This window comes from Paraeggerthella hominis (assembly GCF_021044775.1).
Taxonomy (GTDB): domain Bacteria; phylum Actinomycetota; class Coriobacteriia; order Coriobacteriales; family Eggerthellaceae; genus Paraeggerthella; species Paraeggerthella hominis.
The window spans coordinates 1-57,671 of record NZ_JAJNOQ010000008.1 but is presented as its reverse complement, the minus strand read 5'-3'; the positions used below and the strand labels follow the sequence as shown (position 1 = coordinate 57,671).

Sequence of the window (57,671 nt, the reverse complement as noted above, 5' to 3'; positions counted from 1 at the left end):
CAGCTGGAACAGCACCACAGCACCGTACATGACGATGGCGAGCGTCTGCATGCCCATGCTCTGCATGAAAATGCCCAGCATCAGCAAGAAGATCCACGCGTTCGAAGCCAAGTTCACCACGGGCACCAGAGCGCCGCGGATCTTCATGGGCGCGTAGCCCTGCGCGAACTGGTACGCATGGCCCACCTCGTGGCAAGCGGTAGCCGTGGCGGTGATGGAACGTCCGTCGTACGAATCGGGGCCCAGCGTCACCGAGTTCGTGCGCGGGTCGAAGAAGTCCTGGCCGGGACCGCCCCGATGCACCTCGACGCCCGTGATGCCGTAGTACTGCAGCATGCGGCGCGCGGTTTCAGCGCCGGTCAGGCCCGTGGAAATGGGCACATGCGTGTACTTCTTCAGCTGAGAATTGACGTACCACGTGGCGAAGCCGCCGATGGCAAGCGTAACGACGATCAAGAGGATATACGATGTGCTCAACTCGAAACACTCCTTCGAAGGGGTAGCTTCCGCGGCCGCTCCGGCCGCTGCATCTCTTACCCTTTCAGTATACAAGACCCAGAAATCACGCTGAAAACAAGCCGAAAAGCTATGTGAAATCACCAAACGTCCGTCACCGTTTCGTGAACTGCAAGATGCGGGGCCGAGCCCCGCAAAGCAGGCGCTTACGCGATGCGGTCCACCTTGAGATCGCCCCCGTCGAGCCTGAGCGACAGCTTGCCCTCCAAAAGCTCCAAAAGCTCCTCGCCCACGAGCGAGCGACGCCATCCGCGCAAAAGGTCGATGTTGTCGCGATAGCCGCGCGCGACCCGCGCAAGGTCGTCGTGGCTCGCCAAGGTGGGAAACGCCACGCCGCTCTCCTTCGCACGCAAGCGCACGACAGCCGTCATCATATCAACCTGCGCGTCGACGTTCGGCTCGTTCTTGCTGCACCGATCGACGTCAGGCCAGGAATCAGGCGGTGCGTCCAGCGCGGATCCCATGAGCGAAACCACCGCGCGCGCCTCGCGCGTCGACAGCTTGTCGGACATGCCGCGCACCATGAACAATTCGTCGATGGAACGCGCCTCGCGCTTGCACGCTTCGACGATCTGCTCGTCGGTGATCACCCATTTGCGCGGCACGTCGCGGCGCTGGGCCTCCAGCTCGCGCCAGGCTGCCACCTCGCGCGCCGCCGAAAGCTGGCGCCGCGACAGCTGCGAGACCCGCTTGAGGCGGCGATAGCGGCTGCGCTCGTCAGTCGCGTACTTGGCCGGGTCGCTCATCTCCTTGAAGTCGCGATCGAGCCACGAAAGCCTGCCCTTTCGGTCGAGCTGCGCGCGCATGCGCGCGTACATGCGCGGCAAGTACAGCACGTCGTCGGCCGCGTATTCCAACTGGGATTCGGACAAGGGCCGACGCGACCAATCGGTGAACGAGTCGATCTTCTTGAGCGTGACGCCGCATTCCGTCCCCACCAGCGCGGCGTAGCCGATCTGCTGCGTGTGGCCCAGAAGGGCTGCCGCCACCTGCGTGTCGAAAATCGGCCGCGGCAGCACGCCCACTTCGCGCAAAAGAATCTCCAGATCCTGAGAACCCGCATGGAACAGCTTTACGACACTTTCATTTTCCAGCACCGGCTTCAGTGCGCCCAGATCGCCGACGGAGAACGGATCCACGATAACGGCTTCGTCGTCGGTGGCCAGCTGAATAAGGCACAGCTTGGCGTAGTAGGTTTTCTCACGAAGAAACTCCGTATCGATCGCCAGGACGCTCGAACGCATGGCGCGCTCGACGAACGCCACGAGGTTTTCTTGGTTTGCTATGTACACCGGGGGTTCCTTACCTTGTGTTTCACGCTCTATGTTGTACCATGCCATCATAGCAACTGAAAGGGAATCTGTGAAACTGCTCGTCATCAACAATCTCTCGTCCGGGTTCGGAGACGGCTCCGTATACGACTTCATCCGCTCCGCCGTCCAAGACGGAGACGAGGTATGCGTCCGCTCAACCGACGGAACGACCCCCGTGAGCGCGCTGCTCGACGACGCCGCATCCTACGACGCCGTGGTTGCAAGCGGCGGCGACGGCACGGTGGCGACGGTCAACTATCTGCTGGCGAACACGGGCGTGCCCGTTTTGCCGTTTCCCGCGGGAACCGCGAACCTGCTTGCGCTGAACCTCTCCTCGCCTCTTGAGCCGCACGCCTTGGCGAAGATGGTCCGGGAAATGCGCACCCTCGACTTCGACATGGGCGAAATCGAGGTGGCCGACAAGCGGTTCGGCTTCGGCATCATGGCCGGAGCAGGCTACGACGCCGCCATCATGCACGGCGCCGAACCTGCAAAGCGCCTGTTCGGACCTATGGCTTATCTTTCGGCGGCCATCGCGAACCCGCTGCCGCAAACGTCGCGCTTCACCATCGAGCTGGATGGGGAAACCGTGCAAAGCGAGGGCGTGGGCATCCTTTTGGTAAACTTCTCCCGCATCCAATTCGACATCGCCGTCACGCACGAGAACAAGCCGCGCGACGGCGTGTTCGACGTAGTGGTGCTCAAAGCGCAGAACGCCTTCGAGCTGATTCCGGCGCTGTTGGCGGGAATCCTGGATCGAGGGGGCGATTTTCCCGATCGAACGGGCGCCCTGGAAATCCACCGCGCGCGCACGGTGCGCGTAGAGGCCGATCCGCCCATGGAAGTGCAGTACGACGGCGAAGCCACCCGCCTCACGACCCCCTTCAGCGCGCGCATGATGCCGCATGCGGCACGCCTCATCGTGTCGGAAGAAGGCTACAACCAGTTCGCGGAATAGCTGCTTCGCGCCTTGCGCTTATCGGCTTCGACGCGCTTCCGCGCCAGCATCGGGGACGTTTTCCCCGCAACCTCACGAACCTTGCACCCCGTTGCGAACCCCGCAACCCCCGTGAACCTCACGAACCCTGCACCCCCGCAAACCTCGGCCGCGTGTCAAAACGGACGAGTTTTGCGGGGGTTTTTGCGCTTTCGCCCGAAGGTTGTGCGCCGAGGTTTTTTATCGTCCCAGGTCACAGAGTCGACGATTGCTTTTATTCTCGTTTGAGGACCAGCAAAACTCGTCCGTTTTGACACGCACGGCAACGTGCACCCGGCATCGCATCCGCCAGCGCAGCAACATCCACCCGGCGGCACACCCGCCAGCACAGCAACATCCACCCGGCATCGCTCGCGCCAGCGCGACGGCGCGCGCAAAACGGCCGTGCAGCTTGCTGCAGCTGCACGGCCGTTCGTCAGCGAACCATCGGGAAGGGGCAGCCCTACTTGTCCTTCGGCACCTCGTAGGTGGGATCGTCGCCGGAAACGTCCTCCACCTTCGCGCCTATCTCCAAAGGCTGGCTGAACGATTCCCCGGCCGCGGCAGAACCGGCCATCAGCTCTTTGAACGATGCGGCGTCCTCGCCCACCATCGGCATCATCACGTACACGTTGTTGCCGATGATCACCGGACGGACGCGATCGGCAACGGCGTCGCGCGCCGCGTCGGCCGGCTTGCCGGAGGCCACGTCGGCAGCCGCCTCGCGCTTGAGCTCTTCAAGCATCTCGGTGCGCACGTTTTCGATCTGAGCTGCCGTCTCGTTCTTCCAGCGCTCCTTGCGCCACGCAAGGAAGTTCGCGTTGTAGCGCATCTGGATAAGCTCGAGCACGATGCAGAACACCATGGCGAAGTACACGATCAGCTTCTCAAGCGGCATGTGCAGAAGCTCGATGCCCGTATGGAAGCCGGCGCTGTCGATGACGAGCAACCCGCCGATAGCCACGATGAACGTGAGCGCGAGCATCTTCATCTCGGGATGACCGTTGATGAAGTTGGAGATGGGGTCGATAAAGATCATCATCAAGAACACGGCCGACATGACTGCGATGATCATGATGATAAGGTGGTCGGCCATGCCCACCGCCGTGATGACCGAGTCGATGGAGAACACCAAGTCCATGACCATGATGGTGCCCACGGCCTGCGGCAGCGCGATGCGGTGCAGCGCCTTGTGCTCTTCGCAATGCTCGGCCTTGACCTCGGTGAGCTTGAGCGTATCGCGCAGCTCGGCGATGCCCTTGTAGATCAAGTACCCGCCGCCGATCAGCAGAACCAGGTCGCGCACGGAGAATCCGTGGGTGTAGGGGCCCAGGTCGACCGTGAACAAAGGCTCGGTCATGTGCACGAGGAACGAGGCGAAGCACAGAAACACGATGCGCATGACGAGCGCGCCGGCAAGGCCGAGCTTGCGACCGATGTGCTGCTTGTCCTCGGGCAGGCGGTTCGTCGTAATGGAGATGAACACCAGGTTGTCCACGCCCAGCACGATCTCCAGGAAAATGAGGCTGACCAAGCTGATCCAAGCCTCGGGTGATGCGAAGATTGAAAGATCCACGGGTTGATTGCTCCTTCTGCTGCTTCTTCGGTTGCTCGTCTTTTCCCGGGGAAGGCGCAGCTCACAAAAAAAGACTCATGGCGCGGCTGCAGATGCATGCGAACCGCGCCATGAGTCTCGTTAATTAAGACACGCCAGACCTTTCGGCCATGATGTTGAACGTGTCGCATGCGCGCTAAAGCCGCATGCCAACTACTCCCCCACGGGCGGATCGTATCCTAACACGAGGTTCCCACGTCGGCAATGCTATACTACGCAATGCACAAAATCATCCCGGACGAACCCGAGACCTCCTGCAGGAGATGCCATGCAGTTCAATTTCTTCAACAAGCGCAACGACTACGTCGAAAGCGACGGCCCCGTCCGCTACCTGGACGCCAGCGGCCTTCAACGCCCGCTCGACATGCCGCGCTCCCAACTGGCCATCATGGGCCTGTTCGTGGCGGCAGCTGCCGTCATCGGCGGATTCATGCTGTTCAACGTGCTTGACGAGGTGCAGGGCAAAGCGGCCCGCGCCCAGGCGAGCGTCGAACAGAACCTGGCTCGCGAAGTTACGTACGACCTGCCGGTTTTGCCCTCCGTCATCCAAAACGGCGACAACGCCAGCATCAAGCAGGGATTCGTGGACGCCGGCGCAACCATCTACGACACCACGAGCGAAGAGGAAGCCGCCGCCGGCAACATGGACATCATCAAGCTGCCCTCCAACGTGAGCGAGCTTGACGCGGGTGTCCTGTACAGCAAGGGCGTAGCGAACCTGAGCGCCGCCGAAGCCGCGCTGCTGCTGAACGGGTCGTGGACCCTCGAGGTCGACCGCAGCGAAGGCGTTTCCATGCGCGTCACGTACGCGGACTTCACGTCGGGAACCGTGGAAGCGGCCGTGCAGGCGGCCATCGCCTCCGAAGGATTCGACCCGGCCACCACCCCCGAGGGCGGCGCGGGCGTCGACGAGGTGGGCAACACCTTCCAAACCGGCACCGTCGACGTAGGGGGCACCGTCTACACCTGGAAGGTGTCCGCCATCGCGCTTTCCAGCGTCTACGACATCTCCGGCCTGCCCGACACCGCCGTGTACGTCGGCGTACGACTCACGCTGTAGCAGACAAACCGCAGGAAGACGGGGTCATCGACCCCGTCTTTTTCGATGCCGGGCTTCGTTTTCCCGTTTCGCCCTTCCCTAATATCCTCGCAAAAGAATAGAAGAAAACCCTCGCAACAAGGCGGGTTTATCCCCTCCTTGCACTCGGACATACCCCGATAGGCACCGCGCCCGTTCAAGCGCATGATACAGGGTACGAGGAGGGGATTTCATGAAACTATCGAGCGTCATAGCGGGCGCATCGGCCGCCATCGTGGCCTTCCAGGCAGTTGCCTACGCCTCTCGCGGCGAGTCCAGCTTGCTGCGCCCTCCGGGAGCGCAGGGCGAATCCGATTTCATGGCGCGCTGCATCAAATGCGGCAAGTGCATCGAAGCGTGCCCGTACCAAGCGCTCAAGCCCGCAGGCAACGAAGCCGGCATGGCCGTCGGCACGCCGCGCATCGACGCACGCGACCAGGCATGCCGCCTTTGCGAAGACTTCCCCTGCGTCGACGCCTGCCCCACCGGCGCGCTGCGCGACGTATCCGCGCGCTCCGACGTGCGCATGGGCGTAGCCGTCGTCGACGAGGAAGGCTGCATCGCGTTTCAAGGCATGCGCTGCGAGGTGTGCTACCGCGCCTGCCCCCTTATCGACCAGGCTATCGTCATCGACTACCGCATGCGCGAAGGCGACGCCATCCACACGCTGTTCGCCCCCGTCATCGACGAGGACGCGTGCGTCGGCTGCGGGCTGTGCGTCGAGCGCTGCGTGGTCAGCGAGCCGACCGTGCCCATCCGCATCGCGACCGATGCGGAACGCGCGCGAGGCAATCCGCAGTAACGAAGCTGCGAACGAGGTTTCACACCGTCCGGACGGCGGTTGAGGACACGAATGCAACGGGAGAGAAACGGGAGAAGGAGGGATGTCATGGACATCTCAAGACGAGGGTTCGTCAAAGCCACGGCCGTAGCGCTGGCAAGCGCCGCGGCGGCGGGCACCATGTCGTCGCTCGTTGGATGCGGCAGCAACCAGCAGGGAGCGTCTTCGGGCGAGGGGCAGAAATTCACGTCGGTGTGCCGTTTCTGCGGCTGCGGCTGCGGGGTCATCTGCGAAGTGAAGGACAACAAGCTGGTGTCGGTGACGGGAGACCCGGACAACCAGTCCAACAAGGGCCTCAACTGCGTCAAGGGCTACTATCTGGCAAAGATCCTGTACGGGGACGACCGTCTGACCGTGCCGCTTATCCGCGACGACAAGTCCACGAAGGGCACCGACGACGGCCTGCGCGAAGCCACCTGGGACGAGGCGCTCGAACTGGTGGCGGGCAAGCTCAAGGACACCTGGAAGAAGGACAAGAGCCGCCTGGCGTTCTGGGGATCGGGCCAGCAGCCCATCACGGAAGGCTACGCCACCGCCAAGTTCTGGAAGGCCGGCCTGCTGTCCAACAACATCGACCCGAACGCGCGCCTGTGCATGGCCAGCGCCGTGGTCGGCTTCATGAACGTGTTCCAGACCGACGAGCCGGCCGGCAGCTACAGCGACCTGGACGAAGCCGACGTGTTCGTCACCTGGGGCGCCAACATGGCCGAGGCCCATCCCATGCTGTACTCGCGCCTGACCGCGCGCAAGCTCTCGGGTACCAACGTGAAGCACTACGACCTGACCACGCTCAAGACGCGCACGAGCGCAAGCGCCGACAAGGTCATGGTCTTCAAGCCCAACACCGACCTGGCCATTGCCAACTGCATCGCCAACTACCTGGTGCAGAACAAGAAGTACGACGAAGCCTTCGTCAACGACCACTTGCAGTTCAAACAGGGAACCGAGAACATCGGCAACGCCATCGACGACGGATACGATGCCAGCGACGTCGGCAAATCGGTAGACAAGGTGGAGCCCATCACATTCGAGGAGTACGCCGCGCGTCTGGAGCCCTATACCCTCGAGTACACCGCGCAGCTGTCCGGCGTAGCCGCCGAGGACCTCAAAGAGCTGGCCGAGGTGTTCGCCGACCCGAACAAGAAGGTCATGTCGCTGTGGACCATGGGCGTGAACCAGCACAACCGCGGCACGTGGATGAACCACAACATCTACAACGTCCACCTGCTGTCGGGCAAGATCGCGCAGCCCGGCAACGGCCCCTTCTCGCTGACCGGTCAGCCCACCGCCTGCGGCACCGCGCGCGAAGTGGGCACCTTCAGCCACCGCCTGCCCGCCGACCTGCTGGTGGCCAACGCGCAGCATCGTCGTTACACCGAAGTCATCTGGAACCTGCCTGAGGGCTATCTGGACGAAATCCAGAAGCCGGGCTTCCACACGGTCAAGATCTTCCGTGAAATGTCCAAGGGCAACATAGACTTCCTGTGGTCCGCGCACAACAACTGGGCCGTTTCCATGCCGAACCTCACCCGCTTCTTGGGCAAGAGCGACAAGACGGGCGTCATGGACACGTTCGTCGTGGTGAACGAGGTCTACCCCACCCTGTCCACGAAATACGCCGACGTGGTGCTCCCCGTGGCCATGTGGGTGGAGCGCGAAGGCCAGTTCGGCAACGCCGAGCGCCGCACCGCCGTGTTCGAGAAGGCCGTCGACCCGCCGGGCGAGGCGAAGTGGGACCTGTGGGTCATCATGGAGGTGGCGCGCCGCGTGCTCGACGGCGAGAAGATCGACGGGCAGGATGCGTTCGACCGCCTGTTCGGCGATATCTACGACAAGAGCGCCGCTGATTTCAAGGGCGATTCGCGCGAAACGAACCGCGCCATCTGGGAAGAGTACCGCACGTTCTCGAACCCCGATCTGAACGAGAAGGCCCAGGCCATCAACAACGACGTCGACGGGAAGTTCGAAGCCAAGCTGAAGATGGAGAACAAGCAGCTTGCACCCTACGACGAATACCTGACGCATCACGGCCTGACCTGGCCCGTGCGCGAGGTGAACGGCACGTGGCTGCCCACGAAGTGGCGCTTCTCCACCGGCAAGCAGGAGGACGGCTTCGACGAGGTGGGCGTGGCCCAGTACGGCAAGGAAGGCCTGGCCGGCGGCGTGAGCTTCTACAAGTCCGCCAAGATGAAGCCCTCCGTGGTGTTTCGCCCCTACGAACCGCCCGCGGAAGAGCCGGACAAGGAGTACCCGTTCGTGTTCTGCACGGGCCGCCTGCTGGAGCATTGGCACACCGGATCGATGACGCGGCGCGTGCCCGAGCTGGATCGCGCGCTTCCCGAGGCGCTGCTCAACATGAGCCCGGAGGACTGCGCGAAGATGGACATCAAGGACGGCGATATGGTCAAGGTGAAGTCGCGCTTCGGAGAGTTCGAGATCAAGGTGTCGACGGCTGGACGCACCGAGCCTCCCGCCGGTACGGTGTTCGCGCCCTTCTTCGCGGAGGAAACGCTGATCAACCTGGCCGTGCAGGATACGTACTGCCCGCTGTCCAAAGAGCCCGACTACAAGAAGACCTGCGTGTCCATCACGAAGGTAGAGAGGTGAAACCGATGAAGAAGAAAGCTATCGCCACCGCCCTCGTGCTGACCATGGCCCTTGGCGCAGGCGCGCTTGCCGGGTGCGCGACCGAGCGCGCAGGCTACACCGGAAACGACGACATCCCGCCGGGAGCGGCGCCGCTTATGCCGCCCACGCACGTCGGACGCGCGGACAACCTGGGAGCAGCCGGCTGTTACGGCTGCCACGGCGCGAACGATCTGGCGAACCCCATGCTGAACGGGGCAACCGCTCTGCCCGACGACCACTACAAAGACGGCAACGTGGAAACGAAGCAGATCGAACCCACGCGCGAGCAGTGCATCACCTGCCATCCGCAGGGGTAGCGCGCGCGTCGAAACGGCTTGCCCATCCCCGCGTCTGCACATTGCCATGAGCAGACGCATTCCCTCCCCGCCCGCCTCCCCTGTTGAGGGGAGGCGGGCACCGGAAGGACAAAACGAGTAAGGAGAGCACCATGGTCATCTCGAGCCTGGTCATCGAAACGGCGCCCGCGCGGACCGAAGACGTCGCGCGCGAGCTTGACCTGCGCGAAGGCGTGGAGGTTCACGAAGTGAACGGGTACAAGATCGTCGTCACCATCGAGGCCGAAACGGTCGACGCGTCGCATGCCGTCGCAAGCGGGTTCATCGGCATCGAAGGCGTCACCGGCATCAACCTGGTGTACGCGAACTTCGAGGACGACCCCACGCTTGCCAAGGTCGGATCGCGATGAGCGACGCACGGACCGCATCGCGCGGGTTTCGCTGGACGTGGCTGCGCCGCAGCGCGCAGGTGGGCGCCCTCGTGCTGTTCGCGTTGCCGCTGATCGCAGCCGGATGGGGTCTTTTCGGCCTGTTCGCCGGAGGCGAGGAAGCGGTCCCCGCGCCCGCGCAGCTGCCGTTCTTCGGGAGCCTGTCGTCGTCCTCGATCTTCGGCATCGAAGTGCTCGACCCGTTCGCCATGCTCCAAACCATAGCGGCGTCGAAGACCTTCGCGCTTGACTGGCTGTTGGCCGCCTTGCCCGTTCTTGTATTGTACGGCCTGATCAGAGGCAGGGCATTCTGCGGATGGATATGTCCCGTGAACCTGGTGCTCGAGCTGGTCGACGCCCTGCGCCGCAAGCTCGGCATCGAAGTGCGCGAGGCGCCCGTGCCCCGGCGCGCGAAGCTGTGGATAGCCCTGGCCGTGCTTGCGCTGTCCGCCGTCACGAGCATTCCGGTGTTCGAAGCGTTCTCGCCCATCAGCGCGATCAACAAGGGCATCCTGTTCGGTGCCGTTACGGGCCTATGGGTGCTGGGCGCCATCGTGTTGGCGGAGCTGTTCTGGGGGCATCGCGTATGGTGTCGCTCGCTCTGTCCGCTTGGCGGCTTTTACCAAGCCGTCGGGCGCGCAGGCCAGGTGAACGTACGCCTCGACCACGCAGCCTGCATCCACTGCGACGCCTGCAAGAACGCCTGCCTGTGCGACCCCGCCATATTGGAGCCCGTCTTGGCCGAGCGCGACGTCATCGTGCGCGCGGGCGACTGCATGGCCTGCGGATCGTGCATCGACGCCTGCCCGACGCGCGCGCTCTCGTTTTGCGTGGGCCGCAGCGCAAAGCCCGCGCGCCCGAACGCCGAAGCATAGGGCGCGCACCGCATGCGGGACCGCCCAGACGGCCCCGCCGCGCTTTCGCGCTACACGTTGAGCAGCTTGTGCCTGAGCGCGTAATCCACCAGGTCGGCACGGGTCTTCAAACCCAGCTTCTGGTAAATCTTCGAACGGTGCGCCTCGATGGTCTTCACGGAAAGGTATATCTGCTCCGAGATTTCCTTGTTCGTGAAGCCCTTGGCCAAAAGCTGAAGCACCTCCAGCTCCCGATTCGAGAGCTGCTGATAGGATCGGTCTTCTTCCTCTCCACCTTTGACCAGCTGTTTCGTAAGAAGCGCCGTCATCTTCGGATGAATGTAGCTGCCCCCTTCAGCCACGGCATGCACCGCCGCAAGCAGTTCTTCGGAGCTTGAGTTCTTCAGCACGTAGCCTGCCGCGCCGCCGCGCAAGGTGTAGAACAGGTACTCCGGCTCGGCGAACATCGTCAAGATGATCACCTTGGTGCACGGAAAATCCTTCGTGATCTTCTCGCACGCAACCAGCCCGCTTTGCCCCGGAGGCATCGAGATGTCCATGAGCAGGATGTCGGGCTTTTCGCGCGCGACGATGGCGTACGCCTGCGCGCCGTCCGCCGCTTCCGCCACTACCTTGAGGTCGGGGTCTTGCTCCAGGATCATCTTGAACCCGGCGCGCACCACCTCGTGATCGTCCGCAAGCATGACACGTATCATGCGTCCACCTCCTTGCCCTCGACAATGTTCATCGGCGAAACGAGCGTGACCTTCGTGCCGTTCGGACCCGACTCCATGGTCAGCATCGCGCCGATGATGCTCGCACGCTCCCGCATACCGGAAAGTCCGCAGCCGCTCCCCTTGATCACGGGCCGTTCGGTATCGAAACCGCAGCCGTGGTCGATGACGGACACATGCAGCCATCCGTCGGAATCTTCCAACGTCACGTATATCTTATCGGCCTCGGAATACTTGCAGGCGTTGAGTATGGCCTCTTGGCAGATACGGTACGCCTGCGTCTCGAGCGCTTGATCGAACCGGCTGCGCGACAACGACCCCTCGAACACGATCTCGGTGCCGTACGTTTTCTCGTACACCGACGCTTGGGAGTGCAGCGCCGCCATGAACCCCAAATGATCAAGGGTTGAAGGGCGCAGCTCGACCGATATGTTGTGCAGCTCGTCCAAAATGCGCCCGATGTTGTTGTTGGCCGACGCCAGCACTTCCGCGCCCGCCTGGTCGACGTGCCCTTCCAGCAGCTTGAGCGAGAACGAGACGGTCAGCAGCTCCTGGGCGATGCCGTCGTGCAGCTCGCGCGATATGCGCTTTCGCTCGTCCTCCTGCGCCGCGATCACGCGCGACAGGTCCGAGCGCACGAAAATAGGGTTGTGCTGCGTATCGACGCGCTTCTCCGCCGCAATGCTCTCGAAGTCCATGAAGTCGGTCGAGACCACGTCCATCCCAAGAAGGGAGCCGTCCAGATTCAGGATCAAGTCTCGGTACACCTCTTGATGATGGTCGCTCACCGAGCGAAACGCCGTCAGCAGCACGGCGACCACGCGCCCCTTTCTGGTCAGGGGAAGCGCGCAGAAGCTGCGCAGGTCCTCGGCGAACACGATCGGGTACGACGAGTACTCGCGCGGATCGATCTCCTCGTCGATGTCCGTGAACATCATGGGCTTGCCCGCTTTGATGGTGATGCCGCCTATGCCGTGGCCGGGCGCCAGCACGATGCGCCGATGGCGCTCGCCTGTCGCACCGGCGCTGTACACCCATTTCAGGGGCGCGCCGATGAACGCCGTCAAGCCCAGCGAAACGAAATCGAAGCCGTACGAACGCTTGATGTCCTCGACCAGGCGCGCGTACTCCGCGCACGTGCCCGCCAGTTCGCATTCGCTGAAATTCGATGCCCCCACGCGCATCCCCCGTCCACCCTGCACGCAAACGTTACATTCAGCGTTTCATTATCCCCTACTTTGCCGGGAATTGCACGGACGCTCCCGTCGGATGCGCCCGACTCGTCAGCGACGAGCGTAGTCGGCCATACGACATGCGCCCGCCGCCCCGCAGGCGCGTACGACCTGCTCGTTTTCATCCGTTATGCCCCCGAGCGCCAGCACCGGGATCCGGGCCCGCTCGACCACGTCCCGCAGAAACGAAGCGCCGCCGAACGGCGCGCCCGGCTTGCACGAAGGAGCGAACACGGGACTTGCTATCAGCAGGTCGGCGCCGAGCGCTTCGGCTTCGCTCACTTCCGCCGCCGCATGCACGTTGGTCCCCACGCACGAAAAGCCTGCGGGGCGGCCTTGCTTGCGCAGAAGCGGCAGCGGCAGATGGACGGCCGAACAGCCCATGCGACGCGCGACGTCGATCTGCGTATGGGCCGCAAACGCCATTCCGGCGCGGGCGCACGCCGCGGACACGTCTTGCGCGAGCGCTTCGTACTCTTTCGCGCCCAGGTCTTTCTCGCGCAGGATGACCAGATCGACGCAGCCCTTCAGCAACGCCACGTGATCTGCGAGAGGCCGGGCGCACGAGCGCCTGTCCGTGACGAATGCCCGCACGAAAGCCCCGCTGGCAAGAACGTCCGCAAGCTCGATGGAAGGCCGCATCTCACACCCGCACGTAATCGTTCGCAACCGGCTCCAAGCCGTGCGCGCGCAGAGCCGCCGAAACGGTCTTCACGTCGCGGTCGTCCGCTATCTCGAACTGATCGTCGCCCGCCGACGCAGCATGCTCGTCTTCGGCAGCGGCGTGCTCGCCGACGCCCGTCGACACGCCGGCGGATATCTTCGTTGCCGCAATGCCCATGACCCGATCGCGGAACCCCTGCCGCTCGCGCGACGATATGGTTATGCCCGCCTGGGGCAGGAACAGGCGGTACGCGCACATGACCTGCAAAAGCCTGCGCTCGCCCACGCCGCGCGAGCCCAAGTTCTCGTTGCCCGCGATAGGCCGCAGGCGCGGACAGGAAAGCGAGAGCTCCGCCGCCGGGTACGCGCGTTGCAGAAGCCATGCGTGCATCCCGCACGCGAACGCGTCGCGCCGCGCATCGCCCAATCCCAGAAGCGCGCCGAAGGCCACGCCTCGCATACCCGCGCGCAGCGCGCGCTCCTGGGCGTTCGCGCGATACGGGAACACGCGCTTGCGTCCGGCTCGGTGCAGCTTGCCGTACAGAGCGGGATCGTAGGTTTCCTGGAACACGGTCACGTAGTCCGCGCCGCTTCGATGCAGCAGCGCGTACTCGTCCTCGTTCAGCGGGTACACCTCCACGCCTACCGTGCGGAAGCGCTCCGACGCAAGCCGGCACGCTTCGGCGATGTAGGCGGGGTCGGTGCGTTCGCGATCCTCCCCCGTGAGCAGCAGGACGTCCTCCAAGCCGGTTTCGGCGATAGCGTCAAGCTCGCGCACGATGCCGCGCTGGTCGAGCTGGGCGCGGCAGATGTCGTTTTTGCGATTGAACCCGCAGTACACGCAGTGGTTGTCGCAATAGTTCGCCAGATACAGCGGGGTGAACAGGTACGCCGTGCTGCCGAACCAGCGACGGCGGACGCGTTGGGCGGCGGCGGCCATCTCCTCCAAAAACGGCTCGGCTGCCGGAGAAAGCAGCGCCCCGAAGTCTTCAGGGGAAAGCCGCTCGGTCGCCAAGGCGCGGCGGACGTCGGCGGCGGTCACGGATGCGAAATCGAAGGCGGACGCCCGCTCGAGCACTTCTGAGATGACCGGGGAGTCAAGCACATCCATGTCGGGAAGGTACGAAAGCGGGTCGATGCCGCAATCGCGCGCAACGTCCGACGGATCGGCCGCCTGCGCGCGCGAAAAGCCAGGGGCCTTCCAGCCAGGTTCGCCCCATGCGGGCGCGTTCAAGCGTTGTTCGTCTTGCACGGCGCCCCCTAATCCGCCAGGAACCCGGTCAAAGGCGACGAGGCCTCGGCACGCTCGAGCACGCGCCCGAATCCCGCGCGGTACGCCGCGCGCCCCGCTTCGACCGCATGCTTGAACGCAGCGGCCATGAGCGCGACGTCGCCGGCGGTTGCCACAGCCGTGTTCGCCATGACGGCGGCGGCCCCCAGCTCCATGGCTTCGCACGCCTGTGAAGGGCGCCCGATGCCGGCGTCCACGATAACGGGCACGTCCACTTCGTCGATGATGATCTTGATGAAATCGCGCGCGGCAAGCCCCTTGTTCGAGCCGATGGGAGCGCCCAGCGGCATCACCGCGGCCGCGCCGGCGCTCACCAGGTCGCGCGCCGTGGTAAGGTCGGGAAACATGTAGGGAAGCACGACGAAGCCCTCGTTCGCCAAAAGCTCCGTAGCGCGCACCGTTTCGGCATTGTCGGGCATGAGGTACGCCGCATCGCGGATGACCTCGACCTTGACGAAATCCCCGCAGCCCATGGCGCGCGCCAGGCGAGCGATGCGCACGGCTTCCTCGGCCGTGCGCGCGCCCGACGTGTTCGGCAGCAGCGTCACCCCTTCCGGAATGGCGTCCAGGATGTTGTCTTCCTGTCCCGTGTTGGCGCGACGGACCGCCAGCGTCACCATCTGGGCGCCGGCGTCGCGCACCGCAGCCTCCACCAGATCGAGGTTGAACTTCCCCGATCCCAAAATGAAGCGAGACGTGAACGTGCGCCCTCCAAGCGACCATGCATCAGGTTCGTACCCCATAGACGTTTCCTTCCCAATCGCGTCGAAGCGCGCAGCTTGACGCAGTGCACGTTTCTTGTTTCTCTATCTCTTCGACTATTCCTCAAACCCCAACGCCAAGCGTACGACCACCAAAGCCTGCTGTGCGGCGCACAAGGCCACGCGCGGCGCGTACAGCGCCGCATCGGCGACGTCGGACGAGCCGTCCCCGCAGACGTACAGCCTTCTGCCCGCCCGCCGCGTGACCATCCGATCAGCCGGACCTGCGCCCGCCATGCCGCTTCCCGCCACCACGATCGTGTCCGGAGTTTCGCCGAGCAGGGCGTTCACCAGGGCCGCCTTGCACTCCGCAACGTCGAACGCTTCGCACACGATGCGTTCGCGCTCGAATATCCGCGCAGCGTTCGTCGCGTCGACCCGCACGCAATCGATATCGACCTCGATGCGCGGATCGATGCGCGCAAGCTGCTCGGCAAGCGCTTCGGTCTTCGGACGGCCCAGGTGCTCGCGAAAGTAATGCTGCCTGTTCAGGTTGCTTTCGTCCACCACGTCGAAATCGACCAGATGAAGCGCGCCGACGCCCGATCGCGCCAGCATGACCGCGATGTTCGATCCCAGGCCGCCAAGGCCCGCAACGCCCACGCGCGCCTGCCGAAGCCGCTCGCGCGCATCCGAGCCGATGCGCGCCGCCAGCGCGTCCTCTCCCGTTTGCCGCGCGTCCATCAGCCGCCCCCGACGAACCGCACCACTTCGAGCGCGTCATCGGGCCCGAGGATAGCCGTCGCGTACGCATCGGGCGACACGATGGCCTCGTTCAGCTCGCAGGCAACCCGCCGTGCGTCGAACCCGTCGAGCAACAAGACGTCGGCAAGCGACATGCCGTCGACGTCTTGTCGCTGCGTACCGTTCACTTGCGCCATTCGCTCCCCTTTCTTTTCCCGGTCGTCATCAGTCCAAGACGCAAAAAAGCGCGTACGAAGAGAACCGCACCCGAGGTGGTGCGCCCCTTCGTACGCGCTTGCGTAGTCTGAGAACGTAGGATAGCGAAAGAACGACGCTCGCGCAATGCCAAGCCGGCAAACGGCGGCGGAGCGTAGATCGAGATAGGGCGAAATGGCAGCGTGCGGGCTGCATGAAAAAAGCCCGGCGAATCACTTCACCGGGCTTTGCATGTAATGGAGCGGACGACGGGGTTCGAACCCGCGACCCCGACCTTGGCAAGGTCGTGCTCTACCAGCTGAGCCACGTCCGCATGTTAGCGTATTGCTTTTTCAACTCCACCGCTCTTTCAAACGATGGAGGCGACGCCCGGATTCGAACCGGGGGTGAAGGCTTTGCAGGCCTCTGCCTTACCACTTGGCCACGTCGCCATCTTAGCCTTCCGTCATTAAAAGGCCGGCCAAAACTTTTCGGCCTGGCCGGCCTTGCACTGACGATGGAGCGGACGACGGGGTTCGAACCCGCGACCCCGACCTTGGCAAGGTCGTGCTCTACCAGCTGAGCCACGTCCGCATCGGCGAGGAAATATATTACGTGAACTCCCCTAGTCGCGCAAGCCCCAATTTCAACTTTTTTGAAAATTCTTAGAAAACGGCTGGTACATAAGGCGATCGCATAAAAGGCTTGCACGACGCGAGAAAGGCTAGCTGCAGCACTCTTGCTCATGTTGCCCCGTCATTTAACCAAACTAAATTTGCCTCAATTTTCAACTGTCCCCACCAGGCAAAACGCCGCATATGCTGTTTTTTGGGGGATGCGATAGACGATGCAGCTGAAACGCATTAGCGCAAATCCCGTTTTATGGACGATGCTTCCCTGCGAAGAAGTTCATAAGATGCCGAAAGACCCGCTAGGGAGAGCCGATCCTGAAGGGTCGGGCGAAGCGAGTGAAGACGAGCGAATTGAGGAGGAGTCAAATGTCTAGCGATGAACTGAAGCAAGTTCGGGGGAGCCTGACACGTCGCCGCTTTCTACAGGGATTGGCAGTAAGCACGGTCGCTGCTTCTGGACTGGTTAGCTGCACTCCAAAAGAGGACGGTTCAGGGGGTTCCAGCGCAAAGGAAGGCGAGGCTTCCGCGCTTGGCTACCAATACGATTGGGAAACCGCCGAAGGAGAAATCATCCATGGCGTTTGTCCCAAGAACTGCTACGATACTTGCCGCATTTGCACAAAGGTTGTCGATGGAACCGCTGTTCAGATTCGCGGCGACAAAGACAACCCCTTTACGGCGGGTAGCCCATGCGTAAAAGGCCAGACGTATCTCGACTATCATTATTCCGAGGATCGCATTCTGTACCCGATGAAGCGGGTCGGGCCGAAGGGCCCTGGTTCGCAATTCGAGCGCATCTCGTGGGATGAGGCCGTTGAAGCCATCGCCACCCGATTCAAGGAAATCATAGACAACGAGGGTTCGGAAGCGATTGTACCCTACACGTTCTCCGGAACGTTCGGCCTTATCAACGGTTGTTTCTTTAGCGGCGTGCTGCGCTTCCTCTATCGCATGGGCGCTTCTGCCCTCATGCCCAACATGTGCGAATCTGCGGGCGTAGCGGCACTTCCGTACACTTTTGGCGCCCAGAAGGACGTAGATCCTGAGCAATACGCCAATACAAAGCTGTACGTTTCGTGGGGCAGCAACATCTCGGCTACCTCGGTGCATGCGGTCAAGTTCGTGAAACAGTGCGTGGAAAACGGCGGGAAGATCGCCGTCATCAACCCGTTCCGAATCCCATTATGCGAATGGGCTGAACTGTGGATCAAAATCCGCCCCGGTACCGACACCCCGTTTGCACTGGGCGTCGTCAAGATCCTGCTAGACGAAGAGATCTACGACAAGGAATTCGTCGAGAAACACTGCATGGGTCTCGACGAATTGAAGAGAGTCGCCAGCGAGTGGCCAGCCGACCGCGTCGCTGCGACCTGTTCTTGCACGGTCGAGGAACTCCAGACCTTTGCTCGCATGTATGCCAAAGCCGAGACATCCATCATTCAAATGGGCATGCAGATCAACCGCGACTCCAACGGCGGGTCCAAGGTGCGCGCCATCAGTTTCCTGCCAGCGCTGACCGGGCAGATCGGCACGAATGCCGCAGCCGGATTCCAATGGCTCACTTGTGGGTATTGGGCGCTTAACTTCGACAACGTATGCATGTCCACCGAACTCTTAGGCGCGTTTACGCCCGGCGGCGGCTATGTAACTACGTGGGATCAGATTGAAGCAGGCGACTACAAGTATCGAGTCATCAACATCCCCGACTACGCCGATGTCCTGAACGAAACGGGACGCTACGAAGGCGAACCCTGTCGCGCCGTCTTCGTTTACAACGGCAACCCGCTAGTCAGCGTGCCCGACAACAAGCGCATTCGCGAGGGACTCGCGCGAGACGAGGTATTCGTGGTCGTATCCGACAAGTGGCACACCGACACGGTTGATTACGCCGACATCATCCTGCCCTGCACTGACATCCTTGAAACCGAGGACATTCACCAGGACTATCATGGCTGGTACCTCAACCACAACACGCCGGCCGTCAAGCCGCTCGGTGAGGCCAAGACCAATATCGACATGGCCAACATGCTCGCAAAGGCAATGGGCTACACCGATGCCTGCTTCGATGACGGCATCCCCGAAATGGCTAAAGCGCTCATAGAGGGCAAAGATGGGGCGAACGCGATCTACGGCGCGGACATGACTTACGAGAACCTTAAGAAGGAGCATTGGCGCAAGCTGCCCGACTTCGTCCCCTATGCCGACGACCTGAAGAAGGGCTTCGGCACCCCTTCGGGCAAGATAGAATTCTACTCCTCGCGCCTGAAAGACCTTGGCTTGCATCCCGTCGTCGAGTACATTCCCTCAGCAGAAAGCAAGGACGGCACGCCCGACTTGGCAACACGGTATCCGCTGAACTTCCTTACAGTGACCTCGAAAGATCTATGCGGATCCAACTGGCACAACATCGGCAAGATGAACCTGCTGCACGGAGACGTTTTCCTGTATGTCAACAAAGCGGATGCGGACGCGCGCGGAATCTCGGATGGGGACCCGGTCGAGGTATTCAACGACCGCGGTGTTTGCGATTCGCTGAAAGCGATGGTCGTGGATGACGACGTCATAGATCCGGGCAATGTCGCTGGACTAAAGAGCGCATGGCCAAAGATGATGAGCGGCAAGAACAACGTGAACGTGACAACCCCCGGATACACGGCCGATTACGGCATGGGCACCTCGTTCCAATCCAACTTGGTAGAGGTGCGCAAGGCTTAGCGGCAATCAGATTAGAAGGAGTCGTCTCATGGCAAGTCAAATGGGTTTTCTGTTGGACCAGAAATGGTGCATTGGGTGTCAGGCTTGCGTAACCGCATGTCAGATGCGACACCGCTGCCCCGATGATATTCAGATTCGATTGGCGACGAGTTTCGAGCACCAGCCGAAAGGCCCTTGGATCAGCGTCTCATGCAACCACTGCGAAAATCCCGCCTGCGTGCCCGTGTGCCCGGTCGGCGCCCTTACGAAGCGCGAGGACGGCATCGTCGTTCAAGACCATGATCTGTGCATCGGCTGCCAGTCATGCGTAAAGGCCTGTCCCTACAACCACCCTAAGTATGTGGTGGAAGAGAACAAGACACTGCGATGCGACATGTGCGCGGCACGCCTGGACGCAAAGGATGTCCCGGCATGCGTAGAGGCATGCCCGGTGAAGATACTCACGGTCGATACGCTGGAGAAGAATGAGGCTGCCGGCGGCGTCGAGGAAGGCGTCGGCTTCACCGTCGAGGCCACCAAGCCAACCACCAGGTTCATCCCGATTTCATAGCGCGCCATAGCGGCGGAAAGCATGACGACCGTCGCTGCGATCCGTCGCGGCGGTTGAAGAGCAGAGGCGTGCATGGCGTACCCCCCCCCTTCCCTCCCCCTACGCCATGCACCCTCGGACAGGAGGCATCATGAACAAAGAGGCAGCTTTGAAGTCCATTGAAGAACTTTTAGGAGCCAGGGCAAGCACGGCCGATGTTCGCCGCGTCGCGTACAGCCACGATATGGGCACTTTGCCCGACATGGTCAAGAAGTTCATCAAGACCACGCCCGATTTGGTGGTCCAACCCGAATCCGAGGAAGAGATCGAACAGATCGCCACCATAGCAGCAAAGGCGCAGCTGCCCTTGGTTCCACGCGGATCGGCATCCTCCGGTTACGGTGGCGCCATGCCCGCCTCCGGAGGAGTGGTCGTTGACATGTACCGCATGAGGGGGCCCGTCTCCGTAGACGCGAACGCCATGACGGCAACTGCCGATGCCGCATCCGTCATGGAGGATCTGGACCTCGAGCTTCGCGAGCAAGGCTTCATGATGCCCATAATGCCCACCAGCTCGCCCTCGGCAACAATCGGCGGATTCGTGTGCCAAGGCGGATGCGGCATCGGCAGCTGCAGACAGAAAACAATGCGCGACAGCCTGGTCGCCGTGAGGATCGTCCTCGGCGACGGTACCGCCCGAACTCTCGCAGGCGAAGATCTCGATCTCGTGTACGGCATGGAGGGAATCACCGGTATCGTCACGTCCGTGACCTGGCGCATCCTTCCAGCAGCGAACATGGAGTACGCTGCTTTCGGTTTCGAGAACGCAGCAGCTGCACAAGCCTTCGCTCACGAGGCCGCTTCGGCCGGCGTGTGGCACGAAAGCATCCAACCGCCGAACTACGTTGCACTGAAGAATCGCGCTATAGGATCGTCCGTCCCCGAGAAGTGGATGGTGTTTGTCGCATCGGAGAAGATCGAACTTGACGATGCTGTCGTGCGATTCGGGGCGGAGCGGTATTCCTTCGATCTGAGCAAGGCCGAATGGGACGAACGGTACTACCCATTGCGAGGAAAGAAATTCGGGCCGTCCATCATTCCCGTTGACGTACTGGTTCCGCAGGACATGATCGCTCGGTTCGACTCCGTCATGGTTGACAAGTTCGAAGGTTCGTTCGTTTACGAGGCCACCGCCGTCGGTCAGGAGGCCTTTGCGCTGATCGGTTTCATCTTGGCCGACGAGCGCAAGGATGACTTCGCGATGTCCTTCGCCAACTCGCTGGTCATCTCCGAGGCTGCAAAGAAGCTGGGCGGTCGTGCATACGCTTCCGGGATGTACTTGACCACAGAGTCCGAGAGCATCTTTGGAAAGGATCGGCTCAATGCCGTTGCCGCCTTCAAGGCTGCAACCGATCCTTCGTCAATCATGAACCCCGGCAAAGTGCTGCCTGTCTCCATGGACGCCAAATCACCTGCAAAGTTCATCGCGCGCGCCATAGGATCCGCGCGCAGTGTTGCAGGCATAGGCGCAGCGCTGGGGCGCGTTCTCGGCGGCAAGAAAAACGAAGCCAAGAAGCTTACCGATCTCCCGAACAACATGGAGGACAGCGCGTTCTCTTGTGCAGCATGCGGATTCTGCCGAGGCAAGTGCACCGTATTCCTGCCTGATCCGTGGGAGGATAACTCGCCTCGAGGCAAGTGGTACCTGATCAAGGAGTACGCCAAAGGGAACATCCCCTTCGATCTCCCTATGGTCCATAAGTTGAATATCTGCACGACATGCAAGCGCTGCGAGCAGACCTGCGAGGTATCCCTGAAGATGGCAGACGAGTTTCTGGGCGCCAAGCCGTACTTCAAAGAGCATGGATTCTCAAACGCCGGATTGTCCGCTTTGCGCGAGAACGTGCTGAATACCGGAAACTTCTGGGGCGTCGAGGAAGAAGGCGTCGGATGGCACACCGACGACATGCGCTTTAAGAACGCGGGAGAAATAGGACTCTGGCCGGGCTGCTGGACCCAAACAATTTCGAAGAACGCAGCGCAAAACGTCGCGCACTTGCTGAACGCCGCCGGCATCGAACCGGTCGATCTCGGCGACAACGGTTCGGATATCTGCTGCGGCTTCTACCTGTTCTTGGGTGGCTACGCGGATGATTTCGAGGTCCGAGCCATCGAAAACATCAAGCGCATGAACGAGGCGGGCGTGAAAAAGGTCCTCGCTCCATGTCCGGCCTGCCTCGCTACGTTCGCGGAGCTGTATGGCGGCATCGCTGAAAAACACGGGTTGCCTTTCGATATCGAGTTCGTCCACTCGATCGTCATGCTGAACCAATTAGTGGAAAACGGCGCGCTCAGGCTCTCCGACGGCGAGCCGATCGAAGCGAAGGTGACGTATCACGATCCGTGCCATCTGGGACGATGGTTCAACGTATACGAGGAACCGCGTAGCTTCATCCAGGCCGTGCCAGGAGTTGATTACGAGGACATGCGGCACAATCGTCAGGACTCGCTGTGCTGCGGTTTGGTGAACGCCTTTTACGAGATCGGCAGCGTGCCCATCTCCGGAACGAGCCGCGTTGCTGAAGCAGACGAGGTTCAGGCGGACTACATCCTCACGGCCTGCGCAGGCTGCGGGGTTCAAGTGAACAACATGTGCGTAGCAGCCAACGTGCATGCTCGGCAGATGGATATCACCGACCTTGCGGCAAAGTCGTTGGGCTACGAGGTGCACGACTCCAACGAGGCCGCCCATGCCTACTTTGCAGCAGCGGTCGACCTTCTGAGCACTTCAACGACCGTGCAGGATTAACAGCTTCGTGGCGGCCGGTCGGCATCATCTCGACCGGTCGCCACCGACACAAGGAGCATAGTGCCATGGATGCAATGAACGCGAAGGTCAACGAACTCCTCGATCTGACTGCATGCCGTCGCGACAGGTTCGCCCTGCTCGCGAGCGTTTTTGCACGCGAATCTTCGGAAAATGCGGTGTTTCGGATGATGGATCAGGCGCCAGACTTCACCCAGGAGCTGGACGAATCACTAGAACTTGCCTTGAGTCGCGACCTCGTGTCGTTGGCATGCGACGACCTTGCCGCTTTCGCAACAAAGACGAGAACGGAGTACGCGCGTCTCTTCCTAGGGCCTCGCAAAGTGGTAGTGCCTATGCACGAATCTGCGCATCTCTCGGGCACTTCGCGCATGTTCACGTCGGAGACGCTGGCAGTTCGCGAGTTCTATGAAAACCATGGATACGTGATGAAAGAAAAGAATCGAGAGCCCGAAGACAGTATCGATATGGAACTCGAATTCCTTCGCAACATCTGCGATCGCTGCCTGTCGGAGCTCGAAGAGGCGATAAACGTCGATTCGATCGAGCGCTTGAGGCGTTTGATCGAATCGCAAAGAGCATTCAAGAAGCAACACCTGTCGCTATGGGCGCAAGACTTCTCCCGGAGCGTCATCGAAAACGATCGAAGCGGGTACTATGCGGCATGGGCCTCTTTCCTATCAGGCGTGCTCACCGAAGATGAAATGCTCTTAAACGAATGCGAGGACCTGCTCGATGACATCGCGCGCTCCTTGCGAGTGCCGGCTTGATCGTCGCACGCCAGCCATCGGAACCCTAAGGACAAGAAATGAGCTTTCTCATCGTCTTGGTCGCGACCTGCCTTTTCGTAGCGGCTGCGGCAAAATCCATCAAGACCATGCCATGGCTATGGTACGCCATCGCATTGGCGTTGGACATTGCGTATGCCTACGGAATCGTCTACAGCCTCCCACCGACGATGCTGCAGGTTCTCTCGCCGGTTGTCCAGCGCTGCACGCTCGCCACGGCGCTGTTCGTCATCGTCATGTATTGCGGCGTGTTTTCCGAGCATTCCACAGTGCGCAGAACGGTCGGCCCCATCCGTGCGGAACTGTCGATCATCGCCTGTATTCTGGCATTCGCACACTGCCTGAACTACCTCAGCTCCTATCTCGACGTGCTCAGCAGCAATGTGGAGGCAATCGACGGAAGCCAGCTCGCCTCTCTCGTCATCGCCATCGTGCTCTTTGCCTTGCTGTTGCTGCTCGGAGCCACGTCGCTCAAGGTGCTGAAGCGTCGCATGAGCGCCTCTGCTTGGAAAAACGTGCAGAGAAGCTCGTACGTCTTCTTTGCTCTCATTTTCGTGCATGAGCTGCTGATCCTGTATCCCGCCGCCGTCAAGGGCTCTGAAGACTCCTTGATCACATGTGTTGCTAGCGGCGTAATCTTCGTCGCCTATTTCGCACTGCGATTCGCCAGATTTCGTTCAGATCGAAAAAATCATGGCGCACAGACGGACTCCAAACACATCGGAGAGGAGAAATCTGGTGTTTAAGACGATATCGCGCAATGCCGCCGTGCAGCCTGAGCAGCTGATAGGCTCCGCCGAACGCACGAGCGACTGCTCGGATGCGATCTTCGGATACTGCAGCGTGAACTGCGAAGGGCGCTGCATTCTCAACTTCCACATGGAAAACGGAGAGCTCTCTTGGGTCGAGTCCGACCGATCGACAGACGACGTCGAAGGTGATCGCCAACTCCGCGCGTGCCTACGCGGTCGATCGATCAGGGAGTGGATAAACCATCGAGACCGGCTCTCGTACCCCTTGCGCCGAGCAGGATCGCGCGGCGAGGGCAGGTTCGAGCGCATAACCTGGGATGAAGCGCTCGACGAGATCGCGGATAACCTGTCCCGCATCGTCAAGCAATACGGCAACGAAGCGGTGTATATCAATTTCGCAAGCGGGGTGATGAACGCGAACATAGCCGGATTCCTGCCTCGCTTGATGAGCTTGTACGGGGGCTACCTGGATTCCTACGGAGATTACAGCCACTCCCAGATAGATGCGGCTATCCCGTACTTGTACGGGACGCGCGACGCCAACACCCCAGACGATGTGAAGAACTCAAAGCTTCTGGTTTTGTTCGGGGACAACTCCCTTGAGACGAAGATGTGCGGAGGCGGAGCATCCGTATACCTGAAAGACGCCATTCTCGATTCCGGAGTCCGCACCATAGTCATCGATCCTCGATACTCGGAGACCGCGGCGAATTGCGCCGACGAGTGGATCGCCATCCGACCCGGAACGGACGGTGCGCTGGCTGCCGCCCTCGCCTACGTGATGATCACCGAAGACGCCGTCGACCTTGATTTTTTGGGTACCTACTGCATCGGTTACGACGAAGGATCCCTCCCCCCATCAGCACCTGCGAACGCCAGCTATAAGTCTTACATCCTAGGAAAAGGAGCGGACGGAACGGCGAAAACGCCGCAGTGGGCTAGCTCGATTACCGGCATCCCGTCTTCAGAGATCGTCAAGCTCGCTCGAGAGATTGCGGCTGCGAAACCGTGCGCCATCTATCAGGGGAAAGGACCCCAACGCCAAGCGAACGGAGAACAGACCTCCCGGGCAATCGCCATGCTAGCCATCATCACCGGCAACGTAGGCATCGCCGGTGGTGGAACTGGCTCCGATTTCGAAACGTATCGATTCTTCGAAGGGGACGTTCCGTCGCCGGACAACCCTGTCGAGGTCGCCATACCCGTCTTTCTTTGGACCGATGCCGTGATGCGCGGCCACGAGATGAACGCCACCAGCGACGGCATTGTCGGCCGCGATCGTCTTGCTACAGGAATAAAGTTCTTATGGAACTACGCCGGCAACACCATCGCGAACCAGCACTCGAACATCAACCGAACCCACGATATTCTACAGGATGAGACGAAATGCGAATTCATTGTAGTGATCGATACGTTCATGACAGCTTCGGCCCGGTATGCCGACATCCTATTGCCGGATCTCATGCCCATCGAGCAGCCGAGCATCGTCGCCAACGATTGGGCTGGCGATGCCGGGTACGTGCTGATGAATTCCCAGTACCTGCCCGCTAAAGGCGAGCGCAAGACTTTGTACTGGATGCTATCGAGACTCGCCGAACGCCTAGGGATAGCGGATGAGTTTACCGAAGGAAAAAACGAGGAGGAATGGCGCCAAACCATATACGAGCATGCCAGGCGGGACGACCCCGACCTGCCGCCATACGGCGAGATGCTTGAGACGAACGTGTATCGCCGCAGCAACCCGAAAGGGTGCCATATCGCGCTCGAGGATTTCCGCCAAGACCCACATCGCCATCCGCTGGGAACGCCTTCAGGTAAGATAGAGATCTATTCGGAGAAGATCCTCCGGGATACCGCGGACTTCACCTTAGAGGAAGGCGAAGTGATCAGTGCCATACCCGAATACGCACCGCCTTGTTTCGAGCCGGCGGCGGCAGATACGGGAAGGTTCCCGTTGCAGTTGGTCGGCTTTCATCACCGAAGCCGCGCCCATTCGTCTTACGGGGCCCTCGAATCGATAAGAAAGCGCGCGCGGCATCAACTCTGGATCAACCCTGTCGACGCAATAGCCCGAGGCATCGCAGATGGAGAGCGCGTCGAGGTATCGACCCTTTACGGAAGGGTTCGCATAGAGGCTAAGATTACCGAGCGCATAATGCCAGGAGTTATCGCGATGGGCGAAGGGGCGTGGCACGATGCGAACATGGAGGGCGACCGCGTGGACGAAGGCGGATGCATCAACACGCTCACGTCCAGCCGTGCAACTCCACTGGCAAAAGGCAATCCCCAGCACAGCAATTACGCTCAAGTTACGAGAACGAGGTGATGGAAATGCCTAGTCAATACGGATTCCATATCGATGTTTCTCGCTGCACGGGCTGCAAAACCTGCGAGATGGCGTGCCGTGATGCCTACTATCTTGGCGAATCCGCATCCTTGCGAAGAGTATGCGAGTCGTCGGGAGGATCTTGGTTCGCCGACGGCGATGCTTGGTGGCATGACGTGTACGCCTACTATGTATCGATCGCCTGCAATCACTGCGACGACCCGATATGTCAGCAAGTATGTCCCTCCGGAGCCATGAGGAAAGGCCCCGACGGCTTGGTCGTGCTGGATAGCGAACGATGCATCGGCTGCGGCAGCTGCGCCTTCGCATGCCCCTATAAAGCACCAAGCTTTAGCCGCAAGCTGCACTCAATGCGCAAGTGCGATGGATGCCGCGCGCGCGTCGCTAAAGGGCTTGCTCCCATCTGCGTAGAGGCATGCCCCATGCGCGCGCTAGGCTTCGGCAATATAGACGATCTCCGCGCCGAATTCGGTTTGGAAAAGGACATCGCTCCGTTACCGAGCAGCAACTTCACCAAACCCAATATAGTCATCACGCCGCATAGGCACGCTCGTCCCTCCGGCCTCGTTTCCTTAGGCCTATCCAACGCGAAGGAGATATGATATGAACAGCATCAGGTCGGAGTGGCCGCTGCTGGTATTCACCACCTGCGCCCCCCTATGCGTCGGGGCTTGGATCGTGGCAGCCTCGCTCGTCTTATCTGGCATGGCCCCCGGATCTGCCGTCTTGACAACGGGAGCGTATGGAGGCTTCCTCGGTGCACTGCTCCTCGCTTCGCTAGTTTGCTCAACCTTGCACCTGGGCAAACCGACGAAAGCCCTACGCGCATTCATGAGGCTCGGGAATTCAACCGTCTCAAACGAGGTGTTCGTAGGTGCCCTGTTCACAACCGCCCTGATGTTCTACGTTGCGGTATCGCACAGCTTAGCCAACGCTGTCGAGATTCTAGGGACGCTTCTCGTACTTGTCACCGCATTTGCAATCCTGTTCGTGGTATTCCAATGCTTGGCCTATCGCATGCGCACGGTCCCGACATGGAACAGTTTCGCGTTTTCCGTCGATTTCGCGGTCATCGCTCTCCTGGGCGGCGTCTGTCTAGAGGGCGTTCTAGCTTGCCTCGCATTTCCCGTTTCACTTCACGTGCGCACCGCTTTGGTCGTTATTGAAGCAGCTTGCTGCATGGCTGTGGTCTTCGTAGTCTACGCCCAAGGAACCACCGTGACGAGAAGCACCTGGGCAGGTGGAGGCACAAGCAGCTGGGCAAAGCAATGGAGCACGCTTGGAACGGCACGCATTCTAACGACATTGGCGGGCTCTATCCTGTGGGGTTTCGGAATGCTCGCATCTCAACCATCCATGCCAGCAATTATCGTTGGCGCTACGATAGTCGTTGCGGGCATTGTCGTTGGAAGGTATGCTTTCTATCGCTTCTACGTCAATGTAGGATTGCCGCGGTCCTAACGGTTTCAATTGCTCACGGGGATTCTTGCCAAGCGAGCATCGCTCGCATGGCATAATGATAGCTAATGCTGCAACCGCAACGCTAACATATTTTCCAAGCGTTGTATCAAGGGGGAGCCATATTGGCATTGGTGCTGCGTGATTGACAAATCGAACAGACATACACCTCGAAAAGCAGAAACCGCTCAAGCAAAGAGGGGGCATGGACACTTGAGCGATTTGGGCCTCGCCTCTCTCATTGCTTATTTTTTCTGCGTATTGACGTCCGCCTCCATCCGCTCGAATGGACTGGGCACGGCCGTACCCGACGAAGGTATCCTGATCGCGCTTCTGGCCTTTCTCGGCGCAACTTGCTTTACGCTCTTAGCCTTGGCAATGGCCGAACCCTACATGCTTCGCCACGACAACCATAGGCGACTCGCTATTGTGTCGAGCATCTTACTGGCACTCGGGCCTGCTTCCTGCGTCGTTGAAAGCGTTGCCGGCATATCGAATCCCCCTCTGATGTTCTTCTTGTTCTCCCTATCCGGCTGCGGTTACGCCATGAGCATTCTGATATGGGGCAGAATCATTGCCGCCAAAGATGCAGGATCATCGTTTCGCCAAGTGCTGGCCGACACGTGCGCAGCCAGCATTATCATGGTGCTTGTTTCGGTGATGCCCCAGATCGTGAGCTTATCGGTTATCGCCCTCGTCGGGCTTATGTCCGGCTTGATCGGATCTCGCATGGCCGTCGCCGCGAGCACAATTGGTGACGACGGAAGGCAGATCATCGTCAGCGACACCCGAGACGCCATCCCCCATACGTGTTATTTCGTCGGAGGTGCGCTTTGGATGGCATACGGGGTCTCCTGGGCCTTGTTGAGCGGCGCGCACGTGTTCGACGGCTACCTGAGCGTGGCAACGATCGCGACAGCCGTCATGGTTGCCATCGCGGGGATATCGATTGCGAGGATGCATGACGGTTTCAAGATGGACTTAACCGTGATTTCATGGACTCCCGTTCCTATGCTCGTCACAGGCTTAGTCATTTTCGCGACAGGAGAGCAGCAGCTGCTGAACGTAGCTATCGTTTTGTTCGTACTGTCGATGATCGTCTCGTACCTACACCTAACAGCCCACTTCGCAGCCCTGGCAACTCGACCCAACATGCTCTCCGACCAGATGTTCGCATGGGGCTGGCTAGCCCCATGCGCCGGGATGTTCATAGGGATCTTCATAGGAGTTGCCTGCCAGCATATAGGAGGTTCTGCCACCAACTTCTTTCTACCTATCGTGGCCGGCATTATCGCTATCTCACTAATTGTATCCATGCGAAGCGTTGAAAAGATCGCAACGCGCCGACGCAAAGCAGAAGCTGATCAACGAATGGAAGCGGGCAGCCTGATCGACAAAGAAGCCCATATGAACGAAGTCCTTGCGGACATCGGACTCTCGCTTCGCGAGAGAGAGGTCGCCGCCCTTCTCCTTCAGGGCCGTAGCCAAGGCGTCATCGCCGAACAACTTTTTGTGGCGGCATCTACCGTCAATACGCATGTGAAGCACATATACCAGAAAGCTGGAACTCGCTCAAAACAGGAGTTCATCAATCTTTGCCAAGTTAAATTACAAGCTCGTTTGAATGATTCGAAAAAAGAAGACTAGCGGAACACATTTTTCGAAAGGCATGGATTCCAGGATTGAAGGTGCCCTGCATTGCAGGCACAACCGTGTTTGAACCTCATAACAGTTACCGACGTGTTTTCGGGAGTCAGCTATGAAGAATAAATCCATATTAGATAATCCAATCGTGCAGGCACTCTCGCTTTTCTTCCTCTTGATGGCCATAGGCTTAGTCACGAGATTCCCCGCGCACCAGTTTCCTCAAATTTATGCACTTCACGGGGTGCTGACAGCCCCTTTCTTCTCCATCATTGCCCTTTGGCACCTCAACAGGCAAGGAAGCATCCTGACGCTCCTCGTAGCGACCCTTGCCTTGGCGGCAGTGCTCGGATCCATGAGCATCACCATGGGTTTGAGTTTTGCGTTGCTTGCCATATGCCTTCTTGCAACATACGGCTTTCTCTGGAAACTCGATTTTAAGAAAAGAAGGTTTTGGTGCGCCGTTGCATTTGGCGGCCTTGACTATCCATGCACGCTTTTTACGGGAGTAGCACTTGGCTCTTACGCTATTTCTGGCGATTCGATCGTTATCGTTCTTCTTCTATCGGCACTATCGATCGCCCTCGCGTCCTTCGCGTCGCTTCTACTGGCAGATAAACGATAGCAAGGAAGTTCGAGGGCAGGTTCACTCCACTATCCCGCTATCCTAAGGCTCTGACGAGATGGCGGGGTACCGCTGTCGTCCCATCAGAGCTGCCGCCGCCACGCAAGCCACCGAGGACGCTCGCGGATAGCCGCGAGCCCGTCCGGACCCTCTGCCAGAAAAGACGAGTTTTGCTGGTCCTCAAGCAAGGATAATGACAAGCAGCAAGTCTCTGACCAGGCATGATGAAAAACGCCCCTCGTCGCATCACTTCGACAAGGCGGAAAAATCGCCGCAAAACTCGTCTTTTCTGGCACAAGGCCGGCGCTGGTCTGTTCGCACCGGATGAGCAAGCTCGCGGCTGACACCCGTCCAGCAGATGCGCCTTGCACGGCAGGGCTTCCCCTGCCCGCATGCAGATCGTGCGAATCGTCCGCGTCCGGGAGGCGAAGGGGGTTCACCTCCCGGCGCGCCGCCAAAGGGGCAGGGCAAATAAAAAAGCACCTGCGACCTGCGCAAGTGCTTTCTGCATTTCATGGTGGGCGATACAAGATTTGAACTTGTGACCCCTACCGTGTCAAGGTAGTGCTCTCCCCCTGAGCTAATCGCCCATGAAAACTCGGCGTTGGAATCTCTTCCATGCCAGCGAGCAAATAGTCTACCAGAACTCGCCGACATGTCAAAGAACTTTTTCAAAAAAGTTTCGAACTTTTTTCGCACCTGGCTTCGCACTCGATCGAACATTCGAATTGGGCCGCACGTTCAGCCTGTTCAGTCTAGTAATTTGTCAATGTCGGTCAGCATTCTGACACGTTCGTAACCGCTTTCGCTCTCGGTATCGTGCCGGTCGATGATGATCGGGCGAATACCGGCCGCGCACGCACCGTCGCCGTCCGCATCGGGACGATCGCCCACGTGCACCACCGCGTCCGCGCACACGCCCAGCTGCTCGCACGCAAGATCGAATATGACCGGATCGGGCTTGCGATACCCCACCACCGCCGAAGACACCACGGCATCGAAGTACGGAAGCAGCCTCAGATCCCGCAGAAGCCCCTCCAAGCCCGCATCCCAGTTCGATACCACCGCCAGCGCCAGCCCCCGCTTCTTGAGCGCCCTCAAGCAGTCCATGACGTCGGGATACAGCGCCCAATGATCCCCCTTGCGATACGCTTCGTGCACCGACTGCGCCATGCCCTCGGAATCATGGGAAATGCCCGTCAAGTGGCACACGTAACGATACTGGTCCATCCAGATGGCAACCGAGCCCTCATGGGAGCACCAGAAATCGCCGTCGCGCAGGTATTCGGCCTCGTAGTAGGCATCCATTGCCGGCATGTGAGGCTCTACGTCCCGCACGGTCAAAGCGTGGCCGCGCTCCTGAGCCACCCGCGCAAACGCCTCCGCAACCGAAGGGCTCGGGTACAAAAGCGTGCTTCCCACGTCGAAGAACACGGCCCTCACGGCCGAGAATCCCCCGCTCATTCGCTATGCCCGTCGTCGGGCTCCACATGCACGAGCACGTCCACCACGTTATCGAACCGTCGGCGCACAGCCCGCTCCACCTCGTCGGCTAGGTCGTGCGCGGCCGCAACGGTCATCTCGGGCGCAACAAGCACGTGCAGGTCCACGTAGATCTCTCCCTCCGTGCCGCGCGTGCGCACGCGGTGGGCGTCCTGCACCCCGGAAACCGCCAAAGCGGCCTTGCGCACGTCCTCTTCCGGGATGCGCGCATGGTCCGACAAGGTTGCCAGCGCATGCTTGAACACGTCGTAGGCGGTTGCCAGGATGGCCACGGTCACGATGAGCGCCATGATGGGATCGGCCATGGGAAAGCCCAAGGAAACCAGGGCCAACCCGATGATGACCCCGATGGAAACCATCGCGTCGGACAAGGTATGGCTCGCGTCGGCGGCCAGGATCTCGCTTTTCAGCAGCTTTCCCTGCTTGCGCTCGTACACGGTCACGCCCAGGTTCACGGCCAGCGTGCCGATCATGACCGCGAAGGACAGCGGACCCACCTCGGCGGTGTACGTTTGCGTAGCCAGCTTCCCCACCGCAGAGCTTCCCACCTCGAACGCCGCGAGCAAGAGCAGAACGCCGATCACCAGGCTGGCGTACGTTTCGAACTTGGCATGACCGTAGGGATGCCCCTCGTCGGCCGGGCGCGCGGCAAGGGCGATGCCCACCAGGCCCACCACGTTGCCCGCCGAGTCGAATACCGAATGAATGCCGTCAGCCTGCATGGAGGCCGACCCGCTGTACGTTCCGTACAGGTACTTCGCCGCGGCCACGGCAAGGTTCAAGAACAGGATGCCCCACAGAACGCGCCTGATGGAGCGCATGCGATCGGACACGGGGCTTTTCGTCGTCAATGATCGGGCCATGGTTCGTCCCCTTTCAAAGGATGCGCGCAAATGCAAAAAAGGAGAGCCACTCGGACTCTCCTTCTAGCTTTACTGGTGTCGGAGGCGGGATTTGAACCCGCACACCCTATACGGGCACTAGCACCTCAAGCTAGCGTGTCTGCCGTTCCACCACTCCGACTTGTTGCGAAAAGCAACGGTGGTTATTCTACCCGAACCTCTTCGCGTTGTGAAGGGGAAATTTTGACGAATTTTCACCCCTTGCCGCAACGGCCGAAAAAGAAGGCGGATCCCCCTCCCCGACGCGCAGGCGCCGGGGACGTCCGACTCGCGCGGCGCGAAGACCCGCATTGCGCAATCGATCCCCGAAGAGCGCCTGCAACGCGAAAAGGCGCCTGTTACGGCGCCCGTTCATACTGCTTCGTTCCCGCTGAAACCACGCACGCCGACCACGGCCGGCGCAGCGTGCTACCTCCCCGCGATCGTGCCGTGCGGGTAGATGATCATGAGCACGATAAGCGACAGCAGGAACACCGCCGCCAAGACGATGGTAATGCGGTCGAGGTTCTTCTCGACGATGCTCGTGCCGGTCTGCGTGGAGTACACGGAGCTGGCGATCATGTCGGAGATGCCCGTGCCCTTGCCGGAATGCAGCAAGATGAAAATGATGAGGCCGATGCCCGACAGAACGAGCAGGGCGATCACGATGATGAGAAGCGGGTTCAAGGTTCGTCTCTTCTTTCGTTCGGAATCAAACGGTATGCAAGTTGCCTAGTATAGCGAAACGCGCCGCCAAGGGCAAGCAGCAGCGCGTTTCGCCACCGATGCGGGAGCCGACCCGGCCGACCTGCGCCCGTCCACGTCGGCTCCCGCTATCGCGAAGCTACGCCAGCAGGCTTCTTCCCGTCATGGCTTCAGGGGCTGGCAGCCCGATCAGCTCCAGCAGCGTGGGCGCGATGTCGCAGAGCGCGCCCGGGGAACCGTCGAGCGTGCGCCCGGTTCCCGCGAAGTCCACGAACGCCAGCGGCACGAGCGCCGTGGTATGGGCCGTGAACGGGCTTCCGTCTTCAGCGAGCATCTTGTCGGCGTTTCCATGATCGGCCGTGATCAGGGCGATGCCGCCCGCCCGCTCGACGGCGGCGAGCACCTGTCCCACGCCCGCGTCCACCGCTTCCACGGCGGCTACGGCGGCGGGGATGACGCCCGTATGCCCCACCATGTCCGGGTTGGCGAAGTTCACGATGTACACGTCGGCCTCGCCGGCATCGATGGCGGCAGCCAGCGTGGACGCCACGCCGGGCTCGCTCATTTCGGGCTTCAGGTCGTACGTGGCCACCTTGGGGCTGGGAATGAGCGCGCGCTCCTCCCCCGCCTTCGGCTCTTCGCGGCCGCCGTTGAGGAAGAACGTCACGTGCGCGTACTTCTCGGTTTCGGCGATATGGTACTGACGAAGGTCGGCGGCTGCCAGCACGTCCGCCAGCACGTCTTCGGGAAACTCCTTCGCGTACGCCACGGGAGCGGCGATCTCGGGGTCGTACTCGGTCAGGCAGACGAACGAAACCTGCGGAACCCGGCTGCGCTCGAAGCCGTCGAACGAAGCATCCACCAGGGACCGAGTCAGCTCGCGCGCGCGGTCGGGACGGAAGTTGAAGAACACCACCGCATCGCCGTCGCACACGCCGCGATCCGAAAGCGCCACGGGCTCCACGAACTCATCGGTGACGTCGGCGGCGTAAGAGTCGGCCATGACCTGGGCCGGCGTGCGATCGACGCAAGGTTCGGCCTCCACGATGGCGCGCCACGCACGCTCGACGCGCTCCCATCGGTTGTCGCGGTCCATCGCGAAATAGCGCCCGGAAATGCTGCCGATCCGCACATCGCACGCATCGTCGGAAAGCTCCGCCGCCACTGCTTCCAGCTGCTCCACGAAGCCCGAACCGCTCTTGGGCGGCACGTCGCGCCCGTCCATGAAGCAATGCACGACAACGTTTCCAACGCCCGCCGTCTTGGCCGCGCGCATAAGGGCGTACAGGTGCTCGTTGGAGGAATGGACGCCGCCGTCGGACAGCAGGCCCATGAGGTGCAGGGCCGCGCCCGGCGCCGACGCCGCAGCGAACGCGTCGTTGAGCACCGGATTGGCCGCCAGCGACCCGTCCGCGCACGCGCGGTTGATGCGCGTAAGCTCCTGGAACACCACGCGGCCGGCGCCTATGTTGAGGTGCCCCACTTCGGAGTTGCCCATCTGGCCGTCGGGCAAGCCCACGGCCTCGCCCGACGCTTCGAGCTTCGTCCAAGGACGATGCGCGAACACGTCGTCCAAACACGGCGTGCTCGCCAGCGAAATGGCGTTGCCGGGACCGGGCTCGGCCAAGCCGAACCCGTCCATGATGATAAGGCAAGCCGGCAAGGTCGTGTTGGCGGGCCTCATCGCAGGCACGCCTTGATCAGCTGGACGAACGACGACGCCTCCAAGCTGGCACCGCCCACCAGGCCGCCGTCGATGTCGGGCTGGGCCAGCAGATCGTCCACGTTCCCGACGTTCATGGAGCCGCCGTACAGCACGCGCATCTGCTGCGCGACGTCCTCGCCGTACAGGTCGGCGAGCGTCGAACGGATGGCCGCGCATACGGCCTGCGCCTGTTCGGGCGTAGCCGTGCGGCCCGTGCCGATGGCCCAGATGGGCTCGTACGCCACGACGCACGTTGCGGCATCGCGCGCGTCAACGCCCGCGAACGCAGCGCGCACCTGGGCGCAAACGTACTCCTCCGTCGCCCCCTCGTCGCGCACGGCAAGCGACTCGCCCACGCACACGATGGCGTACAGCCCGGCTTCGACGAGAGCCTTGACCTTCCGGTTGACGTCCTCGTTCGATTCGCCGAACAGCTCGCGACGCTCGGAGTGGCCCACGATGGAGCACGCGCAGCCGATCTCCTTGATCATCGGCACCGAGATCTCGCCGGTATAGGCGCCCTTGGGCTCCCAATACACGTTCTGGGCGCCCACGGCAACCTTCGCCTTGTCGAAATCGAGAACCGTCTTCGCCGGCTTGAGGTCAATGAAGGGCGGGCAGATGAGGATGTCGACGTCCTCGCCCCAGATGCCCTTGTCGTACTGGTTGGAAATCTCCTGCGTGAGCACGACGGCCTCGCCGATCGTATTGTTCATCTTCCAGTTGCCCGCCATAAGAGGGGTTCGCTTCATACGTACCATCCTTTCAGATAGAGGAAACGCGATGGATGCGGCCAGCTAGCGCAATGCCTCGACGCCGGGGAGCTTCTCGCCCTGGACAAGCTCCATGGACGCGCCGCCGCCGGTGGAGATGAAGGTCATCTGCGCCGCCAGATCGAACTTGTTGACCGCGGCAACGCTGTCGCCGCCGCCGATGACGGTGTCGGCTTCCGCATTGTCGGCCACCGCCTGCGCCACGGCCTTCGTGCCGGCCTCGAACGCCGCCATCTCGAACACGCCCATGGGGCCGTTCCAGAACACGGTGCCCGCCTCGGCCACGGCCTGGGCGTACAGCTTCGCGGTTTCAGGTCCGATATCGAGGCCCATCATAGCATCGGGAATATCGTCCACCGAAACCGTGAGCGTTTCGGCATCTTCGGCGAAGCGGTCGGCACACACCACGTCAACGGGAAGCAGCAGCTTCACGCCGCGCTCGTCCGCTTTGGCGATCATGGCCGCCGCGCGCTCGATCCAATCCTCTTCCTTGAGCGACGAACCCACCTGCTTGCCCTGCGCCGACAGGAACGTGAAGCACATGCCGCCGCCGATGACGAGCGTGTCGCACTTGTCCATGAGCGCGTCGATGACCTTGATCTTGTCGGACACCTTCGAGCCGCCCAGGATGGCCACGAACGGGCGCTTCGGCTCCTCGAGCATGCCGGTGAGCGTGGCCACCTCGCGCTGCATGAGGTAGCCCGCGTACGCGGGGAGCAGCGCCGCGACGCCCGCCGTGGAAGCGTGCGCGCGATGCGCGGTGCCGAACGCGTCGTTCACGTACACGTCGCCGAGCTTTGCCAGCTCTTCGCAGAATGCGGGGTCATTCTTCTTCTCGCGCTTGTCGAAGCGCAGATTCTCCACCACCAGCACGTCGCCGTCGCGCAGGGAGGCCGCCTTGGCCTGCGCGTCCGCGCCTACGGTATCGGTGGCGAACACCACGGGCTTGCCCATGAGCTCGGAAAGCTTCTGGGCGGCCGGGCGCAGCGTGAACGACTCTTCGAAGCCCTCGCCCGACGGACGGCCCAGATGGCTCATGAGAACGACGCGCGCGCCTTGCGCGACAAGCTTCTCGATCGTGGGCAGCGCCGCGCGGATGCGCGTGTCGTCGGTAACGACGCCGTCTTTCACCGGCACGTTGAAATCGACGCGCACGAGCGCGCGCTTCCCCGCCGCGTCCAGCTCGTCGATGGTCTTGATGTCAGCCATACAACCCTCTTCCACAGACTAATGATACCTATTGATTTCCGTTGCCCGGCGTCGCGTTCCGGCGCGCCATTTCGCTGGCGATTGCCTCGGTCGCCGCCGCCGTTCGCTCGGCAGCCCTCACAAGCCGCACCGTCATGACGATCGCGAAGATGGCAACTCCTGCCGCAAGCAGGAACGGAACCATCAGCAGCAGCTCCGGAGCGCCCATTCCCAGTACCCTCATAGCGTGCTCCTTTTCCTCGATTCGCGCGAAGCGCGAAAACAACCGGGCAGGTTGGCGCAGTAAAACAGCGAGGGGCGCTGCGGTGCCCGAGATTCGCGGGAGGACGCGGGCGAAGCGTACTTGGGTACGCGAGCCCGCGGCATCGTGCGAAGATCGGGTGCCCCAGCGCCCCGCAGCGTCGAGCGGTTCCGCCGGCCGTCAGGCCGACGGAACGAGCATTCCTCTACAGCAGGATCTTCACCAGGTCCTTGACGCGGTTGGAGTAGCCCCACTCGTTGTCGTACCAGCTGATGCACTTGACGAAGTTGCCTTCGCCGCCCATCACCATGGTCAGCTTGCTGTCGAAGATGGAGGAGTGCGGGTTGCCCACGATGTCGATGGACACGATGGGATCCTCGGTGTACTCCAGCACGCCCTTCATCGGGCCTTCGGCGGCAGCCTTCATGGCCGCGTTGATCTCCTCGATGGTGGCGTCGCGCTCAAGCTCGACCGTCAGGTCGACCATCGATCCGTCCGGCGTGGGAACGCGCGTAGCGAAGCCGTCCAGCTTGCCCTTGAGCTCGGGCAGCACGAGCGAAACCGCGCGGGCAGCGCCCGTGGTGGTGGGGATCATCGACACGGCTGCGGCGCGAGCGCGGCGCAGATCCTTGTGGGGAAGGTCGAGGATCTTCTGGTCGTTGGTGTAGGAATGGATCGTGTTCATGTAGCCGCGCTTGATGCCGAACGTGTCCAGCAGCACCTTCGCGAAGGGGGCCAGGCAGTTCGTGGTGCACGAAGCGTTGGAGATGATGTGATGCTCGTCCTTGTTGTACTGATCGTCGTTCACGCCCATGACGATGGTGATGTCCTCGTTCTTGGCGGGCGCGGAGATGACGACCTTCTTGGCGCCGGCGTCAAGGTGCGCCTTGGCCTTCGTGCCGTCCGTGAAGAAGCCCGTGGACTCGACGACCACGTCGACGCCCAGCTCGCCCCAAGGCAGGTTGGCGGGCTCGCGCTCCGAGAGCACCTTGACCGCATGGCCATCGGCCACGAAGCCGTCCTCGGTAACCTCGACGGCGTCGAAGGCACGACCGTGGATGGAATCGTACTTGAGCAGGTGGGCCATCGTCGGAATATCGCCAAGGTCGTTAACCGCCACGACCTCGATCTCGGGATCGTTCGCCATCGCGCGGAACGCCAGGCGGCCGATGCGGCCGAATCCGTTAATGCCTACTTTGATTGCCATGCGTATCCCCTTTCATAAAGATACTCAGTTTCTCGTTTACGGCACGAACCGATAATACAACACAAGCACTCGCCATTCTACCCGCACTCGTCTTGCATCATCCGTGCGATCCGACAAACACGGTGGTAAGCGGCGCTTTTGAAGAGATAAACCGGCTCTTGCCGCATCGAGGCACCAGAAAATCCAGGCGTGTGCCTTCATTTATCGTCGCGATTCCCGTCACGATAGCATCACGTGCCGAAGCGCAAACCCACCGCCTGCGCCAGCCGACGGCAACCAGTCCCCCATCGAGGGTCAACTCCCCGTGAAATAGCAGATAAGGTTGACGATCTGAGGAAAGAACGCCATGACGAAAACTGCTCGCATCACCTGCATGACAACCACGTCGGTGTTCTTGACGTTCAGGTCATCGACTATAAGAGCCATGTCGGATGCCCCGGCGGGAGACGCTATGAGCATCCCTTCCTTTCTGCCGTACCCGAACAGCTTGCTTTCAAGCTTTCCCGTAACAAAGCAGTTGAACGTGTAACCCGCCACCAGAACGACTGCGGGAAGCACCAAATCGGCCAAGCCCGTCAGCCCCTCAGCAGTGAGCAACGTTCCAAGGTAGCACCCGGCAACAAGCTGGCAAACCTTCTTAACCCATTTAGGGATGAAAGCAAAATCGAACACGAGCTTCAGGATAAGCACGGCAACGATCGCCGCGGTGAAGGTAAGCCCCGCAACGCCCGTCATCCTCCCAAGGACCCCCGCCAGCGCGGCAACAGCCAAAGCTGCTACAGTCGATGCTGGAGACTTCTGATTCGACTTCATGCGGTTCTCGCCGGGAGCAGTTTCGGCGCCGCGCGCATCAGGGTGCCCATGTGCCGTGCGGTACCCATCGAACAACGCAATCATCACCGGAAACGCCCCGATGCCGAGCACCTGCCTGATCAACTGCATCACGGTAACCGCAGGAGCGTCGGCCCCCATGTCCGCCGCGACAATCGGAGTGTCGTTGATACCGCCCGGCACGGCGCACATAAGGGAGGTCACCAAATCGAGCGGAGACACCGCCCAGATGACGAATCCAAGAACAAGGTTCAAAATGAGAAACGCAAGGAGCATCAGCGCGACCGGCTTCGCGAATCGCCTCAAACGCACAAGGTCGCTCCGCTCCATGGAGCAGCCCACGAACGCACCGGCGATGATCTGAACCGCGGTTCGCGTTTCAGCAGGCAGCCAGGTGAATCCCGTCGCAACGCTCAACACGGCAACGCCCGCGAAAGCGCCGATCATATACCCAGCAGGCACTTTGAGCCTCTTGAACAGCAATCCACACGCGACGCCGACCGACAACGTGGCGAGCAGCGGCGCTATCGTCGAAGTATCCATGCGCACGTCCTTTTCATCGATTCTCGCAGGAGTATAATCATCGACATACCGGCAATCAAACGAATCGAAACGAATACGCTTTCTTAACCACTGTTCATACCGTTTCGTCCCAATTCGTAGAATCGAGGTTTTATGAGAAACGACGAGGCGTTAACCGTGGACGAAGTGGCCGACATACTGCAAGTAGGTCGCAACACCGTCTACGCGCTCAAAGACCGGGGAGAGCTCAGCTCGTACAAGGTCGGCAGGAAGCTGCGCTTCACTTACGCGGACGTGCAGAGCTATATCGCAAGATCCAAGAACCCGAACCGCTTCGAGCACCGAAACGACCCGAACGAGCGAAAGCGGCAATTCGTCATATGCGGGCAAGACATCATCTTGGACGTTCTCTCCAACTACATCGCCCAGACGGGAGTCGAATCGCTGCGCTCCTACATCGGGAGCTACGACGCCTTGACCGACCTCTACAAAGACAAAGTGCAGGTTGCCTCCGCGCATCTCTGGGACGGAGACGCCGACGAGTACAACGTCTCCTACGTCAAGAAGCTTCTCCCCGGCACCCCGACCGTCATCGTGAACCTCACCTACCGCATGCAGGGCTTTTACGTGGCGAAGGGAAACCCTAAGAACTTGACCACCTGGGAAGACCTGCTCGCTCCGGGAGTGAAGATCGTCAATCGAGAGAAAGGCTCGGGCTCCCGGGTGCTGCTAGACGAGCACGTCAGACTGCTGGGCGCGCAGCCTTCCTCCATTCAAGGCTACGAGATAGAAACCCAGTCCCACATCGCCGTTGCGAGCATGGTGGCTCGAGGACGCGGGGACGTGGCGATCGGGAGCGAAAAGGTGGCGAAGCAGGTGGAAGGCATCGATTTCGTGCCCCTGCAGAAAGAACGATACGACCTTGTGGTCAAACAGGAGAACTTCGACGCGCGCGCCGTGCAGACGATGATGGGCATCCTGGAGTCGGGACTGCTTCGCGAAGAGTTCGCAAGCCTGGGCGGATACGACACCTCGGACATGGGGCGCATCATGTCGATCGGCTGACGACGCGGGGCCCCTACCCGCGCACCTCTTTCGCCATCTGCTCGATCCGGCGAACGCGGTGGTAAACGGCGCTTTTGGACAGCGGAGGGTTCGCTCGCTCCCCCAGCTCTTTGAGCGTGGCGTCGGGATACCTGACCCGCAGCTTGATGAACTCCTGCAGCGCCGGCGGCAGATTCTCCATGCCGTGCGCCTCCAGCACCATACGGATCGCGTACAGCTGGTCAACGGAAGCGTTGGCCGCTTTGGCCTGATTCGCTATCTCGGCGTTGGTCTGCCGGTTCACGTCGTTGCGCACGCTCTTGATGACGCGCGCGTTCTCCATGGCGAGCGCGCTTTGATGAGCTCCCGCGAAGGCCAGAAACTCCAGGATGGCCGCGCCGCTTTTAAGGTAGACCATGTACGAGCTGCGCCGCTGCATGACGCGCGCGTTGATGCCCTTGCGCTCCAGCAGGCTCACCAGGCTGTCGGCCAAGTCCTCGTTTTCGACCGTGATCTCGAAATGGAAGTCGCCGCGCGGATCCGAGACGAACCCGCTTCCCAAAAACGCACCGCGCAAATAAGCCGCAGTACAGCATTCCTTCGCCACCAGATCCGAGGTGAGCCCCATCATCAGGCCGCCCTCGGCGGAAAGCACGCCCATGTCGACGAGCGATTCCGCCAAGCGCGCCTGGGAAGGCACCTCGATAAGGTAGTTCGGCGTCTTGTGCAGCACGCTGCGGCGCACCGTGAGGTTCGTCTCCAGGTGGTACAGCTCGTGCAGCAGCTTGATGACCAGGCGCGCGACGGACGGGACGTCCGTCGCGATCTCGATGCGGTACTTGCCCTGCCCGCTGAAGAACAGCGTGCCCTCGATGCGCACGAGCGCCGCCAGCGTCGCCTTCTCGCAATGCGAGCAGGTGGGTGGAACGCGAGCCAGCTCGTCTTTTACTTCCGCCGTGAACGACATAGGCGCAACACCCCCGAAAACGCTTCCCGCAACGCAGCCGGATCATGCCAGGTAGGCCGCAACGCATCCACCAGGTTGCGCGCGATGACCACCGGGCCGCGCGCCTGGATGGCCTGCACGTCCTGATAGCTGACGCGCACGGGACGCACCCGCTGCGACAGCTCCAAATCGCCCATGTCCGATGTCGAAGCGTGCTCCGGCTCGGCACCGGCCAAGGCACTGAACAGGCCCGTCGCCGGACTATCGGGCCGCAACGGCACCTGCGTATGCACCAGCACGTAATCGAGCAGCCCGCGCATGCCGTGATCCATGAGGGCATCCACGTGCTCGCGGGCGGCAAGGCCCCACGTCTCCCCCTGCATGTCGGCGAGCGAGCACACGAACAACGTGCTGCCCTTCGATGCGCGTATGGCGTCCACCACGCCGGGAACCAGCAGGTTCGGGATGATGGACGTGAACAGGGAACCCGGCCCCAGCACGATGAGGTCCGCGTTGCGAATGGCCTCGAGCGCAGGCTCGTAGGGCACCACGCCGCGCTCGGCGCGAAGCCGCACGCATTCGAGCGCGGTGCGCGAATGGCACGCCACCGCCTGACCCTCTAAAATGCGCCCGTCGCGCGTGCGCGCGGCAAGCGACACCCGATCGAGCGTTGACGGGTACACGTGCCCCCGCGCTTGCAGCAACCGCTCGCATATAGCGATAGCCTGGGGAAACGACCCTGCCGCATCCTCCAATGCCGACAGCATGAGGTTGCCCAGGGTGTGGTTGCGCGCAAACGAGAACCGATACTTGAACGCCTTGGTCAAAGGGTCGCTCGGATCGGCCGCCATAGCGGCGATGCACTTGCGCACGTCGCCGGGAGGCGTGACGTCGGCCTCTTCGCGCAGGATGCCGGTCGATCCGCCGTCGTCGGCCATCGCCACGACGGCGCTCGTTTCGACGCCCATCGACAGCAGCGTGCGGATGGACACCGGCGCGCCCGTGCCGCCGCCTATCACGACGGCGCGCACGTGCTCGTCGACGGCGGACGCCGCGCTCGGCGTGCCCAGCGAGGCGAAAGCGGCCGTCAGGGACGGATCATGCGAGAACGGTTGCGTTGCCATGCAAAGCCCTAGCGCCCGGCGACCGGAGCCGCAGCGGCGGAATCCGTCACCAGCAAACCGTCGGCCCCTTCGGCCAGCTTGAGGTCGCGATGGGCGATGCTCACGCGGTAGCCCTTCGCCTTGAGGTAGTCGGCCGTGGCCTCCGCCAGCGCCACGCTGCGATGCTGGCCGCCCGTGCATCCGATGCCGATGGCCAGCTGCTGCTTGCCCTCGGCCACGTAGCCCGGCATCACGCAATCGAGCAGCGCGCGCCAGCGCTTCTGGAACTCCTCGGTCTCGGGGCGGTACAGCACGAAGTCGCGCACCGGCGCGTCCAGGCCCGTCAAGGGGCGCAGCTGGGGATCGTAGTACGGGTTCGGCAGGAAGCGCACGTCCATGACCAGGTCGGCGTCAAGAGGCGCGCCGTGCTTGAACCCGAACGAGTACACCGTGACCTGCAGGCCCGTGCGGTCCTCGCCGGGTGCGAACAGAGCGCGGATGGTGGTGCGCAGCTGCGGCGGCAGCATGTCAGTGGTGTCGATGACGTGATGCGCGCTCTCGCGCAGCTCGAACAGCAGGTCGCGCTCGCGCACGATGCCCTGAGCGATGGACGCCCCGTCGGCGGAAAGCGGGTGACGGCGGCGGCTGGACTTGTACCGCGCGATCAGCTTCTCGTCGTCGGCGTCCAGGAACAGGACGCGGTAATCGAGCCCGCGCTCCTTGAGCTTTTTGAGCTCGCTTGTCAAGCTGGCGAAGAAATCGCGGTTGCGCGCGTCGCACACCACGGCCAGGCGTCGCCGCTCGTCGGGCTGGCCGGGCATGCCGGTAAGCTCGAGCAGGTTCCCGATCAGGCTGGAGGGCAGATTGTCCACGCAGAAGTAGTCCAGGTCCTCGAACACGTGCATCGCCTCGGTGCGGCCGGCGCCGCTCATGCCGCTCACGATGACGAGCTCGGGCATGTGCTCAAGATCAACCGTCGATTCGCTCATCAGCAATCCCTTCGTCGGTACGGGAGCGCTCGCCCGTGCTGGCAAGCGCGTCGGATTCGCATTGCTGCGCGCCGCCCACGACGCGCACGTCCTTTCGCTCCCTATTATACTGCTGAAGCACGCGGTACAGCTCCTCAGCCACCTCTTCGGGCACAAGGCGCGCCGCTTTGATGTCGTCAAGGGCGGCGTCTTTGAGGTTCTTAAACGATTTGAAGTGCTTGAGCAGCGCCTTTTTGCGCACGGGTCCAAGGCCCGTCACGTCGTCGAGGATGGAGGCGGTCATGCCCTTGCCGCGCAGCTCCCGGTGGAACGTGATGGCGAAGCGGTGGGCCTCGTCGCGCACCTGTTTCACCAAATACAGGGACGCGGAACCGCTCGGCAGCACCACCGGGCCCGTGTCCTGCCAGGGAACGAACAGCTCTTCGTCGCGTTTCGCCAGGCCGCACAACGCAATGTCGCGGATTCCCAGCTTGTCGAACATCTCGAGCGCCGCGGACAGCTGCGGCTTGCCGCCGTCGAGGATGATGAGATCCGGCTTGCTTCCGAAGCGCTCGTCCGCCATGCGCTCGGGCGCGTAGCGGCGGCTCATCACCTCCTGCATGCTCAAAAAGTCGTTCGCCTCGTCGAGCGGCGTCTTGATCTTGAAGCGACGGTACTGGTTCTTGTCGGGCTTGCCGTTCGTGAACACCACCATGGAGGCCACCGTGTAGGAACCGTGAATGGTGGAGATGTCGAAGCATTCGATGCGCAGGGGAGGCTCGTCGAGGGCCAACGCGCTTTCCAGCTGAAGAAGCGCCTCGTTGATGCGCTTGTCCTCGTAATTGGTGCGCACTTTGTAGCGCATGAGCGTGTGCTTCGCGTTCGTCTCGGCCATGCTCACAAGCTCGTGCTTCTCGCCTTTGCGCGGCGCCGTGAACCGCACCTTCGCGCCATGGGGGCTTGCCAGCTTCTCGGTGAGCCATGCTTCCATAGCCTCTTCGTCCTCGGGCTCGTCGCGCACGATGATCTCATGCGGAATGGACGTGGTGGCGTCGTAGTAGCGCAGCAGGAACATGTGCAGCAGGTCGTCGTCGGGCACGTCTTTGCCGCGGTTCAGCACGAACTCGTTCGAGTTGATGATACGGCCCTCGCGCACCATGAACACGTGCACGCCGGCGATGGTCTCCTCGCGGAAGATGCCCACCACGTCGGCGTCCAGGTTGCGCGTGGACACGGCATGCTGCTTGTCGGTCAGGCTGTTGATGGTGTCGATGCGCGCCTTGATGCGCGCGGCGCGCTCGAAGTCGAGCTCTTCGGCCGCAGCCTGCATGTCGGCGGTCAGCTCGTCGACGAACTCCCGATGCTGCCCGGACAAGAATCGTCCGATGCGCTTCACGTTGACCTGGTACTCTTCGGGCGTCACCGCGCCGCAGCACGCGCCGGGCCCCAAGCCCACGTGCGCATCGAAGCACGGGCGCGCGTCGCTTGCCATGAGCGCGAGCGGGTTCTTCTCCAGCCTGCGCTTGAGCTGACGCCAATCGGCGCACGATGTGGCGCACAACGGCACGACGCGCCGCGCGATGTCCACCATGTCGCGCGCGGCGCGGCTGTCGGTATAGGGGCCGAAGTACTTCGTGTCGGGCTTGTGCTTCTCGCGCGTGTACTTGATGGCGGGAAACACGTCGCCTTTCGTGAGCGCGATGAACGGGTACGACTTGTCGTCTTTGAAGTCGGCGTTGAAGAACGGGCTGTGCTGGTTGATGAGGTTCTTTTCCAGCACGAGAGATTCGTGCTCGTTCTCCACCACGATGTAGTCGAAGCTGTCGATCTGGTCGACCAGCAAGGGTATTTTGGCGCGCTCGTCCTGGAAGTTCACGTACTGGCGCATGCGCGCGCGCAGCTGCTTCGCCTTGCCTACGTAGATGACCTGGCCGGACTTGTCTTTCCATAGGTACACGCCCGGCAGCGCGGGCACGGCGTTGAGCTCCTGCTTGATGCGTTCGAGCTTGGCCGTTGCCGCCCGGCCTTCCGGCAAGGTCGGCTTCCCGTCGGCCGAGGCGGCGGAGCCGAATTCGCGCGTCGCCTGGTCGAGGTCGCAGCGATGCTGCTCGCGCTCGATGCGCGAGCGCTGTCCCGCCGGCTGATCCAGGTTGTCGAAGCCAAGGGCGTCGCCGTCGTCGAGTGCGGAAAAGCCGGCCGAATCGGCAGCTTCCCCTTCTTCGTTCGCAGCATTCGTCTTGATGGGTTTGTCGAGGTATTCGTCCATGAACGGCAGTATAGCAAAGCCCCGTTGCGCACCGGCCGAGCCGCCGCCGCGCGAACAAACGATTCATGTTTGGGAGCGGGCCGTCAACGCGGCCCGCGCACCGCTATATGAACGGGTGGAACGCCTCTATCAGAACCGGGACCATCGCCGAGCAGATAACGCCGTTGAGCACCGAGAGCACCACCGTCTCGCCGTTCGTGCAGCGAATGAGCATGGGCAGCGTGGTATCCTCGCTCGTTGCGCCGGCGGGCGCGATGCACGTAGGGTAGTTGAGGTGCCGGGCGATCCAGGGGATGCAGAAGAACGACACCAACTCGCGCAGCAGATTCGACAAGAACGTGATGCTGCCCACCTGCGCGCCGGCGATCTCGGTCATCATGACGCCCGACAAGCTGTACCAGCCCAATCCCGACGCGATGGCGCCTCCCGTCGGCAGGGAAAGCCCCGTCAAGGGAGCGCACAGCAAACCGCCCGCGATCGATCCGACCACAATGCCGAAGGGAATGATGAGCACGCGCACGTGATACTGCCGCAGCTTGCCCAAAAGGCCGCGGCTGCCGCCCACGCTGATGCCCACGAACAGCATGAGGCCGTACAGGATCAGGTCGGAATGGTCGGCCAGCGCGTCGAGCGGCGCAAGGTGCACGCCCGCCAGCCCGTAGGCTATCCCCAGCACAAGCGCCCCCACCGCCATGCCGATCATGACGGCTTCGCCGTTGCCGGCAGGCTCCCCCGCCGCCGGCGCCTCCTGCGCAGCGGCCACGTTCGGACCGGCCGCTTTGCGGGTTATGTCGCTCATGAGCCAGTTCGTCAGGCCGTACACGACCAAGGTCGAAAGAGCCACCGGCACCAGGCAGAACAGGGCGCTCGCCCACCCGACGGTGCCCAGCTCCTCCAGAAACGTGTCGCGCCCTCCCAGCAAAGCCCCCATCGAGAAGATGAGCAACGCCGTGAACAGCAGCGTCAGCTTCTCGTTCGCGCCTTTGAGGCGCGCGGGGAACACCGTTGCGCCCACGAGCACGCCCACGGCCATGATGACGAGCACTTCCAACCTTGATCCCCCTTTGCTGCGAAAGCATCCATTGTAGCGCAAAGCGGCGCTACGGGGTTTCAGGTTCGCGGGGCATGCGCTCGGTTCGCGCCGCGAAGCCGCGGGGCTTCAGGTTCGCCGGGAGCGCGGTCGGCTCTCCTTCGCCGGAGGCGCAGCGGCGCGGACCCGCCCGCGCCCCATGCGCACGGCTACCGCCAGCTTGGCGGCGCCGCCCGCAGCAAGGAGCGCCGCGCTTGCCCCCAGCACCGCAGCCACGTCGGGAGCGAACGTGAGCACGTCGCGCCACGGCACCCCGCGCAGGATGGGAAGCGCCAGAACCGCAAGCGGCGCGACGACGTGCAGGACGACGGCGCGCGCGACCAGCATCCGCCTCGCGCGCAACCGCAGCGCCGGCGACGCCTGCGATACGCACGTCGCGCGCATGCGGCGCGTCCACCGCCGCAGCAACCCCAGCGGCGCTGCGCTCGCCAGCAGGACGCAGGCGTACAGCACGTCGTTGCGCGCGTGCGCCACCCGCACCCACGAAGCGTCGACCGGGTCTGGATCGGCGCCCACCGCCGCAGCCACCACGCCGTTCGCCAGCTCGAAGAACAGGTTGTCGCCGCCCGCGTGATCGCTCGCATCGCCCAGCACCACCACGCCCAAACCGCGCTCGGGCAGCAGGCACATGCTTGCCACGTAGTTCTCCACCTGCCCGTCATGGGACAGCACCGTCTCCCCGTCGTCCCAGGAAAACGACGTCCAGCCCATGCCGTAGTACGTGTCGCCTTCGGGATCGGGAACGCGGTCCATGAACATCGACTCGATTCCCTGCGGCGAGATCACGCGCTCCCCCGCGTCGCTTCGCCCGCCGTTGAGGTACATCCGCAGACAGCGCGCCATGTCGGAAACGCTCGCCGCCACGTAGCCCGACGGAGCGGCTCCCCACGCCTCGTCGCTTGACGCGTGCGCGAACCCATCGGCTACGGGCACGCCGAACCAACCGCGATGGCCGGGCGCCATGCCCTTTTCCCGCGCGATCTCGCCGTCAGCCGTCGAGCGGTCCATCCCAAGGGGAAGAAGCACGTGATCGCGCAGGTACGCCGCGTACTCCTGCCCCGAAGCCGCTTCGACGATGCGGCCGAGCAAATCGTAGTTGGCGTTCGCGTACGAGAACGTCCCGAACGACGCGCCCTTGCGCGCATCGGCGAGCGCATCGTAGTACCCGAACCCGCTCGTCTGGTTGAGCAGGGATCGTACCGTGACCTCGGGCGGCGCGCCGTACTGCGGCACGTACAACGAGGCCGGCGCATCGAGGTCCACCTCCCCCGCCTCCACCAGCTGCATCACCGCAAGAGCCGTGAACGACTTGCTAAGCGACCCCATCGTGAAAAGCGCCTCGGCATCCGGGCAATCCCCCAGCGTGCGCAGGTACCGGACGCCCGAAGCATCCACCACGGCCACGGCAACGCCCGGCACGCCCGTGCGGGACGCGTTGTCGTCCAGGTAGGAATCGAGCCGAACCGCAAGCGCGCCGCCTTCGGGCTCCATCCCCTGGGGAGGCGCTTCGTCGGCCAAATCCCCCAGGTCGCCGCCGTCTTCGACGCCAAGATCCGCAGGCTCGTCGGAGGGCGCCGCAAGATCGGGCTCCTGGTCGGGCACGTCGACGACAGGTGCGCAGCCGACAGCTGCACCGATGCACGAAAGCGCCAAAAAGGCCGCAATCGCCGCACGCCTGCCGATAATCGCCATCCCGTTCGCCATCACGATCGCACCCGGCTTCCTAGAAACTGTCGTATACGAATTGAACCGGTTGGGAAAAGCCGGAGAACACGATGAACCAGGCGAGCAGGACGACCAGGGCGACCACGGCTGCGCCGGCCGCCGCAACCAGCAGTCCGGGACGCCGTCGCGCCGCGTCGCGCACACCGTCCGCCCACCGACGAAGCCGGCTCACGATGCGCTCCCGTCGGTTACACCGGCAAGCGAGGCGCCCGCATCGCCCGCCGAAGCCAAGCCCTCGGCCCGGCCGAAGCCGGCCCCGCCCAGAAACGCATCGTCGCGCCCGTTCGCGAAATCGTAGAACGCCTGCTCGATGCGCACCCAGCCGCGCCAGCCGGGATGCACGGTATCGCACAGAAAGTACTTCTCGTACTCGCAGCTGGAGAAGTCGGCGTACGCAGCCCCCGCCGCATCGCACGCGCCGCGCACGCGATCGTAGAACGCGCTGCGCACATCGGCCGCGACTCCCTCGCGGTCGTACCAGGCGCCGTGCATCGGCAGGATCACCACAAGCGGCTCCAGTCCCGTTTCGCGGCACACGTCCAAAAAGCACGAGAGGTCGTCGTATTCGGCATTCGCCTCCGTGAAGTTCTGCCCGCGTTCCACGTTGTAGCGGGAGTTCTTCTGCCAATAGGCGTCGTAGATGCCGTACGGGTTGGTGGTGCAGGCGGCGGCGCCGGATGCATCCGCCTGCGACAGCAGGGCCCTCCAGTCGGGTTCGCCCGTTGGGTTGCCGATCGCACGAGCAGCGCTCTTGTGCGGAGCCTGCTCGATCACCTGGGGCAAGCGGCTGCGAATGCGCGCGTCTTCCGCAAGCGAATACGCCGCATCGTTCACGGCGTCGAACGGCGTGTCCCTGTTGGCCGCGGCAAGCTGCCCCGCGTTGACCCCAAGGGCCGCCATGCGGGATCGAACGTAGGCCTTCGTTTTCTCGGACAGACGCGGGTTGTCCGCGAACTGCCGGTACAGGCTGTACGAGAACTTCGAGGGGAACTTCGCCTGCGCCCCGTTGCCCTTGAAGAACCATTGCGGCGACACCACGATCATGACCTTCTTGTTCTTGACCTTGTCGCCGTACGCACCGGCCGCAACAGCTTGCCATAGGCTTTGATCGTACGCTTCGCCGACGAAAGTCAGATCCACTCCGGTCACGTTCTCGCCAAACACCGCCTGCGGGCACTGCGCGACCTCGTCCTTCGAAATGTAGAACTCCGACGATCCGAACGCCAGGTGGCCGTCCGCGCTCATCGAAGACAGCGTGAACGCGGTGCTCTCGGCCTTCACGCCCGAATACACGTAATCGTAGAGCCGTGTCGGATCGTGATCGGTTTGCCGGGGCAGCCCCCAGGCGCAAAACCCCGCGAACGCCAGCACGGCTGCGAGCAGCGCCGCAACCACGCCGCGCAGCAAGGCCATGCCCGTAAAGCCGGTCGATGCCCCTTTCGCCATGGTCCCGCCCGCCTACAGGCGGATCTCCACTTGGCGAATGATCAAATCCACCGTGTTCATCTCGTCGCGTTCCACCTCGGTAGGGGCAATGGACACGCCGAACTCCTCCTCGATGGTCACCAAAAGCTCGATAGCCCCCATAGAGTCCAAAAGGCCGAGCGCGAACAGATCCTCGCTTCGGCGCTCGCGCACCTCGTCATCGTCGCAGATATCCTCCAAAATGCAGAGCATGCGCTCCTCAAGCTGATCGTGCGTGACGCTACCCATTGATCGCTCCTTTCACGAGCATCGTTGCCTGCCCCGAGAACAGCGCGAACCCGATCATCACCAACTGCAGCGTGACGAACCAGGATAGCGCCTTGAACCAGGGTTCTTTCTTATGCCGCTTGTAAAACTTCGATTTCTTCTGAAACGCCTCCGTACCCGCCAGCAGCAAGCCGTGGTACAAGCCGTACAAAAGGTAGTTCGGTGTCAGGCCGTGCCAAGCGCCCATAAGCACCATGTCGAACACGAAGCCCCAGCACGCCGTGGTCAGGCGGCTTTCGAACCAGCGCTTCTTGAGCGCCAGGCGCGAAAACCGCATGAACACGAAGTCGCGCAGCCAAAACGAGAGCGTGATGTTCCACCGGTTCCAAAAATCCTTGATGTCGATCGACGCGAACGGCGCGCGGAAGTTGCGCGGCGTGCGAATGCCGAAGCAGTAGCTAGCGCCCATCGCCATGAGGCTGTACCCTGCAAAGTCGAAGAACAGGTACAGGCCGTACACGTACGCGGTCTGAACCTGCGCGCCCAGCTCCGCAAGAAACGGGCCGCCGCCCCATGCGGTCGGTGCGTACAGGCGATGCAGCCACACCGCGATCACGAACGTGTACGCCATTCCCACGAGCAGCAGCAGGATGCCGCGCGCGAGCAGGCCCGCGTACTCGTCGCGCGTCCGCACCGCGTCGGCATCCTGCGCGAAACGGCGGGAACGGTCGATGGGGCCGGACGTGAACACGGGGAAGAACAGCAGGAAGTACACGTAATCGAACAGGTTCATCCGCTCGATGAGGCCGTCGCGAATTTCGAAGAGCACCTGCAGCGCCTTGAACGTAATGTAGGAAACGCCCAAGAAGCCCAGCAGATTCTGATCGAACACCGCGCCCGCCTTCGCGGACACGAGCGGCACGAGCGTGACGGCAACGGCCGCATAGAAGCGCGCGTTCGACTTCGGGTCGGCCGAGAGCCACCGCATGCACACTACGGCCGCCAGCACGAACCCCGCCGCGAGCGCAAGGCCGGCGACGTCCTTCGAGAACAAGCACGCCAGCAGCACTACGGACACCGCCAGGCCGTAGCGCTTGAGCGGCTTCTCGCGCAGGCCGAGGAAAGCTGCGCCCGCTACCGCTGCGGTCAGCGCCACGAAAAAGCTGGGGTCGGCGTAAAACGACATGCGCGCGACCTGCTACGCCTCGACCAGGGCTTTTCGATCAAGCTTGCCGTTGCAGGTCAGCGGCAGCTCGTCGAACAGCTTCACGGTGCGCGGCACCATGTACGCAGGAACGAGCTCGGCCAGACCGCGCCGAATCTCCTGGCGAGCGTCGAAGGCGTCGAGCGCAGCAGCCGAAGCATCCAGCACCACGCATGCCTTCAGGTGGGAAACGCGCCCGCGGCGCAGCACCGGCACTACGACAGCTTGCTTCACCTGCGGCAATGAAACGATGTTTCTTTCCACGTCCTCAAGCTCGATGCGAAACCCGTTCACCTTCACCAGCGCGTCGAATCGGCCTTCGCAGTGCAGCACGCCCTCCTTGTCCAATCGACCCAGGTCGCCCGTACGATACGCCCGCATTTTGCGGCCGTCGGAACGCAGCGACCATGAGAACGCCTCGGCGGTTTTATCGGGATTGCGGTAGTAGCCTTTCGCCACCGTGTCCCCCACGATGACGATCTCGCCGCTTCGCCCCGGCTCGCACGGCGCCCCCGTTTCGGGGTTCACGATGCGCAGCTCGGTCCCCGGACGAGGACGCCCCACCGGCAAGGGGGCCGCATCCGCAAGCTCGGCGGGACCGATTTCGGCGTACGTTACCGCCACGGTGGACTCGGTGGGCCCGTAGGTGTTCACGACGAGCGCCTGCGGAAACCGACGGACCAAGTCCTCGGCCGTCGCATGGTGCAAGGTCTCCCCGCAAAAGAGAAACATGCGAACGTCGGAAAGAAGCGCCTGGTCGAACGAAGGATCCGCCAGGCATAGATCGGCGAACGACGGCGTGGAAACCCACACCTGCACGCCCGAGGCGCGCAGGTCCTCGAACAGCATGCGCGCATCCTCGGTTTTCTCACGCGAAACCGCGTGCAGGCACCCGCCGGTCGACAGCGCGCCCACCACTTCGTACTGCGACAGATCGAACGAGTACGGCGGCTGGTCCAGGAACACACGCGCACCGTCCGACACCACCGGAAACGTGCGGAGCCACCGCATGAAGTTCGCCACGTTGTCCGCGCTCACCTCGATGCCCTTGGGTCGCCCGGTCGAGCCGGACGTGAAGATGAGGTAATGCGTCTCCTCGCCGGAAACCCAGCAGGAGCGGTCGGGGACGCTCGCACGGTCGAACGGCAGACGCGCAACCTCGCGCGCATCCACGACGCGGTCCTCGCATGTCAGCTCCCGCAACGCGCAAGGCAGCTCCACGGCGGTCAACAGCAACGGTTCCCCCAGCTGGGAAGCGATGTCAGCCAACCGAGACGCCGGCATCTCAACATCGACGGGCACGAAGGCGTGCCCGCTTTTCAAGCAGCCCAGAAACCCGACGATCATCAAGGAGCCCTTATGCCCCAGGACGACGACCGGCTCGCGATCGCCCGAACGCTCGCGCAGCGCGCACGCCACGGCATCGGACATAGTCCACAGCTCGGCATAGGTCATGGTTGCGTCGTCTGCACGATAGGCCAAAGCATCCGGCGTCGTCTGCGCCCATCGCTCGACCTCCAGCAAAAACCCGTTCTCGTTCGCCATACGCTCGCCTCTTCTCTCGCCCCGTTGCGCGCCAAGCCGCCCCATGCGACCGGGGTTCAAGATAGACTTCGAATATCTACGGCGCATCGAGGTCACAGACTGAGCACAAATCGGTAACCGAACCGACGCTCAAAAAGCTGCGCCTTCACATGCTGCGCACGACAGCGAACCGACGATGCGCGCAGCGGGTCGACAACCGCGCAGCACGCGCCTTGGGCTTCGGGCCTATGCGGAAGCGCGCGGGTTCGCAACCTGGGATGCCTGCCGCTATACTGAACCAACCCAAGAGAAAGCAGGTCCATGAAGCCCACTGTGTACATCGACGCCGACGCCTGCCCCGTCACCGCCGAGGCCGTCAACATCGCCCGAAACCGCAACATCCCCGTCGTTATCGCGGGCAACTCAACGCAGAACCTGCTTCGGCACGTGCGACGAAGCGACCCCCGGCAGCCCACCGACGGATTCTGGGTCGACACCCTTGCCGTGGGCATCGGCGCCGATGCGGCCGATTTCGCCATCGTGCAGGAACTGAAGCCCGGCGATATCGTGGTGACGCAGGACATCGGCCTTGCGGCCATGGTGCTCGGCCGCAGCGCGCGGGCCATCGGCGTGCGAGGGCGCGTGTACTCGCGCGCGACCATCGACGCCGACATGCAGATACGCCACCTCGAGAAGAACGTCCGTCGACAAGGCGGCAGGACGAAGGGCCCTGCGGCGTTCGAGGACGAGGATCGCGAACGCTTCGCGGCGAACCTGCGGCGCCTGGTGGACGAGTCGCTTCGCGACGGGGACGAGCGCTAGCGCAGCGTCGACGGCGGCAAGGCTCCGGAAAGCGAAACCGGGCGGCGCACCCCATCCCGCCGCCCGGAAACCGGCAAGCCGCACCTATTCGGAAACGTCGGCGCTACCATCCTCAAGCGCCTTGAACGCGGCTTTCATAGTGGGGTTGTTCCTGGTCAGACGCTTGATAGTCAAGTCCTGCGCCTTGTTGTTCGCCAGGCGCAGATTGTTCTCGGAGGAAAGCAGGGCCTCTTTGGTTTTCTGCAGGTGCGTGATGGTCTTGTCGATCTCGTCGATAGCCGTCTGAAAGCGGCGGCTGGCCAGGTCGTAGTTGCGCGCGAAACCCGATTTGAACGTCTCCATCTGCTCTTCGAAGTTCGTGATGTCGATGTTCTGGTTGCGCACCACGGCCAGCTCCGCCTTGTAGGCAAGCGAGTTGAGCGCGGCGTTGCGCAGAATGGAGATCATGGGCAGGAAGAACTGGGGGCGAACGACGTACATCTTCTCGTACCGATACGACACGTCCACGATTCCCTGGTTGTACAGCTCGCTGTCCGGCTCCAAAAGCGACACGAGCACCGCGTACTCGCATCCCTTCTTCGTGCGATCGGCGTCGAGCTTCTTGAAGAACTCGTCGTTTCGATGGCGGCGTGACGGGTCGTCGGATTCGTTCTTCATCTCGAACATGATAGACACGATCTCGTTGCCCGCCTCGTCGCACTCCCGGAAGATGAAGTCGCCCTTCGAGCCGCCGGATGCATCGTTGTCCTTCTCGAAGTACGCCCGCGGGAACGCCGTTGCGCGAATCTTGTTGAACTCGGTCTCGCAATGCTGCTCAAGCGACTCGCCCACCATTTTGGTGGACAAGCGCGCCTTCATGTCGCGATAGCGCTCGATCTCGTTTTCCTTGTACGCGATGATGTCGTCTTTCGCCTTCAGCTCAATGGACAGCTGCTCCTTGAGCGCGCTTTCAACCTGGATGCGCTCGGCGTCCTTGAGCGCCACCTGGGCGGCCAGGGCATCGCGCTCGCGTTCGATCTCGGTGCGCGCCTGCTGCACGGCCAGCTGCTTCTCGGTTTCGCTGGCGTGCTGATGCGCGGACAAGCGCTGCTCGAGCTCGACGATGCGAGCGTCCTTCGCCGCCGCGATGTCGGCAAGCGCACGCTCGCGCTCGGCCTGCGCGACGCGCTCCCGAGCTTCGTTCTCGCGCTTCGCCGCGTCCAGTCTGGCCTCCAATTCGGCAATGCGGGTCTCCTTCTCGGAGGCCTTCGCCTGCGCCGCTCCCAAAGCCTGCGCCACCGCCAGCTCGACAGCCTGCTTCTTTTCGGTTACCAGCAGCTGCTCGTGCCGTTGCACTTCCTTGTCGAATTCGCTGTCGCGCACCTGCTTCATGATGGCCGCGAAACCGGTCTCGTCAACCTGAAACACCGTTTGGCAATGGGGGCACTTGATCTCGTTCATGCACGCTCCTTATCTCTTGCCCCGATTCTACCCCATCGATTGTTTTCGAGAGGGTCGCAATGGGGACAGTCGAGCAATTCATCGTTGAAATTCGCAACGAGCCGGACGTCCCGAATCGCTTCGATCGCGACCTTTCGGCGCACAGGTTTGTTTCGAATCGTTTAAATAATCATTGCGCGCGGTCGGCTCTCTTTATAATGATGCTATTGCGTACTGCATTTCCCAAAGGAGGTCCGAATTGAGTTACGTCGATCGAGTTATCGAGCAGGTCAAGGCGAAGGACGCCAGCCAGCCTGAGTTCATCCAGGCCGTCACCGAGGTGCTGCGTTCCCTCGAGCCGGTCATCGAGGCGCATCCCGAGTACGAGGCCGCCGGCCTGCTCGAGCGCATCGTGGAACCCGAGCGCGTGATCACGTTTCGCGTCCCCTGGGTCGATGACGCGGGCAAGGTGCAGGTCAACCGCGGCTTCCGCGTGCAGTACAACAGTTGCCTGGGGCCTTACAAGGGCGGCCTGCGCCTGCATCCGTCCGTGAACCTGGGCATCATCAAGTTCCTGGGCTTCGAGCAGATCTTCAAGAACAGCCTGACCACGCTTCCCATGGGCGGCGGCAAGGGCGGTTGCGACTTCGACCCGAAGGGCAAGTCGGACATGGAAGTCATGCGCTTCTGCCAGAGCTTCATGACCGAGCTTCAGCGCCACATCGGCGCCGACACCGACGTGCCGGCTGGCGACATCGGCACGGGCGCACGTGAGATCGGCTACCTGTTCGGCCAGTACAAGCGCATCAAGAACGTCTGGGAAGGCGTGCTTACCGGCAAGGGCCTGTCCTACGGCGGATCGCTCGCCCGCACCGAGGCGACCGGCTACGGCCTGATCTACTTCGTGCAGGAGTACCTGGAGTGCCACGGCGACTCCTTCGAAGGCAAGACGGTGTCGGTCTCCGGCTCCGGCAACGTGGCCATCTACGCCACGCAGAAGGCCCAGCAGCTGGGCGCCAAGGTAGTCACGCTCAGCGACTCCACCGGCTGGATCCACGATCCCAACGGCATCGACGTTGCCCTGGTCAAGCAGATCAAGGAAGTCGAGCGCGCCCGCATCTCCGAGTACGCGAAGCGTCGCGAAGGCGTGGAATACCACGAGGGCCGCGGCGTGTGGAGCGTGCCCGTGGACATCGCGCTGCCCTGCGCGACCCAAAACGAGTTGTTCATCGAGGATGCGCAGCAGCTGGTCGCGAACGGCTGCAAGGTGGTTGCCGAGGGCGCCAACATGCCCACCACGATGGACGCGACCGATTACTTCCTGGACAACGGCGTGACCTTCTGCCCCGGCAAGGCCGCCAACGCCGGCGGCGTGGCCACCTCCGGCCTGGAGATGTCGCAGAACTCCGAGCGCCTGTCCTGGTCGTTCGAGGAAGTGGATGCCAAGCTGCAGGGCATCATGAAGAGCATCTACCACGCAGCCGACGACGCCGCGCGCGAGTTCGGCCACGAAGGCAACTACGTCATGGGCGCGAACATCGCCGGCTTCAAGAAGCTCGCCGACGCCATGATGGCGCAGGGCGTGGTGTAAGCCGCAGCATCCAGCAAAAGCGAAAGCCCGGTCACACTGGCCGGGCTTTTTCATGTTCCCGTGGTACCCGACGCACGGAGATCGCCCATTACAGTTAGACCTGGCTCTGCCGGGTCTTTTCTTTTCCAGCTCGATCCGCAAGCGGATTACGATGAAGCAGACCCTGCGGGGTTGCTGGCCGACCCGCCCCGGATGGCCCTTCGTCCCTGCCTCTCGCGAAGGCCCGGGGGGTGTTGCCACCGGGGACGGGCGCCGCGGCGAAGGCTGATAGAAACCTG

At 62.1% G+C, this 57,671-nt stretch carries 51 protein-coding genes and 5 tRNA genes (1 of these 56 running past the window's edge); 20 read left to right on the top strand and 36 right to left on the bottom strand.

Features of this window, described 5'->3' with window-relative positions; translation table 11 throughout:
• Positions 1-477: the 5' portion of a zinc metallopeptidase gene (locus LQE90_RS09350; protein WP_216529529.1), read on the bottom strand. 186 nt of this gene lie to the left of the window's left edge; 477 of the gene's 663 nt are visible here — the first part of the coding sequence; it begins with the start codon at positions 475-477; the stop codon falls past the left edge of the window.
• Positions 478-662: 185 nt separating this feature from the next.
• Positions 663-1,808: a ribonuclease D gene (gene rnd / locus LQE90_RS09345; RefSeq protein WP_216529528.1), complete on the bottom strand. Its 1,146-nt coding sequence runs from the start codon at positions 1,806-1,808 to the stop codon at positions 663-665.
• 70 nt (positions 1,809-1,878) lie between these two features.
• Here rnd and LQE90_RS09340 point away from each other — a divergent pair, with 70 nt between their 5' ends.
• Positions 1,879-2,787, top strand: a complete 909-nt coding sequence (locus tag LQE90_RS09340; protein WP_114566893.1) for a diacylglycerol/lipid kinase family protein — start codon at positions 1,879-1,881, stop codon at positions 2,785-2,787.
• A 481-nt stretch (positions 2,788-3,268) separates the two neighbouring features.
• Here the strand turns inward: LQE90_RS09340 and LQE90_RS09335 are convergent, their stop codons facing one another.
• Positions 3,269-4,381: a TerC family protein gene (locus tag LQE90_RS09335; RefSeq protein ID WP_216529527.1), complete on the bottom strand. Its 1,113-nt coding sequence runs from the start codon at positions 4,379-4,381 to the stop codon at positions 3,269-3,271.
• A 307-nt stretch (positions 4,382-4,688) separates the two neighbouring features.
• Here LQE90_RS09335 and LQE90_RS09330 point away from each other — a divergent pair, with 307 nt between their 5' ends.
• The 6 genes from LQE90_RS09330 to LQE90_RS09305 all read left to right on the top strand — a co-directional run bounded on the left by LQE90_RS09330 (position 4,689) and on the right by LQE90_RS09305 (position 10,566).
• Positions 4,689-5,480, top strand: coding sequence for a teichoic acid transporter (locus LQE90_RS09330; protein WP_216529526.1), 792 nt, complete (start codon positions 4,689-4,691; stop codon positions 5,478-5,480).
• A 211-nt stretch (positions 5,481-5,691) separates the two neighbouring features.
• Positions 5,692-6,300: a 4Fe-4S dicluster domain-containing protein gene (locus LQE90_RS09325; RefSeq protein ID WP_216529525.1), complete on the top strand. Its 609-nt coding sequence runs from the start codon at positions 5,692-5,694 to the stop codon at positions 6,298-6,300.
• 87 nt (positions 6,301-6,387) lie between these two features.
• Positions 6,388-8,946: a nitrate reductase catalytic subunit NapA gene (napA, locus tag LQE90_RS09320; RefSeq protein ID WP_216529524.1), complete on the top strand. Its 2,559-nt coding sequence runs from the start codon at positions 6,388-6,390 to the stop codon at positions 8,944-8,946.
• Between the two features lie 5 nt (positions 8,947-8,951).
• Positions 8,952-9,284 carry a hypothetical protein gene (locus LQE90_RS09315; protein WP_114566898.1) on the top strand — a complete coding sequence of 111 codons (333 nt, stop codon included), beginning with the start codon at positions 8,952-8,954 and terminating at the stop codon, positions 9,282-9,284.
• A gap of 131 nt (positions 9,285-9,415) precedes the next feature.
• Positions 9,416-9,673 carry a chaperone NapD gene (locus tag LQE90_RS09310; RefSeq protein ID WP_114566899.1) on the top strand — a complete coding sequence of 86 codons (258 nt, stop codon included), beginning with the start codon at positions 9,416-9,418 and terminating at the stop codon, positions 9,671-9,673.
• The gene (locus LQE90_RS09305) at positions 9,670-10,566 is read left to right on the top strand and encodes a 4Fe-4S binding protein (RefSeq protein WP_216529523.1); all 897 of its coding nucleotides are present in this window, start codon (positions 9,670-9,672) and stop codon (positions 10,564-10,566) included. The genes LQE90_RS09310 and LQE90_RS09305 overlap by 4 nt, the downstream gene beginning before the upstream one ends.
• Before the next feature lie 50 nt (positions 10,567-10,616).
• Here the strand turns inward: LQE90_RS09305 and LQE90_RS09300 are convergent, their stop codons facing one another.
• The 10 genes from LQE90_RS09300 to LQE90_RS09255 all read right to left on the bottom strand — a co-directional run bounded on the left by LQE90_RS09300 (position 10,617) and on the right by LQE90_RS09255 (position 16,699).
• On the bottom strand, positions 10,617-11,261 hold the full coding sequence (locus LQE90_RS09300; protein WP_123191546.1) for a response regulator transcription factor: 645 nt from the start codon (positions 11,259-11,261) through the stop codon (positions 10,617-10,619).
• A complete protein-coding gene (locus tag LQE90_RS09295) occupies positions 11,258-12,463 on the bottom strand; it encodes a GAF domain-containing sensor histidine kinase (RefSeq protein WP_225749062.1) in 1,206 nt (401 codons plus the stop codon). Before LQE90_RS09295 ends, LQE90_RS09300 begins: the two co-directional genes overlap by 4 nt.
• Before the next feature lie 99 nt (positions 12,464-12,562).
• Positions 12,563-13,153 (bottom strand): thiamine phosphate synthase, encoded by a 591-nt coding sequence (locus LQE90_RS09290; protein ID WP_216529521.1) that lies wholly within the window; start codon positions 13,151-13,153, stop codon positions 12,563-12,565.
• 1 nt (position 13,154) lies between these two features.
• Complete coding sequence (gene thiH / locus LQE90_RS09285; protein WP_231088275.1) at positions 13,155-14,426, bottom strand: 2-iminoacetate synthase ThiH; 1,272 nt, start codon at positions 14,424-14,426, stop codon at positions 13,155-13,157.
• Between the two features lie 8 nt (positions 14,427-14,434).
• Entirely contained in the window at positions 14,435-15,208 is a 774-nt protein-coding gene (locus LQE90_RS09280; RefSeq protein WP_114566904.1) for a thiazole synthase, read from the bottom strand.
• 75 nt (positions 15,209-15,283) lie between these two features.
• Positions 15,284-15,910, bottom strand: coding sequence for a sulfur carrier protein ThiS adenylyltransferase ThiF (gene thiF / locus LQE90_RS09275; RefSeq protein ID WP_216529520.1), 627 nt, complete (start codon positions 15,908-15,910; stop codon positions 15,284-15,286).
• On the bottom strand, positions 15,910-16,107 hold the full coding sequence (thiS, locus tag LQE90_RS09270; RefSeq protein WP_216529519.1) for a sulfur carrier protein ThiS: 198 nt from the start codon (positions 16,105-16,107) through the stop codon (positions 15,910-15,912). The genes thiF and thiS overlap by 1 nt, the downstream gene beginning before the upstream one ends.
• Before the next feature lie 256 nt (positions 16,108-16,363).
• A tRNA-Gly gene (locus tag LQE90_RS09265) sits at positions 16,364-16,439 on the bottom strand.
• A gap of 44 nt (positions 16,440-16,483) precedes the next feature.
• Positions 16,484-16,557: transfer RNA gene (locus LQE90_RS09260), tRNA-Cys, on the bottom strand.
• A 66-nt stretch (positions 16,558-16,623) separates the two neighbouring features.
• Positions 16,624-16,699, bottom strand: a tRNA-Gly gene (locus LQE90_RS09255).
• 404 nt (positions 16,700-17,103) lie between these two features.
• On the opposite strand from LQE90_RS09255, the gene LQE90_RS09250 reads away from it, so the two are divergent.
• The 10 genes from LQE90_RS09250 (at position 17,104) to LQE90_RS09205 (ending at position 30,422) form a co-directional block, all read left to right on the top strand.
• A complete protein-coding gene (locus LQE90_RS09250; RefSeq protein ID WP_216529518.1) occupies positions 17,104-19,452 on the top strand; it encodes a molybdopterin-containing oxidoreductase family protein in 2,349 nt (782 codons plus the stop codon).
• Between the two features lie 28 nt (positions 19,453-19,480).
• Positions 19,481-20,002: a 4Fe-4S dicluster domain-containing protein gene (locus tag LQE90_RS09245; RefSeq protein ID WP_216529517.1), complete on the top strand. Its 522-nt coding sequence runs from the start codon at positions 19,481-19,483 to the stop codon at positions 20,000-20,002.
• Positions 20,003-20,132: 130 nt separating this feature from the next.
• Positions 20,133-22,790 carry an FAD-binding and (Fe-S)-binding domain-containing protein gene (locus LQE90_RS09240; protein ID WP_216529516.1) on the top strand — a complete coding sequence of 886 codons (2,658 nt, stop codon included), beginning with the start codon at positions 20,133-20,135 and terminating at the stop codon, positions 22,788-22,790.
• Between the two features lie 65 nt (positions 22,791-22,855).
• Positions 22,856-23,578: a TorD/DmsD family molecular chaperone gene (locus LQE90_RS09235; protein ID WP_216529515.1), complete on the top strand. Its 723-nt coding sequence runs from the start codon at positions 22,856-22,858 to the stop codon at positions 23,576-23,578.
• 38 nt (positions 23,579-23,616) lie between these two features.
• Positions 23,617-24,342: a ferric reductase-like transmembrane domain-containing protein gene (locus tag LQE90_RS09230; RefSeq protein WP_216529514.1), complete on the top strand. Its 726-nt coding sequence runs from the start codon at positions 23,617-23,619 to the stop codon at positions 24,340-24,342.
• Entirely contained in the window at positions 24,335-26,674 is a 2,340-nt protein-coding gene (locus tag LQE90_RS09225; RefSeq protein ID WP_231088274.1) for a DMSO/selenate family reductase complex A subunit, read from the top strand. The genes LQE90_RS09230 and LQE90_RS09225 overlap by 8 nt, the downstream gene beginning before the upstream one ends.
• Before the next feature lie 5 nt (positions 26,675-26,679).
• Positions 26,680-27,297 carry a DMSO/selenate family reductase complex B subunit gene (locus LQE90_RS09220; RefSeq protein WP_216529512.1) on the top strand — a complete coding sequence of 206 codons (618 nt, stop codon included), beginning with the start codon at positions 26,680-26,682 and terminating at the stop codon, positions 27,295-27,297.
• 1 nt (position 27,298) lies between these two features.
• The gene (locus LQE90_RS09215; protein ID WP_216529511.1) at positions 27,299-28,156 is read left to right on the top strand and encodes a dimethyl sulfoxide reductase anchor subunit family protein; all 858 of its coding nucleotides are present in this window, start codon (positions 27,299-27,301) and stop codon (positions 28,154-28,156) included.
• A 210-nt stretch (positions 28,157-28,366) separates the two neighbouring features.
• Complete coding sequence (locus LQE90_RS09210; protein WP_216529510.1) at positions 28,367-29,800, top strand: helix-turn-helix transcriptional regulator; 1,434 nt, start codon at positions 28,367-28,369, stop codon at positions 29,798-29,800.
• Between the two features lie 112 nt (positions 29,801-29,912).
• On the top strand, positions 29,913-30,422 hold the full coding sequence (locus LQE90_RS09205) for a hypothetical protein (RefSeq protein WP_216529509.1): 510 nt from the start codon (positions 29,913-29,915) through the stop codon (positions 30,420-30,422).
• A 515-nt stretch (positions 30,423-30,937) separates the two neighbouring features.
• Here LQE90_RS09205 and LQE90_RS09200 read toward each other — a convergent pair.
• From LQE90_RS09200 to LQE90_RS09150, 11 genes are all read right to left on the bottom strand, one after another.
• Positions 30,938-31,012: transfer RNA gene (locus LQE90_RS09200), tRNA-Val, on the bottom strand.
• A 160-nt stretch (positions 31,013-31,172) separates the two neighbouring features.
• The gene (locus LQE90_RS09195) at positions 31,173-31,886 is read right to left on the bottom strand and encodes an HAD family hydrolase (RefSeq protein ID WP_216529508.1); all 714 of its coding nucleotides are present in this window, start codon (positions 31,884-31,886) and stop codon (positions 31,173-31,175) included.
• Complete coding sequence (locus LQE90_RS09190) at positions 31,883-32,788, bottom strand: cation diffusion facilitator family transporter (protein WP_216529507.1); 906 nt, start codon at positions 32,786-32,788, stop codon at positions 31,883-31,885. The genes LQE90_RS09195 and LQE90_RS09190 overlap by 4 nt, the downstream gene beginning before the upstream one ends.
• A gap of 73 nt (positions 32,789-32,861) precedes the next feature.
• Positions 32,862-32,948, bottom strand: a tRNA-Leu gene (locus tag LQE90_RS09185).
• Between the two features lie 287 nt (positions 32,949-33,235).
• Complete coding sequence (secG, locus tag LQE90_RS09180; RefSeq protein ID WP_114566910.1) at positions 33,236-33,493, bottom strand: preprotein translocase subunit SecG; 258 nt, start codon at positions 33,491-33,493, stop codon at positions 33,236-33,238.
• A 157-nt stretch (positions 33,494-33,650) separates the two neighbouring features.
• The gene (gene gpmI / locus LQE90_RS09175; protein WP_216529506.1) at positions 33,651-35,195 is read right to left on the bottom strand and encodes a 2,3-bisphosphoglycerate-independent phosphoglycerate mutase; all 1,545 of its coding nucleotides are present in this window, start codon (positions 35,193-35,195) and stop codon (positions 33,651-33,653) included.
• Positions 35,192-35,968, bottom strand: coding sequence for a triose-phosphate isomerase (gene tpiA / locus LQE90_RS09170; RefSeq protein WP_216529505.1), 777 nt, complete (start codon positions 35,966-35,968; stop codon positions 35,192-35,194). Before tpiA ends, gpmI begins: the two co-directional genes overlap by 4 nt.
• Before the next feature lie 45 nt (positions 35,969-36,013).
• A complete protein-coding gene (locus LQE90_RS09165; RefSeq protein ID WP_216529504.1) occupies positions 36,014-37,198 on the bottom strand; it encodes a phosphoglycerate kinase in 1,185 nt (394 codons plus the stop codon).
• A gap of 28 nt (positions 37,199-37,226) precedes the next feature.
• Positions 37,227-37,421 (bottom strand): DUF8066 domain-containing protein, encoded by a 195-nt coding sequence (locus tag LQE90_RS09160; protein WP_216529503.1) that lies wholly within the window; start codon positions 37,419-37,421, stop codon positions 37,227-37,229.
• Between the two features lie 223 nt (positions 37,422-37,644).
• The gene (gene gap, locus LQE90_RS09155) at positions 37,645-38,646 is read right to left on the bottom strand and encodes a type I glyceraldehyde-3-phosphate dehydrogenase (protein ID WP_123191556.1); all 1,002 of its coding nucleotides are present in this window, start codon (positions 38,644-38,646) and stop codon (positions 37,645-37,647) included.
• Between the two features lie 294 nt (positions 38,647-38,940).
• Positions 38,941-40,020, bottom strand: a complete 1,080-nt coding sequence (locus LQE90_RS09150; protein ID WP_216529502.1) for an AbrB family transcriptional regulator — start codon at positions 40,018-40,020, stop codon at positions 38,941-38,943.
• Positions 40,021-40,152: 132 nt separating this feature from the next.
• Here LQE90_RS09150 and LQE90_RS09145 point away from each other — a divergent pair, with 132 nt between their 5' ends.
• Complete coding sequence (locus LQE90_RS09145) at positions 40,153-41,064, top strand: substrate-binding domain-containing protein (protein ID WP_216529501.1); 912 nt, start codon at positions 40,153-40,155, stop codon at positions 41,062-41,064.
• Between the two features lie 13 nt (positions 41,065-41,077).
• On the opposite strand, the gene whiA is transcribed toward LQE90_RS09145, so the two are convergent.
• The 11 genes from whiA to dltA form a co-directional block, all read right to left on the bottom strand.
• On the bottom strand, positions 41,078-42,010 hold the full coding sequence (whiA, locus tag LQE90_RS09140; protein WP_114566916.1) for a DNA-binding protein WhiA: 933 nt from the start codon (positions 42,008-42,010) through the stop codon (positions 41,078-41,080).
• Positions 41,989-43,113, bottom strand: coding sequence for a gluconeogenesis factor YvcK family protein (locus LQE90_RS09135; protein ID WP_216529500.1), 1,125 nt, complete (start codon positions 43,111-43,113; stop codon positions 41,989-41,991). The genes whiA and LQE90_RS09135 overlap by 22 nt, the downstream gene beginning before the upstream one ends.
• 8 nt (positions 43,114-43,121) lie before the next feature.
• A complete protein-coding gene (gene rapZ / locus LQE90_RS09130) occupies positions 43,122-44,081 on the bottom strand; it encodes an RNase adapter RapZ (RefSeq protein ID WP_114566918.1) in 960 nt (319 codons plus the stop codon).
• Complete coding sequence (gene uvrC, locus LQE90_RS09125; RefSeq protein WP_225749053.1) at positions 44,062-46,326, bottom strand: excinuclease ABC subunit UvrC; 2,265 nt, start codon at positions 46,324-46,326, stop codon at positions 44,062-44,064. The genes rapZ and uvrC overlap by 20 nt, the downstream gene beginning before the upstream one ends.
• A 103-nt stretch (positions 46,327-46,429) precedes the next feature.
• A complete protein-coding gene (locus tag LQE90_RS09120; RefSeq protein ID WP_225749204.1) occupies positions 46,430-47,371 on the bottom strand; it encodes a LysO family transporter in 942 nt (313 codons plus the stop codon).
• A gap of 114 nt (positions 47,372-47,485) precedes the next feature.
• Complete coding sequence (locus LQE90_RS09115) at positions 47,486-49,120, bottom strand: serine hydrolase domain-containing protein (RefSeq protein ID WP_216529567.1); 1,635 nt, start codon at positions 49,118-49,120, stop codon at positions 47,486-47,488.
• A 19-nt stretch (positions 49,121-49,139) separates the two neighbouring features.
• Complete coding sequence (locus LQE90_RS09110; protein WP_216529498.1) at positions 49,140-49,313, bottom strand: hypothetical protein; 174 nt, start codon at positions 49,311-49,313, stop codon at positions 49,140-49,142.
• The gene (gene dltD, locus LQE90_RS09105; RefSeq protein WP_216529497.1) at positions 49,310-50,587 is read right to left on the bottom strand and encodes a D-alanyl-lipoteichoic acid biosynthesis protein DltD; all 1,278 of its coding nucleotides are present in this window, start codon (positions 50,585-50,587) and stop codon (positions 49,310-49,312) included. The genes LQE90_RS09110 and dltD overlap by 4 nt, the downstream gene beginning before the upstream one ends.
• 12 nt (positions 50,588-50,599) lie before the next feature.
• Positions 50,600-50,854 (bottom strand): D-alanine--poly(phosphoribitol) ligase subunit DltC, encoded by a 255-nt coding sequence (gene dltC / locus LQE90_RS09100; protein WP_114566922.1) that lies wholly within the window; start codon positions 50,852-50,854, stop codon positions 50,600-50,602.
• The gene (dltB, locus tag LQE90_RS09095; RefSeq protein ID WP_216529496.1) at positions 50,847-52,019 is read right to left on the bottom strand and encodes a D-alanyl-lipoteichoic acid biosynthesis protein DltB; all 1,173 of its coding nucleotides are present in this window, start codon (positions 52,017-52,019) and stop codon (positions 50,847-50,849) included. The genes dltC and dltB overlap by 8 nt, the downstream gene beginning before the upstream one ends.
• 12 nt (positions 52,020-52,031) lie before the next feature.
• Positions 52,032-53,582: a D-alanine--poly(phosphoribitol) ligase subunit DltA gene (gene dltA, locus LQE90_RS09090; protein WP_216529495.1), complete on the bottom strand. Its 1,551-nt coding sequence runs from the start codon at positions 53,580-53,582 to the stop codon at positions 52,032-52,034.
• Between the two features lie 300 nt (positions 53,583-53,882).
• On the opposite strand from dltA, the gene LQE90_RS09085 reads away from it, so the two are divergent.
• Positions 53,883-54,383: a YaiI/YqxD family protein gene (locus LQE90_RS09085; protein WP_216529494.1), complete on the top strand. Its 501-nt coding sequence runs from the start codon at positions 53,883-53,885 to the stop codon at positions 54,381-54,383.
• An 84-nt stretch (positions 54,384-54,467) separates the two neighbouring features.
• Here the strand turns inward: LQE90_RS09085 and LQE90_RS09080 are convergent, their stop codons facing one another.
• Entirely contained in the window at positions 54,468-55,823 is a 1,356-nt protein-coding gene (locus LQE90_RS09080; protein WP_216529493.1) for a DUF2130 domain-containing protein, read from the bottom strand.
• A gap of 238 nt (positions 55,824-56,061) precedes the next feature.
• On the opposite strand from LQE90_RS09080, the gene gdhA reads away from it, so the two are divergent.
• The gene (gdhA, locus tag LQE90_RS09075; protein ID WP_216529492.1) at positions 56,062-57,393 is read left to right on the top strand and encodes an NADP-specific glutamate dehydrogenase; all 1,332 of its coding nucleotides are present in this window, start codon (positions 56,062-56,064) and stop codon (positions 57,391-57,393) included.
• The last annotated feature ends 278 nt before the right edge of the window (positions 57,394-57,671 follow it).

Coding starts and splice junctions, on each gene's coding strand:
- whiA (WP_114566916.1), bottom strand. CDS start 42,010: ATGTCGTTCACGGCGGAAGTAAAAGACGAGCTGGCTCGCGTTCCACCC.
- LQE90_RS09300 (WP_123191546.1), bottom strand. CDS start 11,261: ATGATACGTGTCATGCTTGCGGACGATCACGAGGTGGTGCGCGCCGGG.
- LQE90_RS09135 (WP_216529500.1), bottom strand. CDS start 43,113: ATGGCAACGCAACCGTTCTCGCATGATCCGTCCCTGACGGCCGCTTTC.
- LQE90_RS09310 (WP_114566899.1), top strand. CDS start 9,416: ATGGTCATCTCGAGCCTGGTCATCGAAACGGCGCCCGCGCGGACCGAA.
- LQE90_RS09165 (WP_216529504.1), bottom strand. CDS start 37,198: ATGGCTGACATCAAGACCATCGACGAGCTGGACGCGGCGGGGAAGCGC.
- tpiA (WP_216529505.1), bottom strand. CDS start 35,968: ATGAAGCGAACCCCTCTTATGGCGGGCAACTGGAAGATGAACAATACG.
- LQE90_RS09115 (WP_216529567.1), bottom strand. CDS start 49,120: ATGGCGAACGGGATGGCGATTATCGGCAGGCGTGCGGCGATTGCGGCC.
- LQE90_RS09295 (WP_225749062.1), bottom strand. CDS start 12,463: ATGCGCGTGGGGGCATCGAATTTCAGCGAATGCGAACTGGCGGGCACG.
- gap (WP_123191556.1), bottom strand. CDS start 38,646: ATGGCAATCAAAGTAGGCATTAACGGATTCGGCCGCATCGGCCGCCTG.
- LQE90_RS09215 (WP_216529511.1), top strand. CDS start 27,299: ATGAACAGCATCAGGTCGGAGTGGCCGCTGCTGGTATTCACCACCTGC.
- gpmI (WP_216529506.1), bottom strand. CDS start 35,195: ATGAGGCCCGCCAACACGACCTTGCCGGCTTGCCTTATCATCATGGAC.
- napA (WP_216529524.1), top strand. CDS start 6,388: ATGGACATCTCAAGACGAGGGTTCGTCAAAGCCACGGCCGTAGCGCTG.
- LQE90_RS09195 (WP_216529508.1), bottom strand. CDS start 31,886: ATGAGCGGGGGATTCTCGGCCGTGAGGGCCGTGTTCTTCGACGTGGGA.
- dltC (WP_114566922.1), bottom strand. CDS start 50,854: ATGGGTAGCGTCACGCACGATCAGCTTGAGGAGCGCATGCTCTGCATT.
- LQE90_RS09245 (WP_216529517.1), top strand. CDS start 19,481: ATGGCAAGTCAAATGGGTTTTCTGTTGGACCAGAAATGGTGCATTGGG.
- dltB (WP_216529496.1), bottom strand. CDS start 52,019: ATGTCGTTTTACGCCGACCCCAGCTTTTTCGTGGCGCTGACCGCAGCG.
- LQE90_RS09315 (WP_114566898.1), top strand. CDS start 8,952: ATGAAGAAGAAAGCTATCGCCACCGCCCTCGTGCTGACCATGGCCCTT.
- LQE90_RS09190 (WP_216529507.1), bottom strand. CDS start 32,788: ATGGCCCGATCATTGACGACGAAAAGCCCCGTGTCCGATCGCATGCGC.
- uvrC (WP_225749053.1), bottom strand. CDS start 46,326: ATGGACGAATACCTCGACAAACCCATCAAGACGAATGCTGCGAACGAA.
- dltA (WP_216529495.1), bottom strand. CDS start 53,582: ATGGCGAACGAGAACGGGTTTTTGCTGGAGGTCGAGCGATGGGCGCAG.
- LQE90_RS09250 (WP_216529518.1), top strand. CDS start 17,104: ATGTCTAGCGATGAACTGAAGCAAGTTCGGGGGAGCCTGACACGTCGC.
- LQE90_RS09290 (WP_216529521.1), bottom strand. CDS start 13,153: ATGCGGCCTTCCATCGAGCTTGCGGACGTTCTTGCCAGCGGGGCTTTC.
- LQE90_RS09305 (WP_216529523.1), top strand. CDS start 9,670: ATGAGCGACGCACGGACCGCATCGCGCGGGTTTCGCTGGACGTGGCTG.
- LQE90_RS09150 (WP_216529502.1), bottom strand. CDS start 40,020: ATGGATACTTCGACGATAGCGCCGCTGCTCGCCACGTTGTCGGTCGGC.
- LQE90_RS09280 (WP_114566904.1), bottom strand. CDS start 15,208: ATGGGGTACGAACCTGATGCATGGTCGCTTGGAGGGCGCACGTTCACG.
- LQE90_RS09235 (WP_216529515.1), top strand. CDS start 22,856: ATGGATGCAATGAACGCGAAGGTCAACGAACTCCTCGATCTGACTGCA.
- rapZ (WP_114566918.1), bottom strand. CDS start 44,081: ATGAGCGAATCGACGGTTGATCTTGAGCACATGCCCGAGCTCGTCATC.
- LQE90_RS09230 (WP_216529514.1), top strand. CDS start 23,617: ATGAGCTTTCTCATCGTCTTGGTCGCGACCTGCCTTTTCGTAGCGGCT.
- LQE90_RS09325 (WP_216529525.1), top strand. CDS start 5,692: ATGAAACTATCGAGCGTCATAGCGGGCGCATCGGCCGCCATCGTGGCC.
- LQE90_RS09160 (WP_216529503.1), bottom strand. CDS start 37,421: ATGAGGGTACTGGGAATGGGCGCTCCGGAGCTGCTGCTGATGGTTCCG.
- LQE90_RS09085 (WP_216529494.1), top strand. CDS start 53,883: ATGAAGCCCACTGTGTACATCGACGCCGACGCCTGCCCCGTCACCGCC.
- dltD (WP_216529497.1), bottom strand. CDS start 50,587: ATGGCGAAAGGGGCATCGACCGGCTTTACGGGCATGGCCTTGCTGCGC.
- thiF (WP_216529520.1), bottom strand. CDS start 15,910: ATGGACGCGCGGCAAACGGGAGAGGACGCGCTGGCGGCGCGCATCGGC.
- LQE90_RS09080 (WP_216529493.1), bottom strand. CDS start 55,823: ATGAACGAGATCAAGTGCCCCCATTGCCAAACGGTGTTTCAGGTTGAC.
- LQE90_RS09330 (WP_216529526.1), top strand. CDS start 4,689: ATGCAGTTCAATTTCTTCAACAAGCGCAACGACTACGTCGAAAGCGAC.
- LQE90_RS09145 (WP_216529501.1), top strand. CDS start 40,153: ATGAGAAACGACGAGGCGTTAACCGTGGACGAAGTGGCCGACATACTG.
- LQE90_RS09205 (WP_216529509.1), top strand. CDS start 29,913: ATGAAGAATAAATCCATATTAGATAATCCAATCGTGCAGGCACTCTCG.
- LQE90_RS09240 (WP_216529516.1), top strand. CDS start 20,133: ATGAACAAAGAGGCAGCTTTGAAGTCCATTGAAGAACTTTTAGGAGCC.
- LQE90_RS09220 (WP_216529512.1), top strand. CDS start 26,680: ATGCCTAGTCAATACGGATTCCATATCGATGTTTCTCGCTGCACGGGC.
- thiS (WP_216529519.1), bottom strand. CDS start 16,107: ATGGCGCAAGTGAACGGTACGCAGCGACAAGACGTCGACGGCATGTCG.